Source organism: Flavobacteriales bacterium (assembly GCA_016124845.1).
Taxonomy (GTDB): Bacteria; Bacteroidota; Bacteroidia; order UBA10329; family UBA10329; genus UBA10329.
Genome location: WGMW01000015.1, coordinates 115,344 through 173,014, shown reverse-complemented (window position 1 = coordinate 173,014; position 57,671 = coordinate 115,344). Strand labels below are relative to the sequence as shown.

Annotated in this window: 52 protein-coding genes, 3 tRNA genes and 1 pseudogene (2 of these 56 cut by a window edge); 29 read left to right on the top strand and 27 right to left on the bottom strand. The window is 47.6% G+C overall.

Going from position 1 to position 57,671, the window contains the following annotated elements; all coding sequences use genetic code 11:
- Positions 1–312, bottom strand: partial view of a TonB-dependent receptor plug domain-containing protein gene (locus GC178_07870; GenBank protein MBI1287482.1) — the beginning only. Its footprint begins 2,091 nt before the window's first position; 312 of the gene's 2,403 nt are visible here — the first part of the coding sequence; it begins with the start codon at positions 310–312; its stop codon lies beyond the left edge, outside the window.
- A 138-nt stretch (positions 313–450) separates the two neighbouring features.
- Positions 451–525 (bottom strand) — tRNA-Pro (locus GC178_07865).
- Between the two features lie 134 nt (positions 526–659).
- Here GC178_07865 and GC178_07860 point away from each other — a divergent pair.
- The 5 genes from GC178_07860 to GC178_07840 all read left to right on the top strand — a co-directional run bounded on the left by GC178_07860 (position 660) and on the right by GC178_07840 (position 6,374).
- Entirely contained in the window at positions 660–1,097 is a 438-nt protein-coding gene (locus tag GC178_07860) for a hypothetical protein (protein ID MBI1287481.1), read from the top strand.
- A 113-nt stretch (positions 1,098–1,210) separates the two neighbouring features.
- A complete protein-coding gene (locus GC178_07855; protein ID MBI1287480.1) occupies positions 1,211–3,124 on the top strand; it encodes a potassium transporter TrkA in 1,914 nt (637 codons plus the stop codon).
- Positions 3,125–3,246: 122 nt separating this feature from the next.
- Complete coding sequence (locus GC178_07850) at positions 3,247–3,822, top strand: hypothetical protein (protein ID MBI1287479.1); 576 nt, start codon at positions 3,247–3,249, stop codon at positions 3,820–3,822.
- 68 nt (positions 3,823–3,890) lie between these two features.
- Entirely contained in the window at positions 3,891–5,750 is a 1,860-nt protein-coding gene (locus GC178_07845; GenBank protein MBI1287478.1) for a CocE/NonD family hydrolase, read from the top strand.
- A gap of 42 nt (positions 5,751–5,792) precedes the next feature.
- A complete protein-coding gene (locus tag GC178_07840; protein MBI1287477.1) occupies positions 5,793–6,374 on the top strand; it encodes a tRNA 2-methylthio-N6-isopentenyl adenosine(37) hydroxylase MiaE in 582 nt (193 codons plus the stop codon).
- A 2-nt stretch (positions 6,375–6,376) separates the two neighbouring features.
- Here the strand turns inward: GC178_07840 and GC178_07835 are convergent, their stop codons facing one another.
- The 3 genes from GC178_07835 to GC178_07825 all read right to left on the bottom strand — a co-directional run bounded on the left by GC178_07835 (position 6,377) and on the right by GC178_07825 (position 9,055).
- Positions 6,377–7,075 carry a hypothetical protein gene (locus GC178_07835; GenBank protein ID MBI1287476.1) on the bottom strand — a complete coding sequence of 233 codons (699 nt, stop codon included), beginning with the start codon at positions 7,073–7,075 and terminating at the stop codon, positions 6,377–6,379.
- A gap of 131 nt (positions 7,076–7,206) precedes the next feature.
- The gene (locus GC178_07830; GenBank protein MBI1287475.1) at positions 7,207–7,611 is read right to left on the bottom strand and encodes an acyl-CoA thioesterase; all 405 of its coding nucleotides are present in this window, start codon (positions 7,609–7,611) and stop codon (positions 7,207–7,209) included.
- A 169-nt stretch (positions 7,612–7,780) separates the two neighbouring features.
- A complete protein-coding gene (locus GC178_07825; GenBank protein MBI1287474.1) occupies positions 7,781–9,055 on the bottom strand; it encodes an aminotransferase class I/II-fold pyridoxal phosphate-dependent enzyme in 1,275 nt (424 codons plus the stop codon).
- A gap of 237 nt (positions 9,056–9,292) precedes the next feature.
- Between GC178_07825 and GC178_07820 the strand changes: the two genes are divergently transcribed.
- Complete coding sequence (locus GC178_07820; GenBank protein ID MBI1287473.1) at positions 9,293–10,240, top strand: DUF561 domain-containing protein; 948 nt, start codon at positions 9,293–9,295, stop codon at positions 10,238–10,240.
- 63 nt (positions 10,241–10,303) lie between these two features.
- Positions 10,304–11,257 carry an aldo/keto reductase gene (locus GC178_07815; protein MBI1287472.1) on the top strand — a complete coding sequence of 318 codons (954 nt, stop codon included), beginning with the start codon at positions 10,304–10,306 and terminating at the stop codon, positions 11,255–11,257.
- A 71-nt stretch (positions 11,258–11,328) separates the two neighbouring features.
- Here the strand turns inward: GC178_07815 and GC178_07810 are convergent, their stop codons facing one another.
- Entirely contained in the window at positions 11,329–11,988 is a 660-nt protein-coding gene (locus tag GC178_07810) for a hypothetical protein (protein ID MBI1287471.1), read from the bottom strand.
- Positions 11,989–12,083: 95 nt separating this feature from the next.
- Here GC178_07810 and gldF point away from each other — a divergent pair, with 95 nt between their 5' ends.
- The 5 genes and pseudogenes from gldF (at position 12,084) to GC178_07785 (ending at position 18,100) form a co-directional block, all read left to right on the top strand.
- On the top strand, positions 12,084–12,815 hold the full coding sequence (gene gldF, locus GC178_07805; protein ID MBI1287470.1) for a gliding motility-associated ABC transporter permease subunit GldF: 732 nt from the start codon (positions 12,084–12,086) through the stop codon (positions 12,813–12,815).
- On the top strand, positions 12,812–14,530 hold the full coding sequence (gene gldG, locus GC178_07800; GenBank protein ID MBI1287469.1) for a gliding motility-associated ABC transporter substrate-binding protein GldG: 1,719 nt from the start codon (positions 12,812–12,814) through the stop codon (positions 14,528–14,530). Before gldF ends, gldG begins: the two co-directional genes overlap by 4 nt.
- Positions 14,531–15,562, top strand: coding sequence for a DUF4340 domain-containing protein (locus tag GC178_07795; protein MBI1287468.1), 1,032 nt, complete (start codon positions 14,531–14,533; stop codon positions 15,560–15,562).
- Between the two features lie 75 nt (positions 15,563–15,637).
- Positions 15,638–16,759, top strand: a complete 1,122-nt coding sequence (gene dnaN, locus GC178_07790) for a DNA polymerase III subunit beta (protein ID MBI1287467.1) — start codon at positions 15,638–15,640, stop codon at positions 16,757–16,759.
- A gap of 151 nt (positions 16,760–16,910) precedes the next feature.
- Positions 16,911–18,100 (top strand): annotated as a pseudogene (locus GC178_07785) (IS3 family transposase).
- A gap of 17 nt (positions 18,101–18,117) precedes the next feature.
- Here the strand turns inward: GC178_07785 and GC178_07780 are convergent.
- Positions 18,118–18,639, bottom strand: coding sequence for a TrmH family RNA methyltransferase (locus GC178_07780; protein ID MBI1287466.1), 522 nt, complete (start codon positions 18,637–18,639; stop codon positions 18,118–18,120).
- A 141-nt stretch (positions 18,640–18,780) separates the two neighbouring features.
- On the opposite strand from GC178_07780, the gene mutS reads away from it, so the two are divergent.
- From mutS to GC178_07755, 5 genes are all read left to right on the top strand, one after another.
- Positions 18,781–21,363, top strand: a complete 2,583-nt coding sequence (gene mutS / locus GC178_07775; protein MBI1287465.1) for a DNA mismatch repair protein MutS — start codon at positions 18,781–18,783, stop codon at positions 21,361–21,363.
- Between the two features lie 43 nt (positions 21,364–21,406).
- Positions 21,407–21,479, top strand: a tRNA-Gly gene (locus GC178_07770).
- A gap of 47 nt (positions 21,480–21,526) precedes the next feature.
- Positions 21,527–21,611: transfer RNA gene (locus GC178_07765), tRNA-Leu, on the top strand.
- Between the two features lie 228 nt (positions 21,612–21,839).
- Positions 21,840–22,883, top strand: a complete 1,044-nt coding sequence (locus GC178_07760) for a DeoR family transcriptional regulator (GenBank protein MBI1287464.1) — start codon at positions 21,840–21,842, stop codon at positions 22,881–22,883.
- A gap of 74 nt (positions 22,884–22,957) precedes the next feature.
- Positions 22,958–23,989 carry a threonine aldolase gene (locus tag GC178_07755; protein ID MBI1287463.1) on the top strand — a complete coding sequence of 344 codons (1,032 nt, stop codon included), beginning with the start codon at positions 22,958–22,960 and terminating at the stop codon, positions 23,987–23,989.
- Here the strand turns inward: GC178_07755 and GC178_07750 are convergent.
- A complete protein-coding gene (locus GC178_07750) occupies positions 23,968–25,131 on the bottom strand; it encodes a hypothetical protein (GenBank protein MBI1287462.1) in 1,164 nt (387 codons plus the stop codon). The genes GC178_07755 and GC178_07750 overlap by 22 nt on opposite strands.
- Positions 25,132–26,178: 1,047 nt before the next feature.
- On the opposite strand from GC178_07750, the gene GC178_07745 reads away from it, so the two are divergent.
- Positions 26,179–26,532 carry a hypothetical protein gene (locus tag GC178_07745; protein ID MBI1287461.1) on the top strand — a complete coding sequence of 118 codons (354 nt, stop codon included), beginning with the start codon at positions 26,179–26,181 and terminating at the stop codon, positions 26,530–26,532.
- A gap of 305 nt (positions 26,533–26,837) precedes the next feature.
- On the opposite strand, the gene crcB is transcribed toward GC178_07745, so the two are convergent.
- The 6 genes from crcB to gcvP all read right to left on the bottom strand — a co-directional run bounded on the left by crcB (position 26,838) and on the right by gcvP (position 35,709).
- Complete coding sequence (crcB, locus tag GC178_07740; protein MBI1287460.1) at positions 26,838–27,200, bottom strand: fluoride efflux transporter CrcB; 363 nt, start codon at positions 27,198–27,200, stop codon at positions 26,838–26,840.
- A complete protein-coding gene (locus tag GC178_07735; GenBank protein ID MBI1287459.1) occupies positions 27,197–27,769 on the bottom strand; it encodes a phosphatase PAP2 family protein in 573 nt (190 codons plus the stop codon). The genes crcB and GC178_07735 overlap by 4 nt, the downstream gene beginning before the upstream one ends.
- A 2-nt stretch (positions 27,770–27,771) precedes the next feature.
- Positions 27,772–28,674, bottom strand: coding sequence for a T9SS type A sorting domain-containing protein (locus GC178_07730; GenBank protein ID MBI1287458.1), 903 nt, complete (start codon positions 28,672–28,674; stop codon positions 27,772–27,774).
- A 75-nt stretch (positions 28,675–28,749) separates the two neighbouring features.
- On the bottom strand, positions 28,750–30,660 hold the full coding sequence (locus GC178_07725; protein ID MBI1287457.1) for a T9SS type A sorting domain-containing protein: 1,911 nt from the start codon (positions 30,658–30,660) through the stop codon (positions 28,750–28,752).
- 132 nt (positions 30,661–30,792) lie between these two features.
- Positions 30,793–32,622, bottom strand: coding sequence for a T9SS type A sorting domain-containing protein (locus GC178_07720; GenBank protein ID MBI1287456.1), 1,830 nt, complete (start codon positions 32,620–32,622; stop codon positions 30,793–30,795).
- Between the two features lie 192 nt (positions 32,623–32,814).
- Positions 32,815–35,709, bottom strand: a complete 2,895-nt coding sequence (gcvP, locus tag GC178_07715) for an aminomethyl-transferring glycine dehydrogenase (protein ID MBI1287455.1) — start codon at positions 35,707–35,709, stop codon at positions 32,815–32,817.
- A 150-nt stretch (positions 35,710–35,859) separates the two neighbouring features.
- On the opposite strand from gcvP, the gene GC178_07710 reads away from it, so the two are divergent.
- From GC178_07710 to GC178_07700, 3 genes are all read left to right on the top strand, one after another.
- Positions 35,860–36,852, top strand: coding sequence for a hypothetical protein (locus GC178_07710; GenBank protein ID MBI1287454.1), 993 nt, complete (start codon positions 35,860–35,862; stop codon positions 36,850–36,852).
- 153 nt (positions 36,853–37,005) lie between these two features.
- Entirely contained in the window at positions 37,006–37,755 is a 750-nt protein-coding gene (locus GC178_07705) for a hypothetical protein (GenBank protein ID MBI1287453.1), read from the top strand.
- 36 nt (positions 37,756–37,791) lie between these two features.
- Positions 37,792–38,430, top strand: a complete 639-nt coding sequence (locus tag GC178_07700) for a T9SS type A sorting domain-containing protein (GenBank protein MBI1287452.1) — start codon at positions 37,792–37,794, stop codon at positions 38,428–38,430.
- Position 38,431: 1 nt separating this feature from the next.
- On the opposite strand, the gene GC178_07695 is transcribed toward GC178_07700, so the two are convergent.
- Positions 38,432–39,181 (bottom strand): gamma-glutamyl-gamma-aminobutyrate hydrolase family protein, encoded by a 750-nt coding sequence (locus GC178_07695; protein MBI1287451.1) that lies wholly within the window; start codon positions 39,179–39,181, stop codon positions 38,432–38,434.
- Positions 39,182–39,268: 87 nt separating this feature from the next.
- On the opposite strand from GC178_07695, the gene GC178_07690 reads away from it, so the two are divergent.
- Positions 39,269–39,685 (top strand): Rieske 2Fe-2S domain-containing protein, encoded by a 417-nt coding sequence (locus tag GC178_07690; protein ID MBI1287450.1) that lies wholly within the window; start codon positions 39,269–39,271, stop codon positions 39,683–39,685.
- Between the two features lie 9 nt (positions 39,686–39,694).
- Here the strand turns inward: GC178_07690 and GC178_07685 are convergent, their stop codons facing one another.
- The 7 genes from GC178_07685 to GC178_07655 all read right to left on the bottom strand — a co-directional run bounded on the left by GC178_07685 (position 39,695) and on the right by GC178_07655 (position 44,447).
- A complete protein-coding gene (locus GC178_07685; GenBank protein ID MBI1287449.1) occupies positions 39,695–40,126 on the bottom strand; it encodes a PIN domain-containing protein in 432 nt (143 codons plus the stop codon).
- Position 40,127: 1 nt separating this feature from the next.
- Positions 40,128–40,382 (bottom strand): hypothetical protein, encoded by a 255-nt coding sequence (locus GC178_07680; GenBank protein ID MBI1287448.1) that lies wholly within the window; start codon positions 40,380–40,382, stop codon positions 40,128–40,130.
- 45 nt (positions 40,383–40,427) lie between these two features.
- The gene (locus GC178_07675; protein ID MBI1287447.1) at positions 40,428–40,763 is read right to left on the bottom strand and encodes a cysteine methyltransferase; all 336 of its coding nucleotides are present in this window, start codon (positions 40,761–40,763) and stop codon (positions 40,428–40,430) included.
- Positions 40,764–40,839: 76 nt separating this feature from the next.
- Entirely contained in the window at positions 40,840–41,526 is a 687-nt protein-coding gene (gene trmB / locus GC178_07670; GenBank protein MBI1287446.1) for a tRNA (guanosine(46)-N7)-methyltransferase TrmB, read from the bottom strand.
- A gap of 7 nt (positions 41,527–41,533) precedes the next feature.
- On the bottom strand, positions 41,534–43,102 hold the full coding sequence (locus GC178_07665) for an Rne/Rng family ribonuclease (GenBank protein ID MBI1287445.1): 1,569 nt from the start codon (positions 43,100–43,102) through the stop codon (positions 41,534–41,536).
- Between the two features lie 231 nt (positions 43,103–43,333).
- Complete coding sequence (locus GC178_07660) at positions 43,334–44,158, bottom strand: tetratricopeptide repeat protein (protein MBI1287444.1); 825 nt, start codon at positions 44,156–44,158, stop codon at positions 43,334–43,336.
- A gap of 1 nt (position 44,159) precedes the next feature.
- Positions 44,160–44,447, bottom strand: coding sequence for an integration host factor subunit beta (locus GC178_07655; GenBank protein ID MBI1287443.1), 288 nt, complete (start codon positions 44,445–44,447; stop codon positions 44,160–44,162).
- Positions 44,448–44,558: 111 nt separating this feature from the next.
- Between GC178_07655 and mutY the strand changes: the two genes are divergently transcribed.
- The 4 genes from mutY to gldD are packed head-to-tail and all read left to right on the top strand — an operon-like array spanning position 44,559 to position 48,058.
- The gene (gene mutY / locus GC178_07650; protein MBI1287442.1) at positions 44,559–45,611 is read left to right on the top strand and encodes an A/G-specific adenine glycosylase; all 1,053 of its coding nucleotides are present in this window, start codon (positions 44,559–44,561) and stop codon (positions 45,609–45,611) included.
- Positions 45,612–45,646: 35 nt separating this feature from the next.
- Positions 45,647–46,081, top strand: coding sequence for a single-stranded DNA-binding protein (gene ssb / locus GC178_07645; protein MBI1287441.1), 435 nt, complete (start codon positions 45,647–45,649; stop codon positions 46,079–46,081).
- A 35-nt stretch (positions 46,082–46,116) separates the two neighbouring features.
- Complete coding sequence (gene gldE, locus GC178_07640) at positions 46,117–47,493, top strand: gliding motility-associated protein GldE (protein MBI1287440.1); 1,377 nt, start codon at positions 46,117–46,119, stop codon at positions 47,491–47,493.
- Complete coding sequence (gldD, locus tag GC178_07635) at positions 47,477–48,058, top strand: gliding motility lipoprotein GldD (protein MBI1287439.1); 582 nt, start codon at positions 47,477–47,479, stop codon at positions 48,056–48,058. Before gldE ends, gldD begins: the two co-directional genes overlap by 17 nt.
- On the opposite strand, the gene GC178_07630 is transcribed toward gldD, so the two are convergent.
- Positions 48,033–49,187, bottom strand: coding sequence for a heme A synthase (locus tag GC178_07630; protein ID MBI1287438.1), 1,155 nt, complete (start codon positions 49,185–49,187; stop codon positions 48,033–48,035). The two genes, gldD and GC178_07630, sit on opposite strands and share 26 nt — an antisense overlap.
- A gap of 50 nt (positions 49,188–49,237) precedes the next feature.
- Between GC178_07630 and GC178_07625 the strand changes: the two genes are divergently transcribed.
- Positions 49,238–50,689 (top strand): T9SS type A sorting domain-containing protein, encoded by a 1,452-nt coding sequence (locus GC178_07625; protein ID MBI1287437.1) that lies wholly within the window; start codon positions 49,238–49,240, stop codon positions 50,687–50,689.
- 118 nt (positions 50,690–50,807) lie between these two features.
- On the opposite strand, the gene GC178_07620 is transcribed toward GC178_07625, so the two are convergent.
- Together GC178_07620 and recQ are read right to left on the bottom strand one after the other, a co-directional pair.
- A complete protein-coding gene (locus tag GC178_07620) occupies positions 50,808–51,098 on the bottom strand; it encodes a GIY-YIG nuclease family protein (GenBank protein ID MBI1287436.1) in 291 nt (96 codons plus the stop codon).
- Positions 51,099–51,318: 220 nt separating this feature from the next.
- Positions 51,319–53,526: a DNA helicase RecQ gene (recQ, locus tag GC178_07615; protein MBI1287435.1), complete on the bottom strand. Its 2,208-nt coding sequence runs from the start codon at positions 53,524–53,526 to the stop codon at positions 51,319–51,321.
- A gap of 265 nt (positions 53,527–53,791) precedes the next feature.
- On the opposite strand from recQ, the gene GC178_07610 reads away from it, so the two are divergent.
- Complete coding sequence (locus GC178_07610) at positions 53,792–54,670, top strand: glycosyltransferase (GenBank protein ID MBI1287434.1); 879 nt, start codon at positions 53,792–53,794, stop codon at positions 54,668–54,670.
- On the top strand, positions 54,663–55,586 hold the full coding sequence (locus GC178_07605) for a hypothetical protein (GenBank protein MBI1287433.1): 924 nt from the start codon (positions 54,663–54,665) through the stop codon (positions 55,584–55,586). The genes GC178_07610 and GC178_07605 overlap by 8 nt, the downstream gene beginning before the upstream one ends.
- Here the strand turns inward: GC178_07605 and GC178_07600 are convergent.
- Both GC178_07600 and GC178_07595 read right to left on the bottom strand, forming a co-directional pair.
- Positions 55,580–57,553, bottom strand: coding sequence for a tetratricopeptide repeat protein (locus tag GC178_07600; GenBank protein ID MBI1287432.1), 1,974 nt, complete (start codon positions 57,551–57,553; stop codon positions 55,580–55,582). The two genes, GC178_07605 and GC178_07600, sit on opposite strands and share 7 nt — an antisense overlap.
- On the bottom strand, positions 57,550–57,671 hold the final stretch of the coding sequence (locus tag GC178_07595; protein ID MBI1287431.1) for a hypothetical protein. Its footprint extends 1,810 nt past the window's final position; only the last 122 of its 1,932 coding nucleotides appear in the window; the start codon falls outside the window, past its right edge — the gene reads right to left on this strand; the stop codon is at positions 57,550–57,552. Before GC178_07595 ends, GC178_07600 begins: the two co-directional genes overlap by 4 nt.

The following is a 57,671-nucleotide window of genomic DNA, read 5'->3' as shown; positions in this document are numbered from 1 at the left end:
CGATTCCTTCAGTTCGAGGTTGAGCTCCGTGTCCTTGTTCAGTTTTATCTGCTGCGAGTAGGTCTCATATCCCAAAAATGAAACCTTCAGCGTATAATCTCCTTCGGGTACCGTAATGGAAAAGAAGCCATAGACGTTGGTGGTCGTCCCTTTCATGATCGGTTCCAAGAAAACGTTGGTACCGATCATGGTCTCCCCATTGGCACCATCGGTTACCGTACCACTAATGGTGTACTTCTCTTGGCCAATTGCAAAATGCGCGGATAACAACAATGAAAAGAGCACGCAGCAGTGCTTGAACTTCAAGTTCATTTTTGAGAGCAGTCCGAATTAGAGGTTGAGTTCATTTTTGAGCGCTGCAAAAGTAACCGACTTTAGGCAGTTTTGTTGTTGCAGGATCAAATAGAATTGAATGAAAAAGGTGACCGAGGTCACCTATTCAAATTTCGGTCGGGGTGAGTGGATTCGAACCACCGCTCTCGCGCCCCCCAGACGCGCACTTTAACCGGGCTAAGCTACACCCCGAAACGGTTGGCAAATGTATCACTTTTCGATACTGTCGGAAAAGTTCGGAGGACACCGAATATTCTTGTACCGAAAATTCATTAATCTTGTAATCACCAAAAACAGCGTTTACGTTCTAAGAAACCAGCACACAGATGTTAAAGAAAATTGTCCTTTCATTCTCAATTGCGGTAGGTTTTACCATGATCGGCAAAGCCCAATGTATAGAAGGAAACTGCCATGAAGAAGTCGGCACCTTCCTGTTCGAAAACGGTGATAAGTTCAAAGGTCAATGGAGAAAGGGACTTCCATCCGGCTATGGTGTTTACGAGTTTGCCAATGGCGATGTGTACAAGGGTGCTTGGAAAGACGGGAAAATGTCTGGCCGCGGAACGTACACTTACAATAATGGAGACAAGTACATCGGTGAGTGGAAAGAAGGTCTGATGAACGGTCGAGGCCATTTCTACTGGAATCTTCCCGGAGACCTTATGACCAATGCCAAATACGAAGGCTTCTTTAAAGACGGTCAACCGGAGAACATCAACTTTGAACCTGTCGGAACACCGGCAGAGCCGCCATCATATAAGTGATCCAAGAGGGCTTCGGCCCTCTTTTTTTGCTTTCATCAACCGATTCTCGCGCTGCCTGAGAAATTATCATCTCTTGCCGATTCGCGTTTCTTTTAGCATCTTACACACGCTCCATGATCAAAGAAACCATCATATTCTTGGCGGCCTTTCTGCTGATTTCCATTTCAGCAAATCGGATAGCGAAACTGTTCCAAAAGATCGGCCTTCCGTTCATAACGGGAGTGCTTTTCGTAGGTATTCTATCTGGTCCGTTTGTACTCAAAATGTTTCCGAAGGATGGCCACTTGAGCCTCAGTTTCATCAACGAAATGGCGTTGGCCTTCATTGCCTTTGCCGCAGGTTCTGAGCTTTACCTGAAAGAACTTCGAACGCGGTTGGGCCAGATCTCCCTCATCACCGTTGGCCAGCTGCTGGTCACTTTTCTTCTCAGTGCAAGTGTTGTTTATTTTCTGGCGGAGCGTATTCCGTTCATGGGTACGCTCTCAAACGGGCAAAGAATGGCCATTGCTATTTTAATGGGAACCATTTTCGTGGCGCGATCGCCCTCATCAGCCATCGCGGTCATTAACGAACTGAGAGCGAAAGGCCCATTTACCCAAACGGCTTTGGGGGTCACGGTGATCATTGATGTGTTGGTGGTCATTCTGTTCGCTATCGCTTTTGCCCTGTCCAAATCGTTGGTGAACAATGATGAGATGGGAATCGGGTTTGCTGTTCGTCTGGCAATGGAACAGCTCATTTCTTTCGGGATCGGTTATGCGTTGGGAAAACTGTTGGCCTTGCTGTTCTCTACCAGACTCAACAGAAGGCTGAAGTCCGTTTTACTTCTTGGCATCGGCTACTCGGTTTACGTTTTCTCACACATCATCAGGAAATATTCCTTGTCTCATTTAGGGCATGAGGTATTTATCGAGCCGCTGCTCATCTGCATCATTGCCAGCTTTGTAGTGGCCAATTTCTCAAAGTATCGGCTTGATTTCCATGCGGTGATCGAAGAGGTCGGGCCGTATGTGTATGTGGGATTCTTTACGCTCACGGGGCTTTCCCTCTCATTCGACAGACTAATTTCTGTTTGGGAGATCGCTGTGGTGCTGTTTGCCGTCCGTCTGGGCAGCATCATTATCGGCAGCTTGGTTGGGGGCGCTTTGGCGCGAGATTCCTGGAAGTTCAATCTTCTTGGTTGGATGCCGTACGTTACCCAAGCGGGTGTCGGCATCGGTCTGGCAACCATTGTGGCCGTGGAGTTCACCCAATGGGGCGAAGAATTTCTGACGCTCGTCATCGGTGTCATTGTCATCAACCAAGTGATCGGTCCTCCGTTGTTCAAATGGGCCATCAAGTATGTAAAAGAAGATCACCTGAAGGCGCAGGACTCAGATGGCAACGAGGTACGGGATGCCATCATTTTCGGCTACGAAACACAGGCGGTGTCGTTGGCAAAACAGCTTAAGAACAGCGGTTGGGACGTTAAAATTGCTACGCTTACCGCAGAAGAGACCGAAATTTCGGGGATTCCAGTCGTGAAGATCAACGCCATTGAAAAAGAGGAATTGAACCGCATCGAGTGCGAAAAGGCCAATACGGTGGTCACGCTGCTTTCTGACGAACAAAGCCTTGCGCTGTGCGAGATCGCCTATGAGAACATGGGCACCAGAAACTTTATTGTCCGCCTCAATGAGCGGGAAAACTTCGAGAAGTTTCATGAGCTTGGCGCGCGCATTGTAGAACCGAACACGGCCATGGTCGGATTGCTCGATCATTTTGTCCGTTCGCCCAAGGCCACTTCATTGCTTCTTGGTATGGAGCCTGACCAAGACTCATTGGACATCGAAGTTACAAGCCCCGAAATACATGGTATGGCGCTGCGCGATCTGCGCTTTCCGTCAGATGTACTTATTCTTTCGGTCAACAGAAATGGAAGCGCTTTGGTGTCTCACGGCTTCACAAGGCTGCGCATCGGAGATATAGTGACCGTAGTTGGTTCCATCAATAGTTTGGACAAGGTGCGACTGAAACTCGACTCTTGACAACATGCCGCATTCTTGCATCTGAATTGTTCCTTTTCTGTTTTTGATCTTTTTAAGAGATTGCCTTTGTCAAAGCAAAGTCGATTCACGTTCTTTGCCCGACTAAACCCAATAAACAAAGGATGAAAAATCTATTACTTGTACTTGTACTTGTTGCTTCTGGAGTTTCTGCGATGGCGCAGAATATCGGATACGCAGATATCAACGCGATTCTTTCTGTGATGCCAGAGAATGAGAAGATCAACGAAGACCTTCAGATATACGCCACAGGACTTCAGAAACGACTGGAAGACTCTAAAACACAATTGGATGCCATTGTAGCCGAGTTCAATAAGGTGCTGGCCGCTGGAGATACGGCTAAGGCGTTGGAATACCAGAAAAAAGGGTTGGAGTTGGACAAGGAGCTTCAGAAGGCTTCTGCGGCAGCTGAACAGCAACTTGCTCAGAAAAGAGGTGAACTGCTTCAACCAGTACTTCAGCGAATCCGTGGAGCCATGGAAGTTGTGGCCAAGAAAAAAGGCTTTGAGTACGTGATGAACTCAGTAGATGGTTCGGGAACATCGATCCTGCTTTGGGGACCAGAAGGTCACGACATCACACGTGCAGTAGTTGATGAACTGGGAATCAAACTGGAGAATCCGAACGGAGGTGATCAGCAAGCTGCGCCAATGCAAGATTCAGGCAAGAAGAAAAAATAATCTTAACCCAAGGTTAAACCTTCAAACCGCTTTCGTTTCAAACGGAGGCGGTTTTTTATTTTCGATGTATGCGATCTTTCTTCTTTGTCCTTTTTCTGTTCCCTGTCGTGATAAATGCTCAGCCATTGCAGCCGCAGGAGGTTCAAATTCCGATGCGAGACAGCGAAGACCTTGCGGCTGATGTTTACGTGCCTGCCAATTGCAGCAGTTGCCCGACCATTCTCATCCAAACACCTTACTGGAAAAACTGGTTCAGATATAATCTACCATTGAATGTGGAAACAGACATTGACAACAGCCCTTATGCTTTTGTGGTGGTGGATTGGCGCGGTTTCTATGGTTCATCTGGCGCATTGAACGGACAACCGAACCGTGGCGAGGATGGCTACGACTGCGTGGAATGGATCGCGCAGCAAAGTTGGAGCAACGGAAAAGTGGGAACGTGGGGGCCAAGCGCCTTGGGTGTCATCCAATTTCAAACCGCCAAGGAACATCCTCCGCATCTGACCTGTTGCGTTCCTCTTGTAGCCGCTCCCCAGTTCTATTACGAGGATTACTTCCCTGGCGGTGTTTACAGAACAGAATATGTGGAGCAATTGGATGCATTGGGGTATGGCCTTTCAGGAATCCTGTTGTCGAACCCTTACTACAATTTGGTTTGGCAAGGAGCCGAAAGCGGTTCCTGGTATCCGAGTGAGTTGGATGTTCCTTTCTACATGATCGGAGGATGGTTTGACCATAACATACGTGACATGTGGAATATCTTTCCTGCCATGGTTCAGAGCGAGTCGACCGATGTTGACCACAAAATCCTGTTCGGGCCATGGACACATGGCGGTCATGGAACCGCAGCACCCGGAACAGCACAGCAGGGCGATCTTAGCTTCCCTTCCGCGGCAGGAGTGGAAACGGACAAGGCCGTGGCATTCTTCGCATATCACTTACTGGAACAGCAGAACGGCTGGCAGAATGAACCCCGCATCCATTATTTCCAGATGGGAATGGACGAATGGTTTGACGCTTCGGAATGGCCGCCCATTTCGCAGACCGTGAACTATTACTTGGGTTCAACATCAGACATTGGCACTACGCTTGGTTCAAGCGGAACGGCACCGTACTTCACCGATCCTGCCGACCCTTCTCCCACGGTTGGTGGACCAACGTTGAAAGCCGATCTGTTGCAGGGTCCGTACGATATTTCCAGCACCGTTGAATCGCGCTTTGATTACGCTCTTTTTGAAACGGATGTGCTAACGGAAGACCTTTCGGTTCAAGGTCGGATCAATGTGAAATTGTTTGTGAGCACCGACCAATTGGATGGTGACGTGGCCATTCGTCTCACCGATGTTTTCCCAAACAATGAGAGCATTATCATGCGAGATGGCATTCAGAGATTACGGTTCAGAAATGGGTTTTCGCATAATGATGAAGCGTTCTGTTCCACTGGAGAAGTGTATGAGGTGAACATCGAGTTGGAGGATATTGCTCATACATTTTTGACGGGACACAAGATCCGATTGCTGGTAACAGGTGCCAACTATCCACGTTTTGATGTGAATCTGAACAACGGTCAGCAGATGTACACCGCTGGAGATACGATCATGTCTGGTTCCAATGTGCATTTCGGAACGGATCATCCATCACGTTTGGAATTGCCCGTAGTGATGAATGTTTCGGTGGATGAAGCGAACGGAACCAATTTCAGCATCTACCCGAACCCAGCAACAGATGCAGTTTGGTTGGAAATGCAAAAAGCGACCACGGCCAATGTGCGGTTATTCAATACACTTGGTGAAACCGTTGGCCAGTTCAATGTTCAAGGCTCAAGGCATAAGATCGATGTGAGTGGGCTGAAACAAGGGGTTTATCTCTTGGAAGTGGAAACGCCTGATGGCGTGACAAACGTCAGCCGATTTGTAAAGCTCTGAGGACTAACTTTGAACTCAGAACTTCAAACTTTGAACTAAGCCATGCTCGGACTTAAACTACCGACCGACCCGCGTTGGGTGAATATTGCGGAAAAGAACATTGAAGAGATTCTGACCGATCATGCTTACTGCGAACAGAAAGCCGCTTCGAGTGCCATTTCATTCATCATTCTTTACCCAGAGAAAACGGAACTGGTAGAGGCCATGGCCGCTTTGAGCCGTGAAGAAATGGAGCATTTTCAAATGGTGCATGAACGCATTATTGGCAGAGGACTGACCTTAGGCCGACCTCGCAAGGATGAATATGTAAAACAGATAGCCGATTTCTTTAGCAAGAACGTAAGCCGAGAACAGCGTTTGGTTCAAGACCTGATGATCGCTGCATTGATCGAAGCGCGTAGCTGTGAACGTTTCCGCGTGCTATCTGAGAACATTGAAGACAAGGAACTGGCCGAATTCTATCGTAACCTGATGGTTAGCGAGGCCAACCATTATACCATGTTCCTCAAATTTGCCCGACAATATGGTGGCCGCGAAAAGGTAGATGAGCAATGGAACGCACTACTAACGTTTGAGGCCGAAGTGATGAGAAATCTCGGCAAAGAGGAAAAGATTCACGGTTAGGCTTACCACCTTGCGTTCCACCAAAGACTGGTTTGATCTAACAAATCATTCAGCACGGTAAGTAGGTCATTTCCCTCAGCAATCCAAGCGTTCCAGTTCCTCTCCAATAAATCGAAGAGATCTTTGTCCTTTGATCTTAGGAAGTTCTCCAATTCACGGTGGGCGGCATCATATTTTGGTTTTCGATTATCCTTCACTTCATAAAAACAACGGAAGAAACAGGAAATGGAGCGGTTTCCCTCAAATATTGGATTATCGAATGATTCATTGATTCTCTGCATCAAAAATTGCACATCAGGTTTATTATCCCGAGTAAAACTCTCTGGTGAAAACCCTAATTCAATGAAGATTGGAAACATTCGTTGATGAGCAAAGACGTTAATGATTTCACTATTCAATGACCTGTAATTGAATAAATAATAAACGAAATCATCTTTTTTATCCGCAGCACCCATTGCTTTGACATATTGAAACCCATTTAACATCAAAGAAGCATGCAAAAGCTCATGAGTAAAGCCCTCAATCTGCCGATCTGAAAAATCATAGCGGAACTTTACAGCGTTGCTTTTTGACGGAATCGGTTCAAACTCCCATCCACCCTTTGATTTTTCAAATTCCACTTCGAGACAATCAAAAACCGAATTGAACAGCTCTCGATTCCTGTCATCCACAAAGTTTTTCTCAATCTCAGACCGCTCCATAGAACACAATTAATTCTGACGAAAACTCCGCTCGCTCAACCGCTATATAGCAAGAAAGCCTGAAAGACTTCTCGATACGATTTTCTCCTCCGTCAAAAATCACTCGAAGTGACCCGTAGAGGAGTTTGGCTTTACCCTTCCATCGCAGCCTTCCAATCTTCTGGAATTGGAACTGAAGTGTTCTTCTGGTAGTCGAACGCAACAATGATGTTGGTGCCTTTGGCCGTTGGGCGTTCCCCTTTCTTGTCTGTTTTGGTAATGAGGCATTCGAGCACCACGCTCTTCCCTCCTATTTTACCAGCGCGCATGTATACTTTCACCTTGTCGCCCAAGAAAACAGGTTCGAGGTAATCGATGGAAACGTGAGCGAGGATGAAACCGACCTTGGTCCAGTCGATGGTAGGCAGCACGGCATCTGTAAACGCCATCCGCCCCAATTCCATCCAACTCAGATAAACTGCGTTGTTCACATGTCCAAGCGCATCGGTGTCTCTAAATCTTACCTGCGCCTCTACCGTTGCTTGAAATTCTTCCATTTGGTTTTGTTTGACTTTTGACCCCCTCCCCGCTTCGCGGTACTCCCCCTTTCAAGGGGGAGAGCTGGTGCGCTGATCAAACGTTTGCTCGAAGCGCACTCCCCTCCTGCAAAGAGCCTGCCCTGAGCTTGTCGAAGGGAGGGGTTGGGGGTGGTCCATTATTCCATTCTTAGCTTGCAAAGAGCGGTCGTCCGCTCATGAGTTCGTTTACCTGTGTTTTTACTTCCGCGATGACCGCTTCATTTTCATGGTTCGTGATCACGCGATCCATCAGGTCAACAATCGTTTTCACCTCTTGTTCTTTCAGACCGCGAGTTGTGATGGCTGGAGTTCCGACACGGATTCCTGAAGTGATCATCGGTGGCTGCTCATCAAACGGAACCATGTTCTTATTCACTGTAATTTCCGCCTTGCCAAGTGCAGCATCAGCTTCTTTTCCTGTTACATTCTTGGAACGCAGGTCGATGAGCATGCTGTGGTTATCCGTTCCGCCTGAAATGATCTTGTAACCACGGTCAACGAACTCGGAAGCCATCACTTTGGCATTCTTCACCATCTGCACGCAGTATTCGAGGTATTCGTCTGTCAAAGCCTCCCCGAAAGCAACTGCCTTGGCCGCGATCACATGCTCCAACGGACCGCCCTGCATGCCAGGGAAAACAGCGCTGTTCAGAATCATACTCATTTTCTTCACAGTGCCTTTTTGGGTGGTCAATCCCCACGGATTTTCGAAGTTCTTACCCACCATGATCATCCCACCGCGTGGGCCACGAAGGGTTTTGTGTGTGGTGGTGGTGACGATGTGGCAATCTTCCATTGGATCGGTAAGCAGGCCACGGGCAATTAACCCTGACGGGTGAGATATATCGGCCATCAGCAATGCACCAACCTCGTCAGCGATCTCGCGCATACGCTTGTAGTTCCAATCGCGGCTGTAAGCCGAAGCACCCGCAATGATGAGTTTGGGTTTGACCTCCTTCGCGGTCTTTTCCATGATGTCATAATCCACGGTTCCCGTTTCGCGGTTCACTCCGTAGAAATGTGCATTGTACAGAATGCCGCTGTAGTTGACAGGCGAACCATGCGTGAGGTGGCCGCCATGCGAAAGGTCGAAGCCAAGGATGTTGTCACCAGGTTTTAGACATGCCAACGCCACGGCCGCATTTGCCGAAGCACCTGAATGCGGCTGCACGTTCACAAACTCGCAGTTGAAAAGCTGCTTGGCACGTTCGCGGGCAAGGTCTTCCACCTGATCTACGAACTCACAACCACCGTAGTAGCGCGCACCTGGAAGTCCTTCTGCATACTTGTTGGTAAGCACAGAGCCTTGTGCTTCCATCACCTGTGGACTCACAAAATTCTCGGAGGCAATAAGCTCAACGCCTTCCAATTGGCGGTGCTTTTCCTGATCGATCAGATCAAATATCGCTGTATCTCGCTGCATATCTTTGAGTTTGGTCTGCGATCAAAAGTACCCAGCGAGATAGAAATGCGAAGCAATTCCTTGAAGGTTTTTGAACAAAGGTTTGAACATGGAATAGCCACGGAAACACAACTTGTCCCGATGTTTTCGGGAGATTTCCACAGAAGTTTTCACTGAAAAATTCTTTTGTTCAGTGCTTTCTGTGTTTCTGTGGCCAAAAACATGTTTCTTCAACTTTTTGATTCAAAAGGGTGCTTCATGAACAACAGAATTACAGAGCTTTTCAACATAAACTATCCGATCATACAAGCAGGTATGATCTGGTGCAGCGGCTGGCGATTGGCAAGTGCCGTGAGCAACGCTGGCGGATTGGGAATCATCGGTTCGGGATCGATGTACCCTGATGTTCTGAGAGAACATGTGCAGAAATGCAAAGCTGCCACGGATAAACCTTTTGCTGTGAACATTCCGCTGCTTTATCCAGACATCGACAAGCACATTGAAACCATCATTGAGGAGAAAGTACCGATCGTATTCTCTTCGGCTGGAAGCCCTAAAAAGTGGACCCCACTTTTGAAAGAGAACGGAATAAAAGTGGTGCATGTGGTTGCAAGTTCTATCCTTGCCAAGAAGGTGGAAGATGCGGGCTGCGATGCCGTTGTGGCAGAAGGTTTCGAGGCTGGCGGACACAACGGTCGTGAAGAAACCACTACGATGTGTCTTATTCCACAGGTTGTGGATGCTGTGGATATACCTGTCATCGCGGCAGGCGGCATTGGAACTGGCAAAACCATGGCAGCGGCTTTTGCTTTGGGCGCAGAAGGCGTGCAGATCGGAAGTCGGTTTGTGGCTTCGTATGAAAGTTCGGGACATGAATATTTCAAACAGGCCGTGATCAATGCCAAGGAAGGCGATACCAAGCTGAGCATGAAAAAATTGGTTCCTGTGCGTTTGCTGAAAAACCGATTCTTTGAAGAGGTGAAAGCATTGGAAGACCGCGGGGCGGAAGGCGGAGAACTGCTTGAACTGCTTGGAAGAGCCCGCGCCAAAAAAGGAATGTTTGAAGGCAACTTGGATGAAGGCGAACTGGAGATCGGACAGATATCGGCCTATATCGATGCGATGAAACCTGCGGGCGAAATCGTAGCAGAAATTGTAGAAGAATTCAACCGAACCTGCGAACAATTAGGGAGCCTTCGGCTTTAGACATAGAAAGCTTATAAATCGGTAAGGGCGTATGGCGATACGCCCCTACAACAAAATTTGACCATGAAACAACTGACATTCAGAAACGGAGACAAACTCGACATTCTCGGACTGGGAACTTGGAAATCAAAACCTGGTGAGGTTTATCAGGCCATCCGCTCAGCTATCAACATCGGTTACCGCCACTTTGATTGTGCGTTCATTTATATGAATGAGAAAGAAATTGGGCAGGCGTTTGCCGATGCTTTTGCCGCTGGCGATGTGAAGCGTGAGGATGTTTGGATCACTTCCAAGCTTTGGAACAATTCTCACCGAAAAGAGGATGTTCTTCCCGCGCTGAAAAAGACGCTTTCTGACCTGCAATTGGATTACCTCGACCTCTACCTGGTGCATTGGCCGCATGTGTTCAAGAAGGATTTCATGGGAGCTACTAAGGCTGAAGAAACATGGTCAACCGCTGAGGTTCCGCACATTGAAACATGGAGCGAAATGGAAGCGGCCGTGGAACTCGGATTGGCGAAACACATTGGTGTCTGCAACTTCAACAAGCACAAGTTGGGCAACCTGATCGACAAAGCGACCATCAAACCCGAAATGAACCAAGTGGAATTGCATCCGATGCTTCAACAGAACGACCTGCTGGAATTCTGCAAGGAGAATCACGTTCACGTCACCGCTTATTCGCCACTCGGTTCGCCCGATAGAAGTGCAGGCATGAAAGCCTCAGACGAACCCAATCTGTTCGAGCATCCCGTAATTAAGGAATTGGCGGGCAAGCACAATTGTACCGAGGCGCAGATAATGATCGCGTGGGCCATGGAACGCGGAACGGCTGTTATTCCGAAATCGGTGAATGAAGGCAGACAGCTTCAGAACTTCCGATCCACAGAGATCCATCTATCTGAAGATGACATGCAACTGATGGCCTCAGCCGATACGGGTTACCGATACGTGAAGGGCCAGTTCTGGGCATTTGAGGGAACGGAATATTCGATGGATTGGCTGTGGAATAGGTAGCGTTCAGTCTATAGTCCACGGTTCATTGACCATGCAACCCTTTCGAATTTCAGATTTCGTACTTCGAATTTCTATTTGGAGGGAATATTCCACTTGATGGAAGTGCCGTTGAACTCCAACTGCTCCCAGATTTTTCTCTCGTTCTTCTTCCAATGGCTTTTGTGAACACCCAGCATCACCGCATCGAATATCATCAAAAAGCCACCTTGCATAATCAGTGAGTAACCAATGCCCTTCATCAGGTTATCAACCTTGGTGCTGTAACGGTTTCCGAATTCCTGTAGGAATACTCCCGAACCGATGTACAAACCATCAGCCGCAAGATTGATAGCATAAAGTGTTTCCTGCTGGCGTTGCAATTTGAACGTGCCAGGAATATCATACTCCATCCTGAGTCGCTTGCGAGCGCCCAGGTACGCAGGAATAGCAATTCCCAAGTTCACCACATTCCAGTAGGCATTCATCTGATGGAAATAGAACATCTGCGAACCCTTTTGGCTCGTTAACGCACCAGCGGTTCCGACTATGATGTTGCCTGCCGCCCAACTCCCCAACGCGATCATACCATTGCGCGAATGCGTGTTCAACTCGCGGTTGTACTGATTGAAAACCTCCATGTCCTGAGCTTGCGCTTGAAGGAAAGAGGAGAAAAGGAAAAACGATAAAAAATATTTCTGCATGAGCTTAAAGTTAGGCAAGAATGACTCCAAGGCCACAAGTACGTTTTTCATTTTTCCGTTTTTCGTTTCACCGAGCTTTGAACAGTAATAATCCTTCAATGTTTCGCGTTGACGCGTCTTGCACGAACCGTTAACTTCGCGCACCAATGTGGGCACTGCTTAAAAAAGAGATCAACAGCTTTCTCAACTCACTTATCGGGTACATCGTCATCTGCGTGTTCCTGTTGTTCGTTGGGCTGTTCATGTGGGTTTTGCCTACCGATGCCAACGTTATTGACAACGGTTATGCCGACCTGAGCACCCTTTTTACCGTAGCGCCTTGGGTATTCCTTTTCCTTATTCCCGCTATCACCATGCGCAGTTTTGCGGATGAGAAAAGCAGCGGAACGATTGAGCTTTTGCATACACGTCCGCTCAGCGATCTGAGCATCATCCTCGCCAAATATTTTGGTGGATTGTTCCTCGTGATCTTCTCGCTGCTGCCAACACTCGTGTATTTCATGTCGGTTTACCAACTTGGAAACCCGATCGGAAACATCGATACAGGAAGTGTTTGGGGTTCATATATCGGACTACTTCTGCTCGGTGCGGCATTTGTGAGCATCGGCATTTTCAGCTCCGCAATCAGCAACAACCAGATCGTCAGTTTCATTCTGGCAGTTTTCCTCAGTTGGGGATTATGGATCGGATTGGAAACGGTGGGCTCCTTCCAGTTCCTTGGAACGTGGGACCATGTTTTGCTGAGTATCGGTATCAACAGCCACTATAGCAGTTTGAGCCGTGGAGTAATTGATACGCGCGATGTGGTTTATCTCATCAGCCTTATTGCTGTTTTCATTGCGCTTACGCGAACCGTTCTGGAAAGTAGAAAGTGGTGAGAAAGACGATGTTGCGCGATATGATCCAATTGGTGACGGTTATCGGAATCGTCATTGCGCTGAATGTGCTGAGCGGGTTCTTCTTTACCCGTTTCGACCTCACTTCTGAGAAACGCTACACGCTTTCTGACACATCCAAGGAACTTTTGGAGAACATGGATGATGTCATCTACTTGAAAGTGTATCTGGATGGTGAGTTGCCTGCCGGTTTCCGCAGGTTGCGCGACCGGACCCGCGAAATGTTGGATGAGTTCCGAGCGTACTCCAATAACAATATCGAGTACGAATTCATCAATCCTGCCGATCAGCCAGATGAGAAAAGTCGCAACGAACTTTACCGCCAATTGGCAAAAGAAGGGTTGATGCCCACCAACATCCAAATAAAAACGGAAGACGGTGCCGAGCAGAAACTCATCTTCCCAGGGGCAATTATGACCTACCGCGGTAAGCAGGCCGCATTGCAATTGCTGAAAAGCCAGATGGGTGCGCTGCCTGAGGAAATGCTGAACAACTCGGTGGAAGATCTGGAATATGAGATCACCAACGGCATCCGCAAACTCACGGCATCGCATGCCGATGCCATCGGTTTTATTGAAGGCCACGGAGAATTGAACGAACGCCAAGTGGCCGATATGGCCAAGTCACTTTCGGAGTATTACCGCTTGGAACGCGTGAAGATCGATGGCAAACTGAACAGCTTGGTGAGCCGAAGCGAAGGCGACAGCGGAGTGCTCATCTTCCCGAAATACAAGGCCATCGTTATTGCCAAACCTGACAGTACATTTTCGGAAGAAGACAAATTCATGATCGACCAATACGTAATGTATGGAGGCCGTGTTCTGTGGCTGGTTGAGCCTGTTTTCTGCAACATGGACAGTCTGCGTTATTCGCCATCTACGCTTGCCGTACCAATAACTGTAAATCTGGAAGACATGCTTTTCAAGTATGGCGTTCGGGTGAACACCGACCTGATTCAGGATGCAAGATGCTCAAGTATTCCCGGACCCGCGGGTTATGTGGGAAATCAGTTGCAATGGGCGCTGCAACCGTGGGTTTTCTTCCCGATCACTGTTCCAGACAGCGACCATCCCATCGTGAGGAATTTGAACGGCATCAAACTCGAATTTGCTTCAAGTTTGGATACGGTGGGCGGAAAAGGCATCAAGAAAACGGTGCTTTTGCGAACCTCCGAACGCTCGCGGGCATTGCGAACACCAGCTCAGGTAAGTTTGGATGTAATGGTTCAGGAACCTACACCAGAAGAGTTCAACCGACCGCACATGCCGGTAGCCGTTCTGCTGGAAGGCAAGTTTGAAAGTGTTTTCAAGAACCGATTGACAAGAATCATTAAGGAAAGCGGTGAGATCAAATACCGAGAGGAAGGAAAACGGACAAAGATGGTGGTGGTGAGCGATGGCGACATCATCAGCAACCCGATAAACCCGGATGGAACGTATTTGCCCTGCGGATTCGACAGATACACAAGCCAACAGTTCGGCAACAAGAAATTCCTGCTCAACGCGGTGAATTATCTATGCGATGACGTGAACCTGACCACCATCCGATCGCGTGCGCTGGAAATCCGTTTGCTCGACAGGAAAAAAGCGGAGGCCGAACGTACCAAATGGCAGATCATCAATATTGCCATTCCTATCGGGCTCATTATTCTATTTGGGCTGATCAATGCCTACCTCCGCAAAAAACGTTACGCCTAAATGAAAAAGAACCTCATTGGACTGCTCATTCTGTTGGTACTCGGAGCCATCGCCTTCTACGTTTATCAGGAACGCGGTTCCGGAACCATCAAACCCGAATTGCATGACTTTGCGGTGGAAGACACTTCGGCCGTGACCAAGATCTTCTTGGCTGACAAGAACGGACAAACGGTGCTTTTGGAACGCAAAAACGACCACGAATGGACTGTGAACCGTGACCACAAGGCACGGAAAGATGCCATTGATGTATTGCTGAAAACCATCAAGCGAGTGGAGATGAAAACTCCGGTTTCGAGCACGGCCCATGACAATATTGTGCGGTTGCTGGCCGGAAAATCCATCAAAGTGGAGATCTATAAAGGCGAGGAAAAAGTGAAAACCTACTATGTGGGAGATGCCACAGATGACAACCAAGGCACGTACATGCTTATAGAAGGTTCGCGAACGCCTTTCATCTGTCACATTCCGGGGTTTTACGGTTATCTGACCGGACGCTACATGACGCGTGCTTGGGAATGGCGCGACACCGAGATATTCAAATACCGACTTTCGGAGATCGCAGATATCAAAGTTGAATTTCATCAAGAACCTGAACGGTCATTCCGAATCACCCATTCGCCCGATCGGGTAGTACAGCTTTACCGACTTTTCCCGAAGGAGGAATTGGTGGATAAAATGGATACCATCTTCGTGAAACGGTATATGCTCAACTACAGCAACGTACGCTTCGAAGGGATTCAACCTTACGATGCTGCGCGGGTTGACAGCATCGTTCATTCACCCAAATATTTCACCATTACGGTGAAAGACATTAACGGAGAAACGCACTCGGTGACATCCTATCGGCTTCCTCCCAACCCTGGCGATGTGGATCCCGAAGGAAATCTGTACGAATGGGATCCGGACCGTATGCATGGCGTGGTGAACGGAGATGAAAGCGAGATCATGCTGATCCAGTATTTCACTTTTGACCGTTTGACCGTGAACATCAGCGACCTTCAGACCGATCCAAAACTGCGCAGGGACAACTAATTGATAGTTTTCAACAGTTAAATGTCCTAAGAAACGCATTCGTCTATATTTGTACCCCATTCGAAAAAAGCACAGATGAAATTCATTGTATCCAGTCAGTTGCTGCTAAAGAATCTGCAGGCGATAAGTGGCGTTGTAAGCACCAGCAATACGCTACCGATTCTCGATAATTTCCTATTCGATATTGCTGAAAGCAAATTGACCATTTCGGGTTCTGACCTTGAAACCACGATGACCACCAGTTTGGAGGTCACTTCGAAGGAAACCGGACAGGTGGCCATTCCTGCACGTATCCTTTTGGATCTTTTGAAGAGCTTCCCTGACACGCCTCTCACCTTCTCGGTGAACAAGGACACGCACGCGGTCCGGTTCACATCAGAATATGGAGAATACAACGTGGCAGGATTGAACGGTGAAGAGTTCCCGAAAGCTCCTGAGTTGGAAGCTTCGGCTTCTACTGTCGTTCCATCAGATCTGTTGGCGCGCGCCATCAGCAAAACCATCTTTGCTGCTGGAAACGATGAGCTCCGCCCGGTGATGTCCGGAGTTTATTTCGAATTGAGTCCAGAGAGCGTGACCTTCGTTTCTACCGATGCGCACAAATTGGTAAAGTATGGCAGAACGGATGCAAAAGCAGATGCTGGCGCAAGCTTCATCATGCCTAAAAAGCCATTGAATCTGCTGAAGAACGTGCTTGCCACAGAGGAGGCCGATGTAACCATCGAATACAACGATACCAATGCAAAATTCAGCTTTGGCGATGTGACCTTGGTGTGCCGACTGATCGATGGCCGTTACCCGAACTATGAGGCGGTTATCCCGAAAGAAAACCCGAACGTATTGACTGTGAATCGGGGTCAGTTCCTGAACTCGGTGAAGCGTGTTTCTTACTTCTCGAACAAAACAACACACCAAGTGCGTTTGAAGATAGCCGGAAGCGAATTGCATGTTTCTGCCGAAGACCCCGATTTCTCGAACAATGCTGATGAGCGATTGACATGCAATTACAAAGGCGATGATATGTCCATTGGTTTCAACTCACGTTTTCTGATGGAAATGTTGAGCAACCTGGAAACAGATGAGATTGTGTTGGAAATGAGCGAGCCTAACCGTGCTGGAATTCTTCTTCCTGCCGAAACAGTGGTTGAAGGTGAGCAGGTTTTGATGCTGGTGATGCCAGTAATGCTCAACAACTGATACAGAGAAACTTTTGATCTGAAAGGCGTTCGACTGAGTTGGACGCCTTTTTTATTTGGTGTGTCCCGTCCTGAAATAGGTTGACAACAAATGGACCTATTATAGAAAACGATAGGATAAAAGGAAAAGGCGCAGTCAGCGCGATTACGATCTGGGCTTTAAACTGGTGGTTGTGGACCAGGTGGAAAAGGGCGAGATGACCTACAAGCAGGCGCAGAAAGCCTATTGCATACAGAGCCGTGGCACGGTCCTGACCTGATTGCGCAAACATGGTAACTTGGACCGGAGTTATCCCAGAGTACACAGCCTGCCAAAGGCCAAGGAGACCCCGCCCGGAAGATCAAGCGACTTGAGAGACAGCTTGAAGACAAGAAGCTGAAGAACAGCAAGCTCAATTACATGATAGACCTTGCAGACCGCGAGCTTGGCCTCGATCAGAAAAAAGCACTTGCCCGAACGGCACGACATTATCAGGAAGCGCAACAGATGCGCCTATCACGCTGTTGCAAACTGTTAGGGATAAGCCGTCAGGCCATCTATCAGGCAGAGCACCGTTACCGCAGGCGGGCACAGGAACTTGCCCCGGTGATAGGAATGGTGATGGAACTGCGCATGGACATGCCCAGATTGGGCACACGCAAGGTATATCATCTGATCAAGGATAAGCTGGAACAAGAACAGATAAAGATGGGACGCGATGCGCTGTTCAGTTATCTGAGAAGAGAGAACATGCTCATCCGCCCCAAGAAGAACTACACCAGAACGACCTATTCCAAGCAGTGGATGCGCAAGTATCCGAACCTGCTTGGGAATACCGATGTGACAAGGGCAGAACAGGTGCTGGTCAGCGACATCACCTACATCAAGTGCAGAGAACGCACCCATTATCTCTCACTGGTGACCGATGCGTACAGTAGAAGGATAATGGGACATCACCTGAGCGATGACATGTCATCGGAGAATGTGGCCAAGGCCCTGAAGATGGCCATCGGCAACAGGAGAACGGTCCTTCCGATGATACATCAATCCGACAGAGGACTTCAATACTGTTCAGAGCATTATCAGAAGCTGCCGGGAAAGCATGGCATCACCCCATCCATGACCGATGGGTATGACTGCTATCAGAACGCCTTGGCAGAGAGGATGAACGGCATGCTCAAACAGGAGTTCCTCATATACAGGTGCAACACGGGCAAGGAACTCAAAAAGCTCATCAGGCAATCAATAGACACTTACAATGAGAAAAGACCACACCTGAGCCTGAAGATGCAAACACCTGACTTTATACACCAAAGAACCCTGCCCGATATCGGGCAGGGTTCCTCTGAAAACAGACAGTGAAAACCTGTCAACTTATTTTAGGACAACTCACCAAACTGACGATACAGTTCCCAAAGAACTATTCCAGCGGAAACTGAGATATTCAAGGAGTGCTTGGTGCCGCTTTGCGGAATTTCGATGAATTCATCGCACAAATTCAATACTTCCTGAGAAACACCTTTCACCTCATTGCCGAAGACAACCGCAAGTTTTGAATGTGGTTTCACCTGGTAATTCTGAAGTTCAACGCTTCCCGCAACCTGTTCAATGCCACAGATCGTGTAATCGTCCGACCTCAATTCATTCAACGCTTGAATGATGTCCTTTTGATGTTCCCAATGGACAGACTCCGTAGCACCTAAAGCCGTTTTCTCAATCTCTCGATGAGGCGGACAAGCAGTAATTCCACAGAGAATGATTCCTTCAATACTGAAAGCATCTGCTGTTCTGAAAACGGAGCCCACATTATGCAGGCTTCTGACATCATCCAATACCACAGTTACTGCGATCTTGTCCGCTCTCTTAAACTCCGAAAGTGTCTTTCTTCCGAGTTCATTCATTGTCAGTTTTCTTCCTTTTTCTTTGGCCATTTCAGTGATCGAAGCCTTGGTATATGGTTAACTTAGCGCGATTAGCAACGCAAAGTAAAGCAGATAATCTTGGCAGGGTCGTCAGGTAAAAAAGATCAGGAAACACCATTGATGAAGCAGTACAACGCCATTAAGGCGAAGTACCCAGATGCGTTGCTGCTTTTCCGTGTGGGCGACTTTTATGAAACCTTTGGGCAGGATGCAGTAAGAGCCTCCAAAGTGCTTGGAATCGTTCTCACGAAGCGCGCCAACGGCAAGGCCTCACACATTGAACTTGCGGGATTTCCGCACCATTCTCTTGAGACTTACCTTCCAAAATTGGTACGGGCAGGCCACAGGGTTGCCATTTGCGATCAGTTGGAGGACCCAAAGACCGTTAAGGGAATTGTGAAAAGAGGTGTTACCGAACTGGTTACTCCAGGTGTCTCTTTTAACGATAATGTGCTTGAGCAGAAATCAAACAATTTTTTGTGCAGTCTGCATTTCGGAGAACAGAGAATCGGAATCGCATTTTTGGATATTTCCACGGGCGAGTTTCTTGTGGCGCAAGGAAATGAACTCTACATCAAAAAGCTCATCAAGAATTTCGAGCCAAGTGAAATTCTTTTCCGAAAGAGTTATCGTACTCATTTCCATGAAACATTTGGTGATGGTCATTGCACCTTCACAATGGAAGATTGGGTTTATACGATTCAGTTCGGAACCGAAATTCTGAACAATCATTTCGGAACGAAAAACCTGAAAGGCTTCGGTATTGCTCACTTGGAAGAAGGCGTGATCGCTGCTGGAGCTGCTCTTCAATATCTAACCGATACCCAGCATAGCAAAACGGCCCACATCGGTTCGCTTTCGCGAATTGAGGAGGAGAAATACATGTGGGTGGATGGCTTCACAGCGGCCAACTTGGAAATTCTGCGGCCGAACCAACCAGACGGCAAATGCCTGTTGGACATTCTTGACCGGACGCAAACGGCCATGGGTTCTCGGATGATGAAACGTTGGGTGGCATTTCCGCTCAAAGAGCGTTCTCAAATAGAAAAACGACTTGAAAGCGTGGAGGCTCTGCTCAAATCCGAGAAATCGAGAAATGACCTTTGCACCAGCTTGAACAACATTTCTGACCTCGAGCGATTGGCGTCCAAGCTTTCCACGGGCCGCATCAATCCAAGAGAACTGTTATCGCTTGGTCGGTCGCTTGCCGAAATACCAGCGATCCGTGATATTCTGAATACGTTACAAACCATCGGATTCAAAGAGATCTCATCGATGATCAACCCGTGTAGCTTGGCGCTCGAAATGATTGAAACCAGCATTTCCGAAGAAGCGCCTGTCAACATCAGCAAAGGTTCAGTCATTAGAGACGGGTTCAATACCGAATTGGACGAACTGCGTCAATTGGCCTTTTCGGGGAAAGATTATTTGGTCGGAATCCAGAAGCGTGAGTCTGAAGCCACTGGAATCACCAGTCTGAAGATCGGGTTCAATAATGTGTTCGGTTACTTCCTTGAAGCCACAAATGCGCACAAGGATAAAGTTCCGGATACCTGGATCCGCAAACAGACACTTGTCAACTCCGAACGATACATCACAGAAGAACTGAAGCAGTACGAGGAAAAGATACTTGGTGCCGAAGAGAAAATTCAAGTGTTGGAGACCCGCTTGTACCAAGAAGTTCTTTCCGATCTGCAACAGTTTGTGATCTCGCTTCAGCAGAATGCCCAATTGCTGGCGCAGATCGATTGTCTCGTCTCATTTGCAGAAGTAAGCGAAGAGAATCAATACGTGCGGCCACAATTTTCGGAGGAAAGTGTCATCCAGATCAAGGATGGCCGCCATCCCGTAATTGAAAAATCGCTGCCAATTGGTGAAAGTTATGTCTCGAACGATGTTTACTTGAACAATCAAACCCAGCAGATTCTGATCATTACAGGGCCGAACATGTCTGGCAAATCAGCTTTGCTTCGCCAGACCGCTCTTATTTGTATCATGGGACAAATGGGCTGTTTTGTTCCCGCCAAAAGTGCCACATTGGGTCTCACGGATAAGGTTTTCAGCCGCGTGGGTGCTTCCGATAATCTCGCCCAAGGCGAATCGACTTTCATGGTGGAGATGAATGAAGCCGCAAGCATCCTTAATAATATGACTTCGCAGAGTCTTGTTATTCTTGATGAGATCGGGCGGGGAACCAGCACCTACGATGGCATTTCCATCGCCATGGCCATTGTGGAGTTCATGCACGAAGGCAACAAGGCAAGACCTAACGTTCTATTCGCAACGCATTACCACGAACTGAATGAACTTGAGAACAGGCTTGAACGCCTAAAGAATTTCAACGTTAGTGTAAAGGAGATCGGCAAAAAGGTATTGTTCCTTAGAAAGTTGGTTCCCGGTGGCACAGAACACAGTTTCGGGATCCATGTGGCAAAAATGGCCGGAATGCCATCTGTTGTCGTGAATCGGGCGAAAGAAATCCTAAGCAAATTGGAGGATTCGCACGCAACCGAATCGAAATCGGTGAAAACTGCCAAGAAATCCACAATTGAGAACATGCAACTGAGTTTCTTTCAACTCGATGACCCCGTTCTGGAACAAGTAAAGGAAGAAATAGAAGGCATTGATATTGATACACTTACACCTGTTGAAGCCCTCTTGAAATTGCATGAGATCAAGAAAGTTCTTGGAAGCAGAAAGTGATTTTGCGCAATTCGGAAATTATTTAGATTTGCACTCCCAATTCGCGAGAATAGCTCAGTTGGTAGAGCACGACCTTGCCAAGGTCGGGGTCGCGGGTTCGAATCCCGTTTCTCGCTCACTCTCAAACAGAAATCCTCCTCTTGGGAGGATTTTTTGTATTGGAGCCCGGGTGGTGGAATTGGTAGACACGCAGGACTTAAAATCCTGTGGCCATTGCGGCCGTACGGGTTCGACCCCCGTTCCGGGTACGACTTTCAAAGCGTTGCTCTTTTCCCAACAGATCTACGGATAGCGTGATAGGATTTCGGATGAAGGCCACGCTCACCAATGGCATACCTCCAAATCAGACCGTTACAGCGGTTGGAAAGGGTATTCAGTACGAACTCAAGAACCCATTATCCTATCATTTTCATTTGCTTTTCCTATCACATATGATAGGATAACGGTAGATTTGTGATAGGATAATTTCTGCAACCATGCAATTGACGGACAGACAGCAACAGATAATCGACATCATTGCCTCACTTGGTCAAGCTTCCATATCGGAGGTCAAAGCGCTTCTGAGGGAGGACATCAGTCAGCCGACCCTGAACCGTGACCTGGCAAAACTGGTCAAGGAAAAGGCATTGATAAAGTCCGGTAAGGCCAGAGCCGTCACGTATCGTGTTTCTGACCACTACAAACTGTTTGCTCCCATAGATGCTGGCAATTACTTTGAACAGGAACCTGACAAACGAGCGGATTCTCCTCAATTCAGCTTCGGGGTCTTTGATGTATTGAAAGATGCCGACCTGTTCACGAAGGAAGAGAAACTCTTCCTACAGGAACTGAAAGCTGAATACCAGCAGAACATTTCTGACATATCTCCAACGCTTCTTCAGAAGGAAACCGAACGACTGACCATAGAACTGAGTTGGAAATCTGCCCAGATCGAGGGGAACACCTATTCGCTTTTGGAAACAGAGCGGCTGTTTGCCGAAAAGGAAACCGCCAAGAACCGTACGCGTGAAGAAACCATTATGCTTCTGAATCATAAAGATGTACTGGATTACATTCTACAAAACCCGAAGATCGGAGTAGAAATTTCGGTGCGACTGATCGAGGAAATCCACTCAATCCTTATCAAGAATCTTCAAGTAACCAGAAATATCCGTTCGCGAAGCGTGGGTATTACGGGAACAGCTTACCGCCCACTGGACAATGAGTTTCAGATTCGGGAACATCTGGAAAAGATGTGTAAATTGATCAACGCCTGCGAAACCGGTTTTGAAAAGGCACTTTTGGCAATCGTACTCATTTCCTACATCCAACCATTTGAGGACGGAAACAAGCGCACCGCCCGAATCATTGGAAATGCGTTGCTTCTGGCAGATGATGCGTGTCCTCTTTCTTACCGCAGCGTGGATTCGCTATACTACAAAAAGGCGATGCTGTTGTTCTATGAACAGAATAATCTTTCTACGTTCAAGGAGCTATTCATCGGACAATGTGAGTTCGGGGTGAAGAACTACTTCCGTTAATTAACACTTATTCGGTCTCCCAAATAAAATACGCCAATTCATCAGCCAATGACTCTCACGAATATCTTCGCAACATGATCATTGACCTTCGTAGCGATACTGTAACCAAACCAACTCCAGCAATGTTGGAGTTCATGTTCAATACTGAGGTTGGCGATGACGTTTTTGGTGAAGACCCGACAGTAAACGAACTACAAGCCGAAGCTGCGGAAATGTTCGGCATGGAGGCTGGGTTGTTCTGCCCAAGTGGTACGATGACAAATCAAATTGCGATCAAGGTCCATACGCAACCTGGCGATGAGGTGATCTGCGAAGCTGGTGCTCACATTCACTATTATGAAGGTGGTGGAATTGCATTTAATTCAGGTGCTTCGACAAAACCAATTGATGGCATTCGAGGTGTTTTCTCATCTGAGCAACTCTTGGAATCTCTGCGACCCCAAAATGTCCATTTTCCAAGGACTTCGCTGGTCTGCATTGAGAACACTTGCAATCGAGGTGGTGGAAAGATCTTTCCATTCGATGAGATTCTAAGAATTCGTGAAGTCTGTGACCGCAACGGACTGAAGTTGCATTTGGATGGTGCAAGACTTTTCAATGCTATGGTTGAAGGTGATCGGAAACCGAAAGATTTTGGAAGGACCTTCGACTCCATCTCAATCTGTCTCAGTAAAGGTTTGGGCGCTCCCGTAGGATCCTTGCTGTTAGGCAAGAAGGATTTTATTCACCGAGCATTGCGCGTAAGAAAGGTGCTTGGAGGCGGCATGCGGCAAGGCGGTTACATGGCAGCTGCAGGTCTATTCGCACTCCGAAACAATGTTGAACGACTTGTGAAGGACCACCAAGTTGCCAAGATGATCGGGAAACAACTATCTGAAGTTGAATATGTGCAATCGGTGCTTGAGGTTGAAACAAACATCGTAGTGTTTGAATTGAAGCCAAATGTGCATTGCAATGAGTTTCTCAGCTACTTGGGGTCAAAAGAGATTCTTGCGTTCGAGGTCGGGCCTCAACGGATCCGATTCGTGTTCCATTTGAGCTTACCGGAAGATAGCCAGACCCGCATCACGCAGGTCTTGAAGGACTATTCCTCGTCCGATTCCTGATCATCCTTCGGTTCTGGAAGTTTTGATTTCATCCACAGATCGAAGCGCACAAATTCAGTTCCTGATGGATTCCATTCAAATCCTTCCGTTTCGTTGAGCGAATTGCTCAATGCCTGTCTATTCTTCTCCGACAATTCCGTGAAGTCCAATTCTCTACGCAATAGATTACCAAGAATGTCTACGGCCGTTCTTACGCGTGGTCTGTCCAATTGCTTGTAGCGCGTAAGGAACTTTCTTGTGGCGTCCAATTTGAACTCCAACCATTCCTCGTCTCGCATCTCCACCAACAGCATCATCTCCAGCAAACGGAACTGAATGTTCCATTCATCCTGTTGCCGCAGCAGATAGCCATCCTGATTCATGGTCTTGAAAGCCGCATCAATGTTCCCCATCAAAAACTCCGTTGAGGCCTTCAGAAACAACCATCGCGGAACAAGTGGTTCTCGTGCTTTGATGCGAGGATGTACCATGGCACTATGAACCGTTTCCAAGACTGCTTCATAATTGGCTGAAGCAACCTGTGACTGCGCAAGAAAAAATAACGCTTGCAGCCTATTGAATCCAGCAGCAGGGAAGTTCTTTTCAGAGCGTGCGAAATGCGCAGTTGCCCGATCATACTGACGGAGGTTGAGATAGGCGAACCCAAGCGACTGATTTACACCCGCAATGTTATTCTTCGATCTGACAGCAGGGCTTTCCTCAACCAATTTCAAGAAGTGGTGACCCAATTCAATAGCTGTTTCAAACCGCCTATCTGCAATGCATTTTTCAACATCCGCCATGTAATACCAATACCCGACCCTTGCCGCACCGGATTTTTCGTAAAGCTCCTTCAGTTCTTGAACCAGTTTATCCTCAAACCCATCTTCTTCAGCCTCCAGTAATGCTTCCTTCAATTGAGGTAACGTGATCAGGAATGATAGTTCCTCCGATCGTAATATGTCACTCCAACGTTCAAGGTCATTCCGTAAGGATTGATTGACCTCGTTCAGTCTTTTCCCATCGGTGAAAGTGTAAAGTGCCTCGCGCGTCAGGTGATTAATGGAAACGAGTTCCGCAGAAAGCTCATACTTGATGGCCAGCTCGCGTGCAGAATTCAAAATTTCTGCTCCTTCTTGCTTCGCTCCTCGAAAAATGAGCACGTAAGCTTGAGCGAGTTTCTTTAGGCATTCGAATTGTGCTGCTCTGTTTGCCTGTGCAATTCGTTTAGATGATTCTTTGATCAAAAGGACGCTTAGAATATCCTCTTTTAGCCTTCGTTTTAGATGGGAAAAAGCTGAACTGGAAACACCAGAAAAAGCACTTCGAACCTCATCTTCTTGCATTTTTTGGTGAGAATCCAACAATTTGAAGAGACGGTATCTCTGGTGTTCTTCTGCATTGGTTGTTCGTGAAAGGAGGTGGCGTAACATCCGCTTTTCGCCTATCCGCATTACCCTAATTAGCGATCTCAGATCCTCCATCAATCAAATTTGACACAACGATACGACCATTCATAGGGCTTATTGGTCGGTTCGTCTTGCATTTTATCAACATTTGACGATGAAAAACTCAACCTCATCGAAAAATGATAAAATTTTTTCCACCTGATAATCAATCAGTTACAGAATATTCAAGAAAATAATCCACCAAATATTTGGATTGAAATCTTATTTCGTCTTAAGTTTGAACCGTCTTATCGAAGTAATTAAGGAATTCATCGAAAAAAAGACAAGCACCAAAGAATTGAAACTGTAACCCTAAAACCAAACAAACCATGGAACTTTTAATCGCCTTTTTGATTGCATTCGGAGCTATCACCACAAAAGATACTTCTAAGATTACCGAGAGTGATGCGCAAGCATTGATCAAGAAAAATAATCTGGAGAAAGAATATATCATTTGGGAAGCGGAAGGAGACGATTTCTGATTCACCAGATGCTCATTGTCGCAAGGCAATGATTTTGAGGGAAACCTCGAATTGACATAGCAAAAGTTGATTTTGCACTTAATGTGTTCGCTTACCCAGCGAGTCACTTTACCACCTTATTATTAAATCTAAGGCTTTGATTTTCATTGCCTTAGATTTTCGTTGTAATAAACCGCGAGGTCAATTTGAACCCCGTATTTCCTTGTACACCTATATATACCGCTCTACTTTTGGTCCTGTAATCACGCTGCAACTGATGGCAGCGATAAAACAAAAAGACATGGAAGCAGTATTCGCAACATTGACAGACAACCAGAGAGTAGAGACTTTGAACAATCTTTATAAGAAGAGCATCTCAACTCCTAAAGGCAATCTTGCATTCTCAGCCGATAAACTGGTTTACTTGAAACCATTTATTTCTCGTCTCCAAAACACAGATGGTGTCGATCAGGATCTGAACAGCCGAATCATGGTCCGTTCTGTTGTTGATGAACTCCTCAAAGACATTCTTGCTGAGATCGAAGTTGCTTCAGGCAATGGCAAGAATGCAGATAAGATTGCCTTGGAATACGGCCTTGGCCAGTTAGTTCAATCGGTGGAAGAAAACTTCTACTACACCAGCAAGGTAGCCTAATAATCACATTACGTTAAAACGGTCCAATCATGTGTCCATCAGACGTTTTTCAATTACCGGTTCAATCCAAGGGTTTCGGCCCAGAAACAGAGGTCTTTGCTTCCGACCTCCAATATCCTTGCAGCATAGCCATCAAGGAATCTGAATTGGCTGAAAAGGTGAAAATCCAGATCAGGAAAGACGATACACAAATTTGGAACGACTATGAAGAAGGACAACTTTTAATCGGAAAGAGTATCAAGTGTCGAATCGCTTATGGGGGTGAAACCAGAACAATTGCAATTGAGGTCTTTCATACCTGATTCTTACTTGGTCAGCTTGTAGATAAGAATCAGACAAACAGCGACACTTACGATCACGTTTCCAGCGGCAACCAAATGGTTGCCGTTTTTTATTAGCTGAACCGTCTCAAAACTGAACGTGGAAAAGGTACTGAACCCACCACAGAACCCTATCAATATAAGCGACCTGAGCATCGGGTTATCGGAGCCCGACCTCCGCAACAACTCAATAGTAACAGCAAGTACGACACAACTCACCAAATTGCTGATGAACGTCCCTATCGGGATGATGCCACCAAAGGCCTTTAAGGAGATTATGGACACGATGTAACGGGACAAAGATCCAAGTCCACCACCAATAAAAACCAATAGATAACTCATGTTCATAAATTCAATACTGGTCTGACAAGTCGAAAATTCAGATAACCCACGAGTGACCCGAATACCCCCCCTACAAAAACATCAAGCGGATAATGAACCCCTAAATAAACCCTGCTGAATGCAATTAACGACGCCCAAAACAACAATGCGATCATCAACTTTTTATTCTGATTCAACACTACCTTCAACAAAATTGCCAACCCGAATACATTCGCGGCATGTGATGAAACAAAGCCATACTTACCTCCACAGTTTCCTGAAACCACATTGAGCTTTTCTAAGAGCAGTTGGTTATGACATGGTCGGAGACGGTGAAACATGTCTTTGAACAATACCACGGAACCTTGATCTGTAAGGACAATCATTACGGCAACGGCCAGTAGTAACCAGAACAAACTTGGTAAGCCAAGCTTTCGATATAACATGAAAAGCAATATGATGTAGAATGGAATCCAAGTCCATTTTGAGCTCACCAAAATCATGATTCCATCGAGCCATGAACTGCCAGACCACCCATTTACGATGAGAAGTAGTTTTTCATCGAAATCAAGTATAGTGTCAAGCAGATATGCCAAACTCAGTATTTCAACAGCTTTTTGGACACCCTGAATGAATCTCCGCTGACCACCACGGCATACATTCCTGTCGGCAACGGTTCAATATCGATGATGTTTCTGGCATTGGTGACCGTAGTTGTCAGCACTCGCTTTCCCGCCAGGTCAAAGACGTCTACCGCTACAGCACCATCAAAGATTCCTTCTATATAAAACTGATGGGTAGCGGGATTTGGATAAAGTTGCATTGCAATCCGGTCCATATTAAGAACACCGGCCGGGTCTTCCGCATCTATCAATGGAAATATGGCCAAGTCTACATCAAGTCCCCATGAATAATCCTGTTGACCCACCGTGAACCATGTATTTCCGGCTGTCAATTCCCAAGAATTGGTTGCTCCCATTGCATCACCATCCATGGTTGACATCAATCCGACCGTATCTCCAACACTCAAATGTGTGAGGTCTATACCTACCGAAAATCGATCTCTGATGACGATCGTATCTGAATCGAAACTCACCTCCGTAAGCTCTCCGTTTGCCAACAGATCTGATACAGGTACATCAACAAACGCAATGATACTATCAGGAGCAATGGAATCGGACTCTCCGTATTGCGTGACACCAAAGCCATGATTGTCATAAACCGTTACACGAACAACAGAATTGGCATCACCCGAATTATTCTGAACAGCACCAAAGCCCAACCAGACCTTACGCAGAACAAATGGTGATTCGTAATAGTATGACTCTGCCTTGGCCTTATCTCCATAACCGTTGTTGCCGAATGCATAACCACCGTTGGGAGAATCATATAGCGTATCGCTGAACGAATAGAATGAAGCGTAGCCCAGCGTATCGGTGACCTGTGCATGAACCGCAGTCTGTAACAGAAAAAGAACACCTGCAATAATTCCGAATCTCATCCCGCAAATGTAGCTAACAAAAGAAAGGGCTTCGCAATGGAAGCCCTTTCTCGAATTATTCTATCTCCTTTTCATTTATTGCACAACCACGCGCTTTGTAAAGGAGGATGTTGCTCCCTGAATCTGAACCATGTAAACGCCAGCAGCCAGATTTTGAACATTGAAGTTCTTGGTGATCCTCTGACCCGCCTTTGTCTTTGATTGAGAAGAAAGAACTATCTCACCAGCTACGTTCAATACTCGAATGGTAAGGTCTTGATCATCCTTTGCCTCGAAACGGACCGTGAGATTATCTGTGACCGGATTCGGATAAATCTGAACTGCTGTCACATCCTCGTTTTCGCGGATTCCCACAGAAGGATCGAAATTGGCTCTGATGATCGGAGAGGTTGTATAGCCGGTATACCAATTAATGGCTCCTCCTGACCCAAACGGCCCGTAACGAAGTTGGGCACGGTCATCATCCCCATCGCTCGCAAGGAACCAAAGATCTTCGCCAACTCCGGTATTTCCTATGCTGATGAGGTAGACTCCTGCTGGAAGTTCGACCCCGTTTCCACCGTCCAATGGCATGTTCACAAGATCTGGTGCTCCACTGCTACTTACATCACCAGCCTGAAGGTCGTATACCTCGGTGATCAACGGATCATCAAGACTTTGATTGTTGATTGCATCAAATACTTCGATTATGCAACTTGACGTGGTGGTATTGCTACCAAAAGCGGTCTGCACGGCCGTAAGCGTCACATCTTGGACAATCTCATAGTACAGAGCGATCTTGTACTCGTTCGCATCCATGTTGTTGTCCTCGCCACCGGAAACCTGAAACTGAATATTATTCTCATCATCATGACCATAAATGAAATCAGTAACATCAAATGTTGAGGTCATTTCATTATTTGACATCACTTCATCTGTCGAGTCAGCAGCTACAGAGACTGTTACTGTATATGTTCCAACCGCGCTTGGGGTGAACCCAGTAGAATACCATGTGGTGTCTCGTGCAACGGAAGCAATACTGGCAGTAGAGGCAGAAAAGGTACCTGAAGCCACTGAACTTGAGCCATCATTGATGTCATAGCTGTAAACGGCATTTGTTTGCGGAACTCCTCCTTGATTGACACAGGCAGCCCCAATTACAACTTCCTGAACCTGGGACAATGGAATTTTCTGGTACTCAAACGCATTAGAAATATCTCCGTGCCAAACTTCTGTCATGGCAAGATCGTTGGTGTAGCCTTCAACCACACGCATATCATCTATCATCCAGAAATACACGCGGGCATTCCAGCCGATCCGCAAGTAGAATGACGGTGAATTACCGACTGTTCCTGAAATATTCAAGCTCACAATATCTGGGTCATCCGAAGCCGTATTGTTGTTCACGCTACCCTGCACCGTGTAGGTCGTCCAGTTCGTAGAGTCAACACTTACCTGAACCTCCATGTCAACGCTATTATTGAAGCGGAAACTCTGCTCAAATTCCAATAAAAGACTCGGATAAGATGCACCGAGATCAATTTTGTTAGTGGCAAAATATGACTCAAGATATTGGTAGGTAGAACCCGAAGGCTGACCGTACGTGAAATGATTGGCCGAATCCGGGTCGCATATCAGGAAGCCATTGGAAGCGGTTGTAGAACTGATCGGGTCAGCATAGTCGGCAGCATTGTTCCCGTTCCAATAGCCGTGCGAACCGTTCGTGGTCCACTTCCAGGGACAAATGCCAGAAATATCGTCAATGGCCCACCCTGCGGGGAAACCATTTCCAAAGTCTTCGTGCCATAGATAACCACCTCGTTGCACAGCCATACCGGTATGACGGGAATGCTGGGCGTTAGGAGCAGCGCAATCGTCATACTCGTTGGCATCATTAACGGGCAGTTCTTCTCCCATGTAGGTTGCGTTAGGCGCGGATGTTGGCCGCTGTTGGCCAAAAACGGTAACCGTGGCCAAACTGAAAAGAATCAAGTAAGCTTTTTTCATAGATAAGGATTGAATGGATTCGTGCTGTGAAAATAATCCTTTGACCTCAAATCCTTGTGGCAAATAATGTTAATTAAGAAGGCCGGTCCAAATGGACCGGCCTTCCGAATACAATAGATATGAATCAGCTGATTACTGAACGATCACACGCTGAGTATAAGATGCTGTCGCTCCTTGAATCTGCACCATGTAAACACCGGCAGCAAGGTTTTCTACGTTAAAGTTCTTGGTGATCTTCTGACCAGCCTTTGTCTTAGACTGTGAAGAAAGTACCATCTGACCTGCAACGTTCAATACACGAACTGTGAAATCCTGATCTTGCTTCGCTTCGAAACGAACGGTCAAGTTATCTGCTACTGGATTAGGATAGATCTGAACGCCAGTTACGTCCTCGTTCTCCTGAATACCAACAGTAGGGTCGAAATTGCCACGGATAATAGGTGAAGTTGACCATCCGGTATACCAATCTACAGCACCGCCAGAACCATAAGGTCCATAACGCAATGACGCTCTATCAGCATCACCATCACTGGCAAGGAAGGTCAGAGATTCACCTGGGCCTGTGTTTCCAACACTGATCAGATAAAGACCACCGGCACTCAAAAGGACACCATTACCTCCATCCAGTGGAATATCAACCAGAACGAGACTTGAACCTGAACTGATATCAGCAGCTTGAATGTCATAAACCTCCGTGATCAACGGGTTTGTCAGACTTTGATCATTGGCAGGGTCGAACACCTCAACAATACAAGAAGACGTAGATGTGTTGGAACCGAATGCTACCTGTACAGCGGTTAATGTCGCATCAGCAAATACCTCATAGTACATTGCAGCTTTGAATTCGTTAGGGCTGCTATTTCCATCAGAACCTCCCGAGATCTGTACTGTAATGTTGTCAATATCATCGTGACCGTAGACGTAATCCGTCACATAGAATGCAGACATTTTTTCATCATTTGATGAATTTTCATCCGATTGATCTGAAGAAACAGAAACAGTTACGGTGTACTGACCAACGGCAGATGGCGTAAAGCCAGTTGAGTACCAAGTAGTATCAGTAACCGTTGGATCGATAGAAGTGTTACTTGCTGGGAATGTTCCGGAAGCAACAGAAGAACTTCCATCAGAAATATCGTAAGTATATACGGCATTCGTCATGGCCTGACCTCCCAAATTCGTACAAGCAGCACCGATAACCACTTCCTGAGCCTGAGCCATTGGAATTTCCTGATATTCAAATGCGTTGAGAATATCTCCGTGCCAAACGTTAGACATGCCAAGGTCGTAGTTAGCTCCTTCTACGATGGCCACATCGTCAATCTGCCAAGCATAGTCCCAAGCACCTTCGTATCGGAAACGAATCCAAACAGTAGATGCATTTGCAGCAACACCTGAAACGTTTACAGATACGATGTCGCCATCTGAAGAACTTGCTGTGTTCACCGCTTGGTTTGCATTCACTTCGTAAGTTGTCCAGTTTGTACCGTCTGTACTTACTTCGAGATATGTTGCCTCCTGGTATCTTGCAGATAATTGTTGGAATGTAACCGCTACCGAACCATAGCCGGTAAGATCCACAGAATTGGCCAATTGGATCCACGCGTTGTAAGTTCCATTTCCGAGGGCATCACTATCAAACATCACCCAACCATTGGCAGCTGTGGTAGAGTTAAGTATGCCGTAGCTTGATGAATATTGACCAGTAGGACCAGCAGTTGTGAATTCCCAATCTGCAGCTGGAGTACTGGAGTTTCCAAGCACCCAGGCATTCTGATCGGAGAAATCCCAATAATAGCCACCAATTGTGTCACCTGTTGCAGCGGCCGAAGGAGTTGATACAGGTGCTTCAAGCGCAACTGTGTGTCCTCCACGCAATTTCTGAGTAGCAACAGCAGCATTCTGAGCGAAGCCGGATCCCGCAATTGCCAACCCAATGATAGAAGCATAGATCTTTTTCATTTGTTGTTGATTATGTTACTTAAAGTTTAAACAATTCAGTCTGCTAAGTTAGATATTGAAGCCCACAGACACCAATTTCTAAAGACATTTTCACGGTTTTGGGCGTGTTTTTTTGAATGGTCCATGCAATTTTCACTCGCATAGAGCCACAAGGCCATCAAACCTGAGTATGCCAGTCCTTTTGTACACAGCCTAAGCCGATGCTACCTCAGCCGCATAGCTTTCGGTTGTCGGACATGTGCAGATCAGATTCCTATCTCCATGTGCATTATCCACACGGCCAACCGAAGGCCAAACCTTTGCTTCAGAGACATAAGGCAATGGAAAGGCTGCCTTCTCTCTTGAGTAGGGATGATTCCAACTATCCGAAACCACCATTTTGGAAGTATGCGGGGCGTTGTGTAAAACGTTATCGGTCACGTCCGCATCACCACTTTCAATCTCCGATATCTCCTTGCGGATGGAGGTCATCGCATCTACAAACCTGTCAAGTTCCGCTTTCGATTCACTTTCGGTCGGTTCTACCATGAGTGTTCCGGCCACAGGGAACGAAACGGTTGGCGCATGGAAACCATAGTCCATCAGACGCTTGGCAATATCACCTGCCTCTACACCTGAACTTCGTTTGAAGTCACGGCAATCAAGGATCATTTCGTGAGCTACCGTACCATGCTTTCCGCTGTACAATATATTATAAGAACCGGTCAATTTTGCCTTCAGATAATTGGCATTGAGAATGGCATATTGCGTGCTGTTTTTCAACCCTCCTGCACCCAGCATTTTGATGTATCCATAAGATATGAGCAGAATAAGCGCACTTCCCCAAGGTGCTGCCGAAACAGCAGAAATTGGTTGACTACCGCCCATCGGAACCACCGCATGACCGGGAAGGAACGGAGCCAAATGCTTGGCCACACCGATAGGTCCCATACCAGGTCCACCACCACCGTGCGGAATGGCAAATGTCTTGTGCAGATTCAAATGGCACACATCCGCACCGATCAGCCCTGGATTGGTAAGACCAACCTGCGCATTCATATTCGCACCATCCATATAAACCTGACCGCCATTCTCATGAATGATTCTGGTAACTTCTTGAATGGACTCCTCAAAAACCCCGTGTGTGGAAGGATACGTGACCATCAAACATGAAAGACTCTCGGCATACTGCTCTGCTTTGGCTTTCAGATCGGCCACATCGATGTTGCCGCTTTCATCGCAACTCACCACCACCACTTTCATACCCGCCATCACGGCACTTGCTGGATTTGTGCCGTGTGCAGATGCAGGGATCAATGCCACATTTCTGTATTCATCTCCCCTACTCTTATGGTATTGATCGATCACCATAAGTCCTGCATATTCGCCCTGCGCACCAGAATTGGGCTGAAATGAGACCGCCTCGAAACCCGTGATCTCGCAAAGGGCTTTCTCCAATTCGTTGAACACGATCTGGTAGCCTTTGGTCTGATACAATGGCACGAACGGATGAATATTGGCGAACTGCGGCATACTGATCGGATAAAGCTCGCTTGCCGCGTTCAGTTTCATGGTACACGAACCAAGCGAGATCATGGAGTGAACCAGCGAAATGTCCTTGTTCTCCAATCGCTTGATGTAACGCATCATCTCCGTTTCGGAATGATATGAATTGAAAACAGGATGCGTCAAATAATCGTCTGCTCGAAGAAATTCGTTTGTGAGAACAGAACTTTCCACATCCAATTCCTCTCGCTTCACATAAACAGGGTCTTTTTCGGCTACGCCTGAAAAAATCTCCAAGATCTTCTGTAGGTCGCCCACGTTTGTGCGTTCATCCAAACTGATGCCGATAGCGCGATTCTCGATGTAACGGAAATTGACCCCTTCCTTCTCGGCCACTTCCTTTACCTCGGTAACAGTAACACCCGTTGGTGGCATCACCTTGATGGTATCGAAGAAAACATCTGATTTGAGTTCGTAGCTGAGCCTCTTCAGTTTGGATGCCAACACAGCTGTTTTCCGATGGATATTCGTGGCAATGTTGCGCAAACCTATCGGTCCGTGGTAAACGGCATACATACTTGCCATGATGGCCAATAGTGCTTGAGCCGTGCAAATGTTAGAAGTGGCACGGTCACGCTTAATGTGCTGCTCGCGTGTTTGAAGCGCCATGCGCAGTGCAGGATTTCCCTGAGAATCGACCGAAACTCCAATGATCCTTCCTGGAATGTGGCGTTTGAACTCTTCCTTGGTAGCGAAAAAGGCGGCATGCGGCCCACCGTAACCCAACGGAACACCGAAACGCTGCGTATTGCCAACAACTACATCAGCGCCCCAACTTCCAGGACTCTTTAAAAGAAGAAGACTCATCAGATCGGCAGCCACGGCCACCGAAGCTCCAACGCCATGTACCTTTTCCACAAACTCCGAAAGGTCTTTCACCTCGCCATGAACAGAAGGATATTGAAGCAGCGCACCGAAAAACTCATCCGACAGATGAACATCCGTGTGGTCACCGATGGTCAGTTCAATACCCAAGGGTGCAGAGCGTGTATGAAGTAGATCAATGGTCTGCGGAAAACAATCGGCAGACACAAAGAACTTGTTCACTCCTCGTTTTACGGCATCGCGCGAACGCGCATTGAACAGCATGATCATGGCCTCGGCAGCAGCCGTTGCCTCATCCAAAAGCGATGCGTTGGCAATTTCCAAACCTGTCAGATCACTCACCATGGTCTGGAAATTCAGTAGCGCCTCCAACCGACCTTGCGCAATTTCTGCCTGATAAGGCGTGTAAGCCGTGTACCAACCTGGGTTTTCCAACACGTTGCGTTTGATCACGTTCGGCACCACGCAATCGTAATAACCAAGACCGATGTACGAACGGTACAATTTGTTCTTATCGCCAATTGCCTGAACATGCTCCGCGTACTCCACTTCCGTCATCGCTGGCGGAAGATCCAGTTCCCGATTCATCCGAATGGAAGCGGGAATCGTCTTCTCAATAAGTTCATCCAAACTGGCAACACCAATGGTGGCAAGCATGGCGTTGACGTCTTCTTCTCTGGGGCCGATGTGGCGGTTGACAAATGTGTCCTGTTTCATCACGTTTTTGAAAGGTCGCGCAAATTTACCATCACTATCAATGCACAACGATGACCTTTGTTCAATTTATGCACAGGTTACTGTATAAGTAAAGACCGTCTGCGGCCTTTCTGCCATACCATTTGGATATATTTGAAGACCTATTTCGAGATGCAGACCTTACGAATAGCAATCATCATTCTGCTGTGTTCGGTGTCAATGCTTTCATTGGCGCAGGACAAACTTTTGCTGAACAATGGCCGCATCAAAGACCTGAAGGCAACGGTTGTCTATTACGATAACGGCAACATCCTTTTCCAGAACCAACGGCAAAAAGCCAAACTGGAGAAATTTGAACGAAAGGAAGAAGCCAAGCAAAAGAGGATAGAGTCCTCGGAGAAGTGGAAAAGAAAGCAGGAGAAGAAAGCGGCCAAGCTTGCCAAAAAACGAGAACGTCAACTTGCAAAACTGGAGAAGAAGAAGGCTCAGTTCGAATATGAAGTGAAGCGAAAAATGGAGACCCTATCTCCTGCCGATTACGAGAAGTGGAAGAATCGCGAACTGGTAAAACTGAAGCAGCTGGAGACCGATCAGGAATTGAAAGCTTCGCTTGAAGAGAAACTGGAGGAAGCCAAGGCTGCACGCAAAGAAGCATTGAAACGCGGAAAGTTCGCATCAGACATCAGTCGTCAGCGAGTGTTCTCCATTCTGCATGCCGATGGTTCTGAAGAGATCGTTTACAATGCGGATACATTGGGTATTCTTGCCGATGGCGAACCCGAAGTTGAGTATGGCGTGGAGGAAATGCGCATGTACATCAAAGGTCGTCAGGACGGCCGCAAGCACAGTTTTCATGACGTTTACATCGGAGCTGGTGTGGGGCTGATCTCTTCGCTCGCTCTTACCTGGACATGGGACATTTTCTATGCGCCTATTCCACCAGCTATCTGCGTGGCGGTCATTGCTGGGCTGCGTAAGTTCAAACCAAGTAGAAAACTCGACATCTCTCCCGAATTCCTTGCTTCAGATGCGTACATGGACGGCTACATCCGCTCAGCGCGTGGTCGTAAAGCATTAGCGTTCACCATCGGTGCAGTTGGTGGACTTGCCGTGGGATCGACCATTGCCGTACTCACTTCCCCAATGCTTCAAAAAACTCAATAGCCTGAATTTCAGGTTTTCACGGTTTACCTTTGTATCACCATCACGTACATCGTCCGATATATCGTTTATGGTAGCTGGTGGGTCGCCCTGTGTGCTGCCCTGCTTGGGCTACTTTCTTGGTTCGAACTGACAGGAATCTGGTGGAACACGCCTTTGTTTCTGTTCATATTTGGCTGCACGCTGGTCATCTACAATCTCAACATGATATCGGGACTGGAAGAATTGAGCGGCATGGGCTCCGATTCGGAACGGCATCATTGGTGCATCGAAAATGAGTTGCTCATGAAAGGAACACTGGCGCTGGGATTGCTGCAGGCGGGCATTTCGGTCTTGTTCCTGAACATCGACATTTGGCTATTTATGATTCCATTGACCATTATCGCAATGGTCTATACCATTCCCATTCTCCGTCATCAGGCCCAGCGCATTCGTGTTCGGGAAATTGGCCTGTGGAAGATCTTCATTATTGCTGTGGTCTGGGCAGGAATGACCGTTATTCTACCTGCCGTGAACAAGGAAGGTCTGCTACAGATAACCGACCCTTACAGCTGGCAACTGGGCATTGAACGTGGCATTTTCATTCTTGCAATCACCATTCCTTTCGATATCCGTGACCTGGTGAATGATGCCAAAAAAGGCGTGCGAACCATTCCTTCGACCATTGGCACATTCCGATCCATCCTTCTTTCAGAAATACTGCTTCTGCTTTTCGTCTTTCTTACTTGGTGGAGGCTTGGTTTTGATGATCCGTTATTTATCGGATATCTGTTCAGCACACTCATCACGATGCTTGCCGTCAGTTACGCATCCCCGAAAAGGGGCGACATGTACTGCTCTTTTTGGGTGGAAGGAACGATGGCATTGCAGTTTCTTGTTGTTTTCATCATTACAGGACAACGGTAAGCGCATGGCGTGCGTCTTAGCATCAAACCTCTTGCCATGAAACACCTATTTACTCTTTGCTTTTTTTGCTCTCTCCACTTCATGCTTTTCGCTCAGGGAAGCATTACATCCATCACAGTTTCGCCAGCAAACCCGAATGAGAGTGACGACATCTCAATCTACGTGAACGTTCAACTTCCAAATTCAGGTTGCGATGTTCAAACACAAGCTCATGGCTTGCAGGGCAATACAATAGGTGCTTCGGCATTGCATTGCATGGGTCTGTTGACCGCTATCTGCAATACAACAGACACGTTCCAGATCGGTCAACTTCCTGCTGGCAACTACACATTTGATTTCACGCTATCGAGCGGATCTGGAAGTCCAAATTGCAGTCCTGGTATTGTTCCGGATGACAACGACCAGCTACAGTTTACGGTCTCGACAGCCGTTGGTATTGAGAATGTGAAAACGGAAAAGCTGACTGTTTTTCCCAACCCGACAACCGATTTTCTATCTGTAGGACACGGAAATTCACCATGTCGAATTATTTCGATGGATGGCCAAGAAGTGGGCAATCAGATAATTCCGAATGATGGACGGATTGATGTTCAAAATCTACCAAGTGGACTCTACATTTTTGAGCTTAAACTCAAAGGAACTGTTGGAAGAGCCGTTTTCGGAGTGAGCCGATAGATCAATTCGGTTGATCCAAATTCTGAAGAAAGATGCGGGCAATATCAGCCGCCATCGGATCATCGCGCTCCATGCGCTCTGGATGCCATTGCACCCCCAGAATGAACGGATGCGTGGCCTTGTCTTCCCAGTAGAATGCTTCAATAATGGAATCAGGTGCCCAGGCCAAAACCTTGAAACCAGCAGCCAATGAATCGATGGCCTGATGGTGATTTGAATTCACCTCGGCACTATCGCGCTCCACAATTTTGGCCAGCCACGGGTGGCAATAGACCATGTGGTGGGCATCGCCCTGTTCCTGTTGATGGATGTGAGAATTTCTTTCTGTGGGAATATCAATGATGAGCGAACCTCCTTTGGCCACATTCAGCAATTGCATGCCACGGCATCCGCCAAAAAGCGGAATCTTCCTTTCGAACGAATGTTCCACCAACGCTAACTCCAACGAATCTCTGTACGGATCGATCGGACCGCATTTCTGAATCATGGAATCTTCACCGAAAAGAGACGGACCAATATCCTTTCCGCCCGTCAAGATCATTCCATCCACCTCGTTCAAAATCACTTCCAAAGAATCGGATGTCATTCCGTACGCTTGATAGAATGTGAGTGTACTATCGAAATGCAGCAACCAGCGTTGGTAATCGTTGTGCGGATAGTACTTAGAAATAAGGATGGAATGCGTTCCCGAACCAACATTGGAACAACCCGCCAAGAACAATACCGCGATGATGGACAAGCGAAACCTCATGGACTCAAAAGTAGAATCAATCTTAAAATTGGCTTAAAGCAAAATATAATTGAACCAAATGCGGTTAGTAATGGATAAAATAGCATCATGAAACGAAGAAACTTCATCAAGAACGGTTGCAGCCTCTGCGCCATGGGCATGGTCTCGGCAGGGGTGCTGCTCGAAAGCTGCAACAGGAATTCCCAAACGCCAGAAGGTCCGACAGTGAATTTCACCCTTGATCTGAACAGCGCCTCCAACTCTGCTTTGAACAACGCTGGTGGTTCAGTGTCATCGCATGGCGTGGTTATCGTCAACACAGGTTCAGACTTTGCGGCCGTTGCGCAAGCCTGCACCCATCAAGGTTGTAGTGTTTCCTATTCCTCAAGTCAGCACAACTTACACTGCCCTTGCCATGGCGGGGTTTTCGACCTCAACGGGAAAGTGAAGTCTGGTCCTCCTCCTGCTCCATTGAAAACCTACACGGTTACTCAAAACGGAACGGTGCTGACCATCGCTGGATGACCTTGCAACCTACTTGGTCGGCTCTTTGACCACGTGGTCGAGCAGAAATTGCTCCGCATCAAGAACGTCCAGTTCAGAAAAATGAAAGTCATTGCGATCATACGAAACAATGCAATTGCAGCCAGCGTTGATCGCAGAATAATACTGTAATCCATCTTCCACATCATCAATCTTCGGATTTGATGCGGCCTGCTTGGTCAACTTTTCATCGATAACGGTTATTTGGAGCTTTTCAAGCAGGAGATTTATCTTCTTCTTGGCAAGCTTTCGCCCTCCTTTTTTCTCGGCAAAGTAGGCTGCTATGGCGATGCAGATCGGAGAAGTGAAGATCTCAAACCTTGGATTATCGCAGAGGCTGAGTATTCGCGCACAGGCCGTAAATCTTGGATATTCGTTGCAAAGAACGGTTACCAGAATATTCGCATCCAAAAAGACCCGCATGTCATTTTCTGGAGCGATATTCCTCCTTCAGTTTTTTGCTGCTGCGGGGCTTACGCACGTATTCTACCTTGCCCTCACTTACCATGTTTACCCAATCCGAAACTGGGAGTTCATCAATGGAAGATGAGTTGGATGAAGTGGCCTTGCTTAGCAAGAACTCGGTGAGGCGCGAAAGGCTGATGTTGTTGGCCGCAGCAAAATCCTTTGCCTGCGCAATAACCTGCTCATCAAAACTCAATGTGACCTTGGCATCCATGGCTTTCTTTTATACGACAAAGATAATATTTTATTACGTATACTATCAAAGACCAAGTTCAACCATCGGATCCCAGAACAGTTTCTCGAAGTCGACCACTTGGTTGTTCTCCACTTTCACCCCTTCGTTTTCGAGCAGTTCCTGCATGAGGTTCGGACCATCGAAATGCGTTTTCCCAGAAAGCATTCCCATGCGGTTTACCACGCGTTGCGCAGGAACAGGTTCTGGTGAAGACGCACAAGCATTCATTGCCCAACCGACCATTCTGGCAGCGCCAGGACTTCCCAAATACTTGGCAATGGCACCGTAGGATGTAACGCGACCTTTCGGAACGAGGCGTGCAACCTCCCAAACGTCTTGAAAGAAACCTTCATTCTTCATTCGAGTTACGAATATCCGAATCTGCTTTTAACCCTTTAGATTCCTCGGCTCGTTCCTAGCTCGGAATGACAAAAAATCAGAAAGTGAACGCGATGTAATTGATCTTGCGTCCTTCCTCCAGCCAACGACCTTCGTAGTAGGTTCGGATGCGGAGTTCGCGCTCGCGGCCGCACAGGAATTCGTTCTCACCCTTCTCCAGATCAGCATACACATCGGTCGATTCGCAAAGCGTTTTCAGACCGAGTTCGGCAATAACTTCCTGCGTGTATTCGAACAGCGGATAGTTGTCGGTTTTCAACTGAACGATGCCACCTTCCTTCAGAATCTTGCGATAACGCTCAACAAAAATGGGAGATGTCAATCGCTTACGGATACGGTTCTGCTGCGGCTGTGGATCAGGAAAAATGATCCATATCTCAGCAACTTCATTTTCTCCGAACAGATTCTCAATGTGATCGATGCGCGTGCGTAGAAACGCCACGTTTTTCAGTCCGTTTTCCAGCGCATACTTGGCACCGATCCACATTCGGTTTCCCTTAATGTCCAGACCGATGAAATTCCTATCAGGATACATGGTTGCCTGACCAGTGGTGTATTCACCCTTTCCGCAGGCCAACTCCAAGGTTATTGGATTGTCGTTCTGGAACTGATCCTGCGCCCATTTGCCTTTCAGCGGAAACTCCGTGTTGTTGTAAGCATTCGGAGCCTCCACACAGTTATAGAACTTGGCCACATCGGCAAAGCGCGCCAGTTTCTTGGTCAGGTTCGGTTCAGTTAAGTCGAATTTCCTCGCCACGACTGTTGTAAATGTGATACTCCATGAAGGTGAAATTGGTAGAAGATTCAACGGCAATGCTACCATTGTTCTTCTTGGCCCAATCCTTAATGATCGACTTCGACCAAGGCCACCAACTCTCCGTTTTGGTGAGGTATGAAGCGATGTACGGATGCAATTTCAATGTGATCTGCTTCTCGTTCTGCTCGTTCATCACGAAGTTGACGCTGTTCTCAATCTCTGTATCGAAAAGAATGGACGCTTCGATCTCGCCTGTTCCATCACAGCTCGGGCATTTCTCCTTGGTCTTTACCGACATTTCAGGCCGTACGCGCTGCCGCGTGATCTGCACCAACCCGAATTTGGAAGGAGGAAGAATATTGTGCTTCGCACGATCGTCCTTCATCTCTTCTTTCAGAAGATTGTAAAGCTCTTTTCGGTTGGCCGATTTGTGCATATCAATAAAATCGACCACAATGATGCCGCCCATATCTCGAAGGCGCAACTGACGCGCTACTTCGCGTGCAGCCTCCATGTTGCACTCCAATGCGTTGGTTTCCTGATCCTGTCCTGCGTTGGTCCGCGGACCAGAGTTCACATCGATGACATGCAACGCCTCGGTATGTTCCACAACGAGATACGAACCGTTCTTAAAGGTCACGTGTTTGCCGAACGCTGCTTTGATCTGCTTGTTCAGCCCAAGCGTTTCGAACAACGGTTTGTGCCCCTTGTGCATCTTCAGCTTCTTCAGCCTTTCTGGAGAGTTTGAAAGATACTTGCTCACTTCATCATGCACCTGCGTACTATCGACATGAATACTGTCGAAGTTGGCACTGAGCATATCGCGGATCATGGAAGATGTGCGGCTCAATTCGCCCATTACACGGTTGGTCGGATTGGCGGTCTTCACATTCGCGATCATCAACTTCCATCTTTCAACAAGATCGTTGAGGTCCGCTTCCAGATCGGCCACCTTCTTATTCTCGGCAGCCGTACGCACAATGAGTCCGAAGCCCGCGGGTTTCAGGTCTTTCAGAATTCCCTTCAGTCGCTTACTCTCGTCCCGACTTTTGATCTTCTGCGAGATGGAAACTTTCTCTCCAAATGGAACAAGCACCATGAACTTCCCCGCAAGGGAAAGCTCGGTGGTTAATCGGGGGCCTTTGGTTGATATCGGCTCCTTGGCAACTTGCACAAGGATTTCCTTCCCTTGCTTAAGAACGTCATCCACCTTGCCCGTCTTCTCAATTTCCGCTTCGGGGCGAAAACGTTCCAACATCGGGGATTTCAATTTTCCAGCACGGGTCAGGTCGATGAATTTCATCAACGACCTCACCTTGGGACCGAGATCGAGGTAGTGCAGAAACCCGTCCTTCTCGTAACCCACATCCACAAATGCCGCGTTCAATCCGGGCATTACTTTGTGGATACGGCCGAGATATAGGTCTCCCACCTGAAAAGCGCTATTTCCGCTTTCCTCGTGAAGCTCTACCAGTTTCTTGTCCTTTAAAAGGGCAATATCAACCTTGTCAGGCTGTGATGAGATTACCAGGTCGTAATTCACGGATAGCAGTTTATGGTCCGCCTACCGCATAGCGTACAACAGAACAAGGGCCGCGTGGCCCTATTGTTCAGAAATGGTGTTGGCACTGCCGCGAGAGGCGGCCTGTGAACCTTATCTCAAAGGTTGATTATTTCTTCTTCTTATGACGATTCTTTCTAAGACGCTTTTTGCGCTTATGGGTCGACATCTTATGTCTTTTTCTCTTCTTACCGCAAGGCATGACAATGTGATTTAAATGTTCTTACTAAGTTCTAATATGTAATCATCCACTTCCTTGGCCTTGTTCGGGTCGTCCAGAAGGGATTTGAAATTCTTAAGGTCTTCGATGGCCTCCTTGTACTTTTTCTGGCGCTCGTGCATGTCGGCCATATACAAGTAGGCATCTGCGTATTTCGGGTCGATCTTAAGCACCTGGGCAAAACGCTCCTCGGCCTTGTCGAACTGCCCCGACTTGATGGCGAAGTAACCCAAGTTGACCAATGCTTTCACGTTATTCGGATCCTGCTGCTCCACTTTTTTCAGAATGCCGATTCCTTCCATTGGTGGTGTACCAAGGAAAGATGAACTCTCGATCATACAGACACCAAGATCCACTTGAATATCGAGGTTTTCGGGAGCAAGCTCTGATGCTTTCTCCAAACTCGTTTTGGATTGAGCAAACCAGCTTGCTTTACGCGGTTGGTCGCCAATATACTTGGCATTCAATAGGAACCGTTGTCCGCTCTCCGCCCAAGCTTCGGCCGTGTTCAATTTCTCAGCACGCTTCAACGAATAGTAGGCAGAACCGACAGGTTTACGGATCATATCGTAAAACGCCACGATGCTGTCCAAAGCAAATTCACTCTCTGAAGATTCCCACTTGTTCAGATCAGCGAGTGAAGTGCTGTCAAGTTCATTCTTGATCTCCGTCACATCATCCAAAATATTGTATTCCACGGCAGGACGCGCTGCTTCCATCGCTGGAGCTTCCTCTGCAACGGGCGCAATGGGCGTGAAATACAGAATGGCTCCGATGGCAACGGCCAAAAGGACCAATATGATCTGAGGGACTTTCAAATTACTTTTTCACGTTCTTCTTCACCTTGCCGATGAAGGTTTTGGCTGGCTTGAAAGCTGGCACGTAATGCTCAGGAATAACGATGGTCGTGTTCTTCGAAATGATCCTTCCAGTTTTCTGAGCACGTTTTTTAACGATGAAACTTCCAAAACCTCTCAGATAAACGTTGTCTCCTTTAGAAAGAGAACTCTTTACTGAGGTCATGAAAGCTTCAACCGTGTGTTGAACTTGAAGTTTTTCGATTCCTGTCTTTTCTGAAATCTCGTTTACGATGTCAGCTTTTGTCATTAGTGGTTGATTTTGAGCCGATTAGTGCTTTTTATAAGGGCGTGCAAAGGTATACGAATATTTTTAACGGGAAGCATCCGTGTTTTTAATTTTGGCAACTTGGATTCCGAACTGAAAATCAGCCACTTCCCGAACACCCAACTGTTAGACTGGTATCATCGAGTAAAACGCGATCTGCCTTGGCGCGAAACTTCAGACCCTTATCGCATTTGGCTTTCAGAGATCATTCTGCAACAGACGCGGGTTGACCAAGGCTTGCCGTACTACGAGCGTTTTGTAACGAACTTCCCTTCGGTGAAGAATCTGGCCGAAGCGCCCGAAGATGACGTAATGAAACTTTGGGAAGGATTGGGTTATTACTCTCGGGCTAGGAATCTGCATTTCACGGCCAAGTACATCCATTGTGAATTGGAAGATGAATTCCCGAATACACACGAAGGATTACTGCAACTGAAAGGCGTTGGGCCGTACACGGCTGCGGCCATCGGCTCCATTGCGTTCAATCTTCCCGTTGCGGCTGTTGATGGAAACGTTTACCGCGTGATGGCGCGCTATTTCGGCATCTCAGAATCAATTGACGAAACATCCACCCAAAAAGAGATCGACCGCGTGGCAAATGCGGTCATTCCTACTGGAAAATCTGGTGACCACAACCAAGCGGTAATGGAATTGGGTGCGACCGTTTGCACTCCTGTCAATCCGCTTTGCGAAGAATGCCCACTTAAGTTTGGATGCATGGCATTTGAGAAAAACCTTCAGACAGAGTTGCCTGTCCGTTCCAAGAAAACCAAGGTGCGCGACCGCTTCTTCTATTATATGGTGAGATGGAACGGTGATGCGTTTGAAATTACCAAGCGCGGTGCTGGCGACATCTGGCAAGGCCTTTATGAGTTCCCGCTTTTAGAAGCTGACAAACGGTTGAAAGACGAGGCTATCATCCAGCAACTGAACTTGAAAAAAGACGAAACAATCGTTTCCATTTCAGAAGAATTCAAGCACATCCTTTCGCATCAACGCATCTTTGCTAAGTTTATACTGGTGAAAACGGAGCATCTGAACAGTGATTATTTGCACATTAAGAACGAGGACCTTCGTACTTTTGCCTTTCCGAGATTGATCAATCGGTATTTAGACAAAAACCTTGTTATTGATCGGGAAGTTTAGAATCTTTGTTCAAATACGAACAAAACCTACGAATCATGGCAGGAGTAAATAAAGTAATTCTGATCGGCAATTTGGGTGCAGACCCGGAAGTACGCACGCTGGAAAGCGGCACAAAAGTGGCCAGCATCCGATTGGCCACAACCGAACGATACAAGGATAAAAACGGTAACCAGCAGGAATCGACCGAATGGCACAATGTGGTGCTGTGGCGTGGTCTTGCAGACATTACTGAGCGGTATTTGAAAAAAGGTAATTCGGTTTACATCGAAGGACGCATTAAAACCCGCAAGTGGACCGACAAGGATGGCAACGACCGATACAGCACCGACATCGTAGCCGACCAGATGACCATGTTGGGCGGATCTGGAGGCTCATCTTCGGGTGGCAATTCTTCTGCCCCGGCACAGAACCAAGTGAACGAGCCACAGGCCAGTTCGTTGGATGATATTGACGATGATCTGCCTTTCTGATATGATCATTGCAGGTTTAACGAATCCTTCTTGAATTGGAAGACCCCCCGGAACCGGTTTACGACCTTCTGAATGCCGTTTTGCTGGCAACTCTGCCAGTTGACCTCATCTTAGGATTAACGGTGCTGATTGCGCTGCTCGCCTGTTCTGCCATGATATCTGGTGCCGAAGTGGCATTCTTCTCGCTTTCGCGTACCGAGTTGGACGAAATGGAGGAATCTCCTCTTCGTATGCGGAAGCAGGCCATTGCGTTGCTTCAGCGTCCGAAGCGGTTGCTGGCCACCATTCTTATTACCAACAACTTTGTGAATGTGGGAATCGTTATCCTTTCCACGTTTCTTACGGCCAAACACATCGGGCAGGAAAATCTGAATTACCTACTTGGCGGGCTCATTCCGATCGGTCGCGTCATTGAGGTTTTCGGCATTACGCTGATCGTGCTGCTTTTCGGAGAGATCATTCCAAAGGTTTACGCCAATCAGTATGCGATCATGTTCTCCTCCATCATGTCTTTTCCCCTGTATTATCTATCGGGTCTGTTCTCATTTTTGAGCATCCCGCTGATAAAAATGACGACCGTTATCGATGGTTGGGCCGAAGGCAGTGGACGCCAACTCTCTGTAGACGAATTGAGTCACGCGCTCGACCTGACCAAGGCTGAATCCGTACGGGAAAAGGAAGACCGAAAGATCCTTGAAGGCATCGTCAAATTCGGTAACACCGATGTGAAGCAGATCATGAAACCACGCCCCGACATTGAGGCCGTGGAGGCCGGTTCGGACTATCCCGAACTGCTTTCCTCCATTTTGGAATCAGGTTTTTCGCGCGTCCCTGTGTATGAGGAAAGTCTGGACAAGATCGTGGGCATCATCCACATCAAAGACCTGTTGCCACACATGGATCAACCCAACGATTTTGATTGGCAGAAGCTGATGCGGCCGCCCTTCTTTGTTCCAGAGAGCAAGATGATCGATGACCTTTTGGAGGAATTCCGCGCCAAGAAAGTGCATTTGGCCATTGTGGTGGATGAGTACGGAGGTTGTGAAGGGCTTGTGACGCTGGAAGACATTATCGAAGAAATTGTGGGAGATATTTCGGATGAGTTTGATGATGACGAGGTGGTCTATTCCAAGTTGGATGACGACAATTACGTGTTTGAAGGCAAGACAAATCTCAAACAGTTCTACCGCATTCTGAAAATTGATGGCGAGGATTTCGAGAAGAATAAAGGCGAGGCCGATACGTTAGCTGGTTTCATTCTGGAACAGGCCGGAAAGATCCCCGCCAAGAACCAAAAGGTCAGCTTTGAGAATTTTGAATTCACGATCGAGAGTGTGGACAAGAGACGCATCAAACGCGTCAAGGTCACGCGTTTGCAGTTGGAAAAAGAAACCGATGCCGATGAGGATTAGTGTTTTCCTGATTCCTTTCGCGTTCATCCTTGTTCTGAGTTCGTGCGAACCCGATTACACGCCCAAGCCACGCGGCTATATGCGCATCGACCTGCCCGAAAAAGCCTACAAACCGGTCGAGACCGATTGCCCATACTCGTTCGAAACCGCGGTCTATTCCGAATATCTTCCAGACCCCAGCGTGTCGTCTGATTCGTGCTGGTTCGACATTTACTATCCGCAGTTCAAAGCGAAGCTTTACTTCAGCTACAAACCCGTGCACAACAATTTGGCTGGGTATCTCGAAGATTCGCGCGAGTTGACCAACAAGCACATCAGCATGGCCTCTGACATCAACGAAACGTTGATCGTGCGGGATGACGCAAAGGTTTACGGATTGCTTTACACGGTAGAAGGAGCTCAGGCGGCCTCACCGCTTCAGTTCCATCTCACCGACAGCACAGACCATTTTCTGCGCGGTGCACTCTACTTCAACGTGACCCCGAACAATGATTCGCTGGCACCCGTTATCGACTTTTTGAAGCAGGATGTGCTGCACCTTATCGAGACGCTGCGCTGGAAGTAGCCACCGTCTGAATACGCGTTTTGCGGCCCAACGCCACAAACAGATAAACCTGCACCCCGAATATCATACAGGACAATAGCAAGTGTAATGGTTGCGCCCACGCTGGCACATCCAAGTAGGCCATAATGATGCCCGAAATGGTGGTGATACTGACAAAAACAGCCAGGTAGATGCTGGCGCGGAACACCGCGAAATAATGGTTCAGGTACTTGTATATCTGGTAGCAGAGCCACGCATTGCCGAACACCAACAGCAGCGAGAATGAGCGATGCACCTTGAAAACCCAGTTCAGCGCAGCTACCCACAGTTCGCGGTGCTGAAGGTTGAAACTCTTGGAAATGACGTCCATCTGTTGGCGCACCTGCGTGCCCAAAAACACCTGCACCAACGTAATGACGATGAGCACGCCCAAGGCATACCGCATGGTATTATCGATATTGAAACTGGTGGATGTGCGGATTCCTGGAGCGGTTTTCACGTAGAGATACATCAGCCCCGCGATGAGCGCAAAGGCCAAAACCATGTGTGCCGTCAGCACGCCTGGCAGCAGATTAGTACTGACCACCACCGAGCCCATCCAGCCCTGAAAACCCGTGATAACGATAACGCCCAGCACCAGCAATGGAATCTTTCTCCGCTTCTTCCAGTAGATGAGCGAAGCGAAAAAAGAGGCCAGCAGCGCAATTCCCAAAGACGCGCCAGCCAGTCGGTTCACGTATTCCGTCCAGGTCTTCTCCCACACGAACTGCGTTTCCTCATACACGCTCGGGTCTTCGCTTATCTGCGTGGCCAGTTCATCAAAACCGAGTGGGCGCAGCATCTTGGCCAATTTCTGGTTCTTGGCCTTGCGCACCTCAATATAATGTTGCTCGTAGCCTTCGGGAAGTTGGCTGATGTCGGTGGGCGGAATAACGCTGCCGAAGCACTTGGGCCAGTCGGGACAGCCCATGCCCGACCCCGTCATGCGCACCACGCTACCAGCCAAAATGACCAAGTAGGTAAGAAAGATGGAAATCTTCAGCAGGCTTCTGAAGCGGTTCTGTTTTCTGCGCGTTTCGCTGATTCCCATGGGCGCAAAGCTACTGAATCGGAGATCGGAAAATGAAAACCACGCAACAGAAACGGCCATCAGCTCCCAGAAAGTTGACAACACATAACACCGTTGGTTAACTTAGGGCGATGTTTCAACGGCTGCTGTTCCTTCTTCCGTTTCTACTGACCGCGCTGGGTGGTTGGGCGCAACCGATCTATTTTGACAAGCTGTTTGACTACGATCACCAAACAGAAATACTACTGAACGCGGTTTCAAACGAAGGAAATCTGGTGTTTGTGGCAAGATCAAGAGATGTATATGCTGATACGGCAGTATTATACTTCGTTCGAATGGATCAAGAAGGAAATGAACTCCTCACAAATGTTTTTAACCCAAGGGCAAGAAGCATGAGGGCTGGAACCTTGATCACGCATCCCGATAGTGGGTACGTATTTTTCAATTCCATTGAAGACACAAGTGGAGTAGGCCAGAATTTACAGCTGATCAGATTCAATGATATAGGCGAAGCCATATGGACTGTGGAATACCCGCGAGATGGAGATGATTTCGGAATTGCTGGGATTCAATGTGCTGATGGTGGTTATGCCATGTATGCTCAAGCTGCAGATACGAGTGGCAATTCGGCAAATAACATGTTCATAAGGACCGACTCTTCTGGTACAGAACAATGGCGGAAGTTTTATGGTGGTGGAAACTGGGAAGCAGCCTATGACCTGCTTGAACTGCCCAACGGTGATTTCTTCCTTCTCGGCTGGACCCGAAGTTATGGTCACGGACAGCGGGATTTCTATCTGGTCAAAACCGACCCGCAAGGTGATGAGATATGGCATAAAACGTATGGAACCTCGAATATGGAAACTGGCACCGACATTATTCGACTTTCTGATGGAAATTACCTCTTAGCTGGTGCACAGATCATTGATGGTGTCGATAAAGGAAAGCTGATCAAAGTAAATGGCAGTGGTACTATAATTTGGCAGGAAGAGTATCTCTACCCAGGAAGTGATGCAACTGAAATCAACCAAATCCTTGAACTGGAAGAAGGCTCATTTGTTGGAACAGGCGTAACTGATAACTCAGGTGAAGGAAATGCAGGCTGGCTTTTGAAAACAGACAGCGAAGGCAATCTACTATGGCAGCGGAAATACAATCATAACCAATACACCGACCTTTTCTATGGTGTTCTTGCCACGGATGATGGTGGTTTTCTGTTGAGCGGTCAGGCCATCAATTTGGATAATAACTCGCAGGATGCCTGGCTATTGAAGGTGGATAGCATCGGCTGCCCGTACCCCAACTGCACGGTAGGCATTGAGGAAGAGGAAAAGATCGTGATGGTAGATGTGTGGCCCAACCCTGTGAATGATGTGCTGAATATTGAAAAGGCAGATTTCTCGGCTTCGCTCGAAATGACGGTTTTTGATGTGAATGGAAGGCTTATGACCTCCTCCAGCCCCTCCTTTTCAGAATCGGAGCGGCTGCGCATTGATGTTTCCAGTTGGCCGAGCGGCCTGTATATTCTCCAAGGCTGTGATGAAAAGGGCCGCAGCTTTTCGGTGAAGGTGATTAAGGAGTAACTCTTCTACCACTTCTCGATACAATTTTTCTCCTTCGTCAAAAAATCACTCGAAGTGACTGGCGCGGTTGGTCAGTTCGAGTGCGAAGCGTATCGAGAACCGTGTGTAGGCAAAAAAGCTAACGGAACTTTTTCTTGGAAAGCTTTGGCAATTCATTGAATTCACCGTTTATCAACGCTTCCTTCTTGGCTTTCGACCACTTCTTCAATCGCTTCTCAAACTCAATCGCATTCATGGGGTCGAGAAACATCTGCACATACACCAACTCAACTGGTCGTCTCCGAAATGTGTATGCATTTGGATTTTGTCCGTTCTGATGTTCGTTTAATCTGCGATCCACATCGTTTGTAACGCCCGTGTAATACGTTCCATCGCTGCATCGCAGCAGATATACGAACATGGTCTTCATGGTTGGAAGATAGATTACTTGCGGGACTTCTCGATACGATCTTTCCTTCGTCAAGATCACTCGAAGTGACAAACGCAAGCGTCAGTTCGAGTGCGCGAGGAACGAGCGTGTATCGAGAACTGTGGCGTGGAATGACTTCTCGATACGATTTCTCATTCTTCGAAATCACTCGAAGTGACTGGCGCGGTTGGTCAGTTCGAGTGCGAAGCGTATCGAGAACTCAATGCCCGAACTCGGAAATGAACTTGATGCGTACCAAACGAATCTCCTCTTCGGTGTAGTCGTCCTCGCCAAGTTCGGCCAAGGCCTCCTCAATGCTGTCGGTCTCGGCCTCTTCCTGAAAGTACTCGTAGATCTCGTCCTGCTTGTCCTCATCCACGGCCTCATCAATGTAATAGTCGATGTTCACCTTGGTGCCCGAACTCACGATATGCTCGATCTCGGTCAGCAGGTCGTCCATGCTCAGTCCTTTGGCATCGGCAATATCCTCCAGATCCAGTTTGCGGTCGATGCTTTGGATGATGTACACCTTATTGCTCGACTTGTTGACCACGGTCTTCACCACCATGTCCTGCTCGCGCTCTATCTCGTTCTCCTCCACATACTCCTGAATGAGTTCCAAGAACGGTTCCCCGTATTTCTTGGCCTTTCCGGCACCCACACCGGTGATGTCCTTCAGCTCATCCATGGTTATCGGATAGCGGAACGCCATGTCTTCCAACGATGGGTCTTGGAAAATGACGAACGGAGGCAGTCCTTCTTCCTTCGAAATGTCCTTACGGAGGTCTTTCAGCATCTTGAGCAGCACATCGTCTGCCGCGCCACCGCCCTTCATATTTCCCACAGGCATGGATTCCTCCTCTTCTGTGGCCGTCTCATAATCGTGATCAATGGTCATCATGAACGAGGTCGGCTTGGCAAGGAACGCGTGGCCTGCATCGGTCATTTTCAGCAACCCGTAGTTCTCAATGTCCTTGGAAAGGAAACCGTTGATGATGGCCTGCCGCACCAGCGACTGCCAGTAACGCTCGCCCTGCTCTGCCCCAGCCCCGAATGTTTCGAGCGTATCGTGCTTGTATGATTTGATCTGGCTGGAATTGACACCGAGCATGATGTTCACTACATGCTTGATCTTGAATTTCTCTTTGATGTCGAGTACGGTCTGAAGCACCATGACCATTTCGTCCTTGGCCTCCTCCTGCTTTTTCGGATGCTTGCAGTTGTCGCAATGGTCATCGCATTGCTTGGCATCAAACTCCTCACCGAAATAATGGAGGATGAACTTTCTTCGGCACACGGAGGTCTCCACGTAGGTCACCACCTCCGAAAGCAGTTGCTTGCCAATTTCCTGCTCGGAGATGGGTTTGCCCTGCATGAACTTCTCCAGTTTGATGATGTCGTCATAGCTGTAGAACGCGATGCAGTTTCCTTCGCCACCGTCACGGCCGGCACGGCCTGTTTCCTGATAATATCCTTCCAAACTCTTCGGAATATCATGATGAATGACGAACCGAACGTCTGGTTTGTCAATTCCCATTCCGAAAGCAATGGTAGCGCAGATCACATCGGCATCTTCCATCAGAAATGCATCCTGATGCTTGGCGCGTGTGGCCGCATCCAATCCTGCGTGGTAAGGCAACGCCTTGATGCCGTTCACTTGCAGCGTTTCGGCCATTTCCTCCACCTTCTTGCGGCTGAGGCAGTACACGATCCCCGATTTACCAGGATGCTGCTTGATGAACTTGATCATGTCGCGCGCCACGTTCTTCGTCTTCGGACGGATCTCGTAATAGAGATTCTCGCGATTGAAGGACGACTTGAAGACATTCGCATCGGTCATTCCCAGATTCTTCTGAATGTCCTGCTGCACCTTTGGCGTAGCCGTGGCGGTCAATGCCATGACCGGCACGCTTCCGATCGACTCAATCATCGGGCGTAGCCTGCGGTATTCAGGGCGGAAGTCATGCCCCCACTCCGAGATGCAATGTGCTTCATCAATGGCCACCATAGAGATCTTCACATCCTTGAAGAAATCAATGTTCTCCTGCTTGTTCAATGATTCGGGTGCCACGTAAAGCAGCTTCGTTCTACCTTCTTTGATGTCGGTTCGCACACGGTCAGCCTCACCTTTGTTGAGCGATGAGTTGAGGAAGTGCGCAATGCCATCATCTGCCCCGAAACTGCGGATGGAATCGACCTGATTCTTCATCAACGCGATAAGCGGAGAGACGATGATGGCCGTGCCATCCGAAAGCAATGCGGGCAACTGGTAGCACAGCGATTTGCCGCCACCGGTTGGCATGATCACAAACGTATCGTTACCATCGAGAACACTACGGATAATGCTTTCCTGTTCTCCTTTGAATTTGTTAAACCCGAAGTGCTTTTTCAGCGCTTCTTTAAGATCCGATCCTACTTCTATTTCCATTCAATTTCCCTTGTATTCCTCTTAAAGATAGGGATTTGCCAATAAGTGCAACGTGATAATCTGAGTTTTTATCCGAAGGGGCGATTTTGCCCGACAAACCCCCGATTTTGGGAACGCGAATATGCTCATTGAACTCCACTTTTTCATACCCTCCGCAGGTGAGAAACGTATTCTTTTATGAATATTGCAACGAAGACTACATTTATTGCTTCGGAACAAAATGAACTGAACTCAAGTAAGAGACCTTTGAACTGAAAGCTGATCGATGAACGACCTTTCCATCATCATACCTGCCTACAACGAGGAAGACTCGCTGAAGGTGCTGCTCCCTGAGCTTTTGGAGTTCGTCCAAACAAACGGGTTGCAGCTCATTATTGTGAATGATGGTTCGAAGGATGGAACGTTGGAGGTGTTGAAAGCGCACCAAGGCGCGGAACGGTTCCAGTTCTTCTCACATAAAGTGAACCGGGGTTATGGCGGTGCCATAAAAACGGGAGTTCGCAATGCCACAACCAAATATGTGATCACCATTGATGCAGACGGACAGCACGACCTGAATGATGTGTTGGCGCTGCACAAACAGATCATCGAGACCGATGCGGACATGATCGTGGGCAGTCGCATGGCGCACAAAAATGCATCCTTATATAGAGGTCTCGGAAAATGGTTGATCCGTTCGTTTGCGAAGATCCTGTTGCCAATTCACATTGAGGACATCAACTCGGGCATGAAGATCTACAATGCGGAAATGGCCAAACGCTACATCCGTCTGTGTCCCGATCACATGGCCTACAGCGACATCATTGCCATGGTGTTCATCAGCAAACGGCATCTGGTTCTCGAAACTCCGATCAACATCAAACCAAGGACCGCGGGCGTAAGTACCATCAGCACGCTTACGGCCATCGATACGGTAAAAGAGATCCTGAACATCGTTATTCTCTTTAACCCCATGCGCGTGTTCTTCCCAATTGCCATTCTCAGTATTGTAGCTGCGCTGACCTGGGGAATTCCAATTGCGTTGCGAGGCCGCGGTGTAAGTACAGGTGCCATGCTCGGTTTCACCACAGGGCTGTTGTTTTTCTTCCTTGGATTGATCGCTGAGCAACTTTCTCAAATCCGTAAGGACAGCGTGGATGAGTGACGGAAATCCGCAGGTAAAGAAGCGGTTGTACACGCGGTTGATGGACATCTACCGCCACAACGACATTTACATTCCCGGTTTCAATTTCGTGACGCGCTCCATGCTGCGCGCCAAGGCCGAATCGCATGTGGCAAGCATTTCCAAACAAGGAAAGGCGCACGAAAAGGAGATCAACGATTGGGTAAATTCAAAACGGTTCTTTTTCGGTTTCGGAGTTTTTAGAAGTGGAACCACCTTTTTGGCTGATTTCCTGAACCGCCATGCAAAACGTGCCGTTGTTCAGCACGAAGCCAACGTGAACGACTATTGGTACTACGCCAAGGCGATCCATTCTGAAACTGAAGCTGCCAACTACGCCACCGAATACCGAAAGGCCGAGATCTATTTCCGGACCAAGGAACTCGATTTTGAAGTTTACGGAGAGATCAACCCGTTTTTAAGAAGACATTGCGCGGCCATGAAATTGGCTTTCCCAGAAGCGAAGCAGTTTCTCATTGTCCGCGACCCGAAAAATGTGCTGCGCTCACTCATGTCGCGCGAGCTCTTTGACCGTAAAGACCCGATGGGCGATGTGATCTTCCCGCCAAAAGATGATCCGTATTCTGAAAATTGGAAATCCATGTCGCGGTTTGAAAAACTCTGCTGGCTTTGGGCTGCCGACAATCGCTTCATCCGCGAGAACACGAACCACACAATTCTCTTTGAAAAACTTCGGAAGGACTTCGACTACTTTGATGAGAACGTGTTGAAATTCCTGGCTCTGGAAATGAATCCAGACGATTGGCGTGCGGAGATCGATCAGGTGTACAATTCTACTCCACGCTATACATTTCCAAAATATCCTGATTGGAGTTCCGAGCAGAAGCGCCAGTTTGAGAACATCTGCGGAGAGGAAATGGCCGTTTACGGTTACTGACCTTTCTTCTGTTGTTGAATGGCCCAGTTCAAATTTCCCTGCGCCAATTGGTAGCCAGGTTTGAATTCCAACGCCTTTTCGCATGCTTTCTGCGCATCCTCATACAACTTCAGTTGATTGTATGCTGAACAGATATTGTTGTACGCTTCGGCATAATCAGGTTTCAACTGCAACGCGCGATCACAAGCTTTGATGCAGTTCTCATATTGCCCAAGGTTGTAGTATTTCAAACTCAGGTCCAAATAAGCTTCGGGCGTATTGTCCCGCACAGCCGATTCCTCCAATTGCCTGATCTGATCCTCGGCCGAAACCGTCAACTTGGCCAACAGCATCTGCGACTGTTGATGCGCAGGACTCAATTGCAGCGCCTTGTTCAGATGCTTCACCGCCTCATCATTTCGGCCATTGTTGGCCAACCATTGGGCGTAATGATAATGGCAATCAGGGTATCCTGGCCCCGATTGAACTGCCAATTTCAGATACCTTTCGGCCTCCTGTTTCAACTTGGCATCGTTATTCCGCATTCCCAACGCATTCTTGGCAATTCCAAGATTTATGTAGAGATACGGATGGCGACCATAACCCGTTTTCAGCGCACGCTCAAAGTAGCTGATGGCCACTTCCATGTTTCCCTTGCGCATTTCGGTCAGACCATAGTTCATAAGACCGCGGCCATTGTTCGGGCTTTTCACCGTCACATCATACCAAAGCGACTCATCATTGTCCCAAACCTCATTGCGCTGGTACGTTCCGTACGCGTGCAATCCAAAAATGACCAGAAGCACGCCTGCCACAACGCCTTTTGTTGCGGTTGATGGTCTGCCCTTGGTCGCTTTCTGGATGAGCAGATAACCGCCCCAGACCACCGCCATCACCAATCCCATGTAAGGAAAAAATGTTCGGTGATGATTCATGACCTCCGCCAGCGGAACCACACTTGAACTCGGCACCAAAGCCACGTAGAACCAAAGGATTCCGAATGTGATGGGAAGCGTGTTTCGTTTCAGAGCCGTCTTCCAGGCCAAAGCAAGCGAAGCCAGAATGACCAACAGACCCCAAAGCACTTTGGGTGCGAAATACTCTTTGATGAGGGTAAGGTCCGTATCGGCCGAAAGTCCCGTTGGGACGAAGAACGTTTTGATGTAAACCCAAAAGATATATGGTTGCGTATTGAGGTAATCCAGCATTTTCACATCACTGGGTTTCCATGTATCGGAGAACATGGAGCGTGTGAAGAAATACATCACCGCGCCAAGTATGAAGAATGAAACCGTGCCTTTCAGTGCTTCAACGATCTTCGAAATGAACTTCGGTTTTTCCTGTTTCACGAAAAGTGATGGATCCTCAAGCAGCAGATCATACAGGAACAGGATCGGGGCCAACATCAACGTGGTCGGTTTGGCAAGACATCCAATGATAAATGGAATCAGTCCCAACTGCTTTTTCCACCCTTTCGTATTGATGTAAATAAGCATGGAAGCCACCACCATCAGCGTGCTGAAACCATCTGAACGCGCAATGATGTAATTGATGGTTTCGGCCGTTGCGGTGTGGAACGCGAAAAATCCTGCTCCAAGAACCGCCAAGAGGCGATGTTTCTCGCCATCGGCCATTTTGAAAATGCGCAACAACAGCAAATAGAACAGCCACAGCAGGACCAGAAACTCCAAATAGATGTGCCAATGAAAGACCTTCGGATTCAACTTTCCACCGATCCAATAATCGATGGTATTGAGGCTGGTAACCACAGGCCGATAGGCTTGATTGAGCGGCAAACTGCTCGTGGTCTTTGCATCCTTGAAAATGAGCGGCAGATTATGGATATCGGTAATGAAACCGTTGTTTACAATGGTGTGGCTGTCATCAAAATGGAAACCGTTGTCGAAATGATTCCAATAAACCGCTGTGAGCGCTACGATCAGGAACGCGGCCAAAGCGCCCGTAAATGATTTCGAATTGAGATTCATTGCTTCAATTGATGCTTGCTCCAGTTCAGATTGTTCTTGGCCAATTCAAAATCAGGTTTGATGGAAAGCGCCTTTTCGCATGCCTTGACCGCCAATTCATACTGCTTCAACTCGTTGT

Excerpts from the sequence above, each read along its gene's own strand:
- GC178_07860 (MBI1287481.1), top strand. The coding sequence starts at position 660 with ATGTTAAAGAAAATTGTCCTTTCATTCTCAATTGCGGTAGGTTTTACC.
- GC178_07855 (MBI1287480.1), top strand. The coding sequence starts at position 1,211 with ATGATCAAAGAAACCATCATATTCTTGGCGGCCTTTCTGCTGATTTCC.
- GC178_07850 (MBI1287479.1), top strand. The coding sequence starts at position 3,247 with ATGAAAAATCTATTACTTGTACTTGTACTTGTTGCTTCTGGAGTTTCT.
- GC178_07845 (MBI1287478.1), top strand. The coding sequence starts at position 3,891 with ATGCGATCTTTCTTCTTTGTCCTTTTTCTGTTCCCTGTCGTGATAAAT.
- GC178_07840 (MBI1287477.1), top strand. The coding sequence starts at position 5,793 with ATGCTCGGACTTAAACTACCGACCGACCCGCGTTGGGTGAATATTGCG.
- GC178_07835 (MBI1287476.1), bottom strand. The coding sequence starts at position 7,075 with ATGGAGCGGTCTGAGATTGAGAAAAACTTTGTGGATGACAGGAATCGA.
- GC178_07830 (MBI1287475.1), bottom strand. The coding sequence starts at position 7,611 with ATGGAAGAATTTCAAGCAACGGTAGAGGCGCAGGTAAGATTTAGAGAC.
- GC178_07825 (MBI1287474.1), bottom strand. The coding sequence starts at position 9,055 with ATGCAGCGAGATACAGCGATATTTGATCTGATCGATCAGGAAAAGCAC.
- GC178_07820 (MBI1287473.1), top strand. The coding sequence starts at position 9,293 with ATGAACAACAGAATTACAGAGCTTTTCAACATAAACTATCCGATCATA.
- GC178_07815 (MBI1287472.1), top strand. The coding sequence starts at position 10,304 with ATGAAACAACTGACATTCAGAAACGGAGACAAACTCGACATTCTCGGA.
- GC178_07810 (MBI1287471.1), bottom strand. The coding sequence starts at position 11,988 with ATGAAAAACGTACTTGTGGCCTTGGAGTCATTCTTGCCTAACTTTAAG.
- gldF (MBI1287470.1), top strand. The coding sequence starts at position 12,084 with ATGTGGGCACTGCTTAAAAAAGAGATCAACAGCTTTCTCAACTCACTT.
- GC178_07795 (MBI1287468.1), top strand. The coding sequence starts at position 14,531 with ATGAAAAAGAACCTCATTGGACTGCTCATTCTGTTGGTACTCGGAGCC.
- dnaN (MBI1287467.1), top strand. The coding sequence starts at position 15,638 with ATGAAATTCATTGTATCCAGTCAGTTGCTGCTAAAGAATCTGCAGGCG.
- GC178_07780 (MBI1287466.1), bottom strand. The coding sequence starts at position 18,639 with ATGAATGAACTCGGAAGAAAGACACTTTCGGAGTTTAAGAGAGCGGAC.
- mutS (MBI1287465.1), top strand. The coding sequence starts at position 18,781 with ATGAAGCAGTACAACGCCATTAAGGCGAAGTACCCAGATGCGTTGCTG.
- GC178_07760 (MBI1287464.1), top strand. The coding sequence starts at position 21,840 with ATGCAATTGACGGACAGACAGCAACAGATAATCGACATCATTGCCTCA.
- GC178_07755 (MBI1287463.1), top strand. The coding sequence starts at position 22,958 with ATGATCATTGACCTTCGTAGCGATACTGTAACCAAACCAACTCCAGCA.
- GC178_07745 (MBI1287461.1), top strand. The coding sequence starts at position 26,179 with ATGGAAGCAGTATTCGCAACATTGACAGACAACCAGAGAGTAGAGACT.
- crcB (MBI1287460.1), bottom strand. The coding sequence starts at position 27,200 with ATGAACATGAGTTATCTATTGGTTTTTATTGGTGGTGGACTTGGATCT.
- GC178_07730 (MBI1287458.1), bottom strand. The coding sequence starts at position 28,674 with ATGAGATTCGGAATTATTGCAGGTGTTCTTTTTCTGTTACAGACTGCG.
- GC178_07725 (MBI1287457.1), bottom strand. The coding sequence starts at position 30,660 with ATGAAAAAAGCTTACTTGATTCTTTTCAGTTTGGCCACGGTTACCGTT.
- GC178_07720 (MBI1287456.1), bottom strand. The coding sequence starts at position 32,622 with ATGAAAAAGATCTATGCTTCTATCATTGGGTTGGCAATTGCGGGATCC.
- gcvP (MBI1287455.1), bottom strand. The coding sequence starts at position 35,709 with ATGAAACAGGACACATTTGTCAACCGCCACATCGGCCCCAGAGAAGAA.
- GC178_07710 (MBI1287454.1), top strand. The coding sequence starts at position 35,860 with ATGCAGACCTTACGAATAGCAATCATCATTCTGCTGTGTTCGGTGTCA.
- GC178_07700 (MBI1287452.1), top strand. The coding sequence starts at position 37,792 with ATGAAACACCTATTTACTCTTTGCTTTTTTTGCTCTCTCCACTTCATG.
- GC178_07695 (MBI1287451.1), bottom strand. The coding sequence starts at position 39,181 with ATGAGGTTTCGCTTGTCCATCATCGCGGTATTGTTCTTGGCGGGTTGT.
- GC178_07690 (MBI1287450.1), top strand. The coding sequence starts at position 39,269 with ATGAAACGAAGAAACTTCATCAAGAACGGTTGCAGCCTCTGCGCCATG.
- GC178_07685 (MBI1287449.1), bottom strand. The coding sequence starts at position 40,126 with ATGCGGGTCTTTTTGGATGCGAATATTCTGGTAACCGTTCTTTGCAAC.
- GC178_07680 (MBI1287448.1), bottom strand. The coding sequence starts at position 40,382 with ATGGATGCCAAGGTCACATTGAGTTTTGATGAGCAGGTTATTGCGCAG.
- GC178_07675 (MBI1287447.1), bottom strand. The coding sequence starts at position 40,763 with ATGAAGAATGAAGGTTTCTTTCAAGACGTTTGGGAGGTTGCACGCCTC.
- GC178_07655 (MBI1287443.1), bottom strand. The coding sequence starts at position 44,447 with ATGACAAAAGCTGACATCGTAAACGAGATTTCAGAAAAGACAGGAATC.
- ssb (MBI1287441.1), top strand. The coding sequence starts at position 45,647 with ATGGCAGGAGTAAATAAAGTAATTCTGATCGGCAATTTGGGTGCAGAC.
- gldD (MBI1287439.1), top strand. The coding sequence starts at position 47,477 with ATGCCGATGAGGATTAGTGTTTTCCTGATTCCTTTCGCGTTCATCCTT.
- GC178_07630 (MBI1287438.1), bottom strand. The coding sequence starts at position 49,187 with ATGGCCGTTTCTGTTGCGTGGTTTTCATTTTCCGATCTCCGATTCAGT.
- GC178_07625 (MBI1287437.1), top strand. The coding sequence starts at position 49,238 with ATGTTTCAACGGCTGCTGTTCCTTCTTCCGTTTCTACTGACCGCGCTG.
- GC178_07620 (MBI1287436.1), bottom strand. The coding sequence starts at position 51,098 with ATGAAGACCATGTTCGTATATCTGCTGCGATGCAGCGATGGAACGTAT.
- recQ (MBI1287435.1), bottom strand. The coding sequence starts at position 53,526 with ATGGAAATAGAAGTAGGATCGGATCTTAAAGAAGCGCTGAAAAAGCAC.
- GC178_07610 (MBI1287434.1), top strand. The coding sequence starts at position 53,792 with ATGAACGACCTTTCCATCATCATACCTGCCTACAACGAGGAAGACTCG.
- GC178_07605 (MBI1287433.1), top strand. The coding sequence starts at position 54,663 with ATGAGTGACGGAAATCCGCAGGTAAAGAAGCGGTTGTACACGCGGTTG.
- GC178_07600 (MBI1287432.1), bottom strand. The coding sequence starts at position 57,553 with ATGAATCTCAATTCGAAATCATTTACGGGCGCTTTGGCCGCGTTCCTG.